General features: G+C 71.3%; 60 protein-coding genes (2 of these 60 cut by a window edge). 27 read left to right on the forward strand and 33 right to left on the reverse strand.

The genetic code is table 11. The features are described 5' to 3' along the window. Nucleotides 1-680, reverse strand: partial view of a protein kinase gene (locus AB0I88_RS04440; protein ID WP_361018168.1) — the 5' end (the start) only. Its footprint begins 886 nt before the window's first position; only the first 680 of its 1,566 coding nucleotides appear in the window; it begins with the start codon at nt 678-680; the stop codon falls past the left edge of the window. A gap of 118 nt (nt 681-798) precedes the next feature. Between AB0I88_RS04440 and AB0I88_RS04445 the strand changes: the two genes are divergently transcribed. Beyond that, nucleotides 799-1,515, forward strand: a complete 717-nt coding sequence (locus tag AB0I88_RS04445; RefSeq protein ID WP_361018170.1) for an SDR family oxidoreductase — start codon at nt 799-801, stop codon at nt 1,513-1,515. A 157-nt stretch (nt 1,516-1,672) separates the two neighbouring features. Here AB0I88_RS04445 and AB0I88_RS04450 read toward each other — a convergent pair whose 3' ends face one another. Both AB0I88_RS04450 and AB0I88_RS04455 read right to left on the reverse strand, forming a co-directional pair. Next, nucleotides 1,673-2,740: a DUF2855 family protein gene (locus AB0I88_RS04450; protein ID WP_361018172.1), complete on the reverse strand. Its 1,068-nt coding sequence runs from the start codon at nt 2,738-2,740 to the stop codon at nt 1,673-1,675. A 72-nt stretch (nt 2,741-2,812) separates the two neighbouring features. After that, the gene (locus AB0I88_RS04455; protein ID WP_361018174.1) at nt 2,813-4,288 is read right to left on the reverse strand and encodes an SMI1/KNR4 family protein; all 1,476 of its coding nucleotides are present in this window, start codon (nt 4,286-4,288) and stop codon (nt 2,813-2,815) included. Between the two features lie 187 nt (nt 4,289-4,475). Between AB0I88_RS04455 and AB0I88_RS04460 the strand changes: the two genes are divergently transcribed. Both AB0I88_RS04460 and AB0I88_RS04465 read left to right on the forward strand, forming a co-directional pair. Next, nucleotides 4,476-4,565: a helix-turn-helix domain-containing protein gene (locus tag AB0I88_RS04460; RefSeq protein ID WP_361018175.1), complete on the forward strand. Its 90-nt coding sequence runs from the start codon at nt 4,476-4,478 to the stop codon at nt 4,563-4,565. After that, nucleotides 4,547-5,236, forward strand: coding sequence for a transposase (locus tag AB0I88_RS04465; RefSeq protein WP_361018177.1), 690 nt, complete (start codon nt 4,547-4,549; stop codon nt 5,234-5,236). Before AB0I88_RS04460 ends, AB0I88_RS04465 begins: the two co-directional genes overlap by 19 nt. Before the next feature lie 156 nt (nt 5,237-5,392). Here AB0I88_RS04465 and AB0I88_RS04470 read toward each other — a convergent pair whose 3' ends face one another. Next, nucleotides 5,393-5,944, reverse strand: coding sequence for a CGNR zinc finger domain-containing protein (locus AB0I88_RS04470; RefSeq protein ID WP_361018179.1), 552 nt, complete (start codon nt 5,942-5,944; stop codon nt 5,393-5,395). Nucleotides 5,945-6,014: 70 nt separating this feature from the next. On the opposite strand from AB0I88_RS04470, the gene AB0I88_RS04475 reads away from it, so the two are divergent. Next, nucleotides 6,015-6,974, forward strand: a complete 960-nt coding sequence (locus AB0I88_RS04475; RefSeq protein ID WP_361018181.1) for a DMT family transporter — start codon at nt 6,015-6,017, stop codon at nt 6,972-6,974. A 21-nt stretch (nt 6,975-6,995) separates the two neighbouring features. Here AB0I88_RS04475 and AB0I88_RS04480 read toward each other — a convergent pair whose 3' ends face one another. Beyond that, nucleotides 6,996-8,147 carry a GDSL-type esterase/lipase family protein gene (locus AB0I88_RS04480; protein WP_361018185.1) on the reverse strand — a complete coding sequence of 384 codons (1,152 nt, stop codon included), beginning with the start codon at nt 8,145-8,147 and terminating at the stop codon, nt 6,996-6,998. A 166-nt stretch (nt 8,148-8,313) separates the two neighbouring features. Between AB0I88_RS04480 and AB0I88_RS04485 the strand changes: the two genes are divergently transcribed. Further along, nucleotides 8,314-9,297 (forward strand): hypothetical protein, encoded by a 984-nt coding sequence (locus AB0I88_RS04485; RefSeq protein ID WP_361018188.1) that lies wholly within the window; start codon nt 8,314-8,316, stop codon nt 9,295-9,297. 12 nt (nt 9,298-9,309) lie between these two features. On the opposite strand, the gene AB0I88_RS04490 is transcribed toward AB0I88_RS04485, so the two are convergent. Together AB0I88_RS04490 and AB0I88_RS04495 are read right to left on the reverse strand one after the other, a co-directional pair. Further along, entirely contained in the window at nt 9,310-9,945 is a 636-nt protein-coding gene (locus AB0I88_RS04490; RefSeq protein ID WP_361018190.1) for a lysophospholipid acyltransferase family protein, read from the reverse strand. A 203-nt stretch (nt 9,946-10,148) separates the two neighbouring features. Continuing rightward, nucleotides 10,149-10,673 carry an AAA family ATPase gene (locus tag AB0I88_RS04495; RefSeq protein WP_361018192.1) on the reverse strand — a complete coding sequence of 175 codons (525 nt, stop codon included), beginning with the start codon at nt 10,671-10,673 and terminating at the stop codon, nt 10,149-10,151. 129 nt (nt 10,674-10,802) lie between these two features. Between AB0I88_RS04495 and AB0I88_RS04500 the strand changes: the two genes are divergently transcribed. Together AB0I88_RS04500 and AB0I88_RS04505 are read left to right on the forward strand one after the other, a co-directional pair. Then, the gene (locus tag AB0I88_RS04500; protein WP_361018194.1) at nt 10,803-11,291 is read left to right on the forward strand and encodes a MarR family transcriptional regulator; all 489 of its coding nucleotides are present in this window, start codon (nt 10,803-10,805) and stop codon (nt 11,289-11,291) included. 73 nt (nt 11,292-11,364) lie between these two features. After that, a complete protein-coding gene (locus AB0I88_RS04505; protein ID WP_361018196.1) occupies nt 11,365-12,768 on the forward strand; it encodes an MFS transporter in 1,404 nt (467 codons plus the stop codon). A 62-nt stretch (nt 12,769-12,830) separates the two neighbouring features. On the opposite strand, the gene AB0I88_RS04510 is transcribed toward AB0I88_RS04505, so the two are convergent. The 7 genes from AB0I88_RS04510 to AB0I88_RS04540 all read right to left on the reverse strand — a co-directional run bounded on the left by AB0I88_RS04510 (nt 12,831) and on the right by AB0I88_RS04540 (nt 19,594). Then, nucleotides 12,831-13,214 (reverse strand): hypothetical protein, encoded by a 384-nt coding sequence (locus AB0I88_RS04510; RefSeq protein ID WP_361018198.1) that lies wholly within the window; start codon nt 13,212-13,214, stop codon nt 12,831-12,833. Continuing rightward, nucleotides 13,211-13,801, reverse strand: a complete 591-nt coding sequence (locus tag AB0I88_RS04515; protein ID WP_361018200.1) for a TetR/AcrR family transcriptional regulator — start codon at nt 13,799-13,801, stop codon at nt 13,211-13,213. Before AB0I88_RS04515 ends, AB0I88_RS04510 begins: the two co-directional genes overlap by 4 nt. Before the next feature lie 859 nt (nt 13,802-14,660). Beyond that, nucleotides 14,661-15,938 carry a hypothetical protein gene (locus tag AB0I88_RS04520; RefSeq protein WP_361018202.1) on the reverse strand — a complete coding sequence of 426 codons (1,278 nt, stop codon included), beginning with the start codon at nt 15,936-15,938 and terminating at the stop codon, nt 14,661-14,663. Between the two features lie 104 nt (nt 15,939-16,042). Continuing rightward, on the reverse strand, nt 16,043-18,382 hold the full coding sequence (locus AB0I88_RS04525) for an excinuclease ABC subunit UvrA (RefSeq protein ID WP_361018203.1): 2,340 nt from the start codon (nt 18,380-18,382) through the stop codon (nt 16,043-16,045). Between the two features lie 19 nt (nt 18,383-18,401). Then, nucleotides 18,402-18,749 carry a VOC family protein gene (locus tag AB0I88_RS04530; RefSeq protein WP_361018205.1) on the reverse strand — a complete coding sequence of 116 codons (348 nt, stop codon included), beginning with the start codon at nt 18,747-18,749 and terminating at the stop codon, nt 18,402-18,404. A gap of 49 nt (nt 18,750-18,798) precedes the next feature. Next, on the reverse strand, nt 18,799-19,209 hold the full coding sequence (locus AB0I88_RS04535; RefSeq protein WP_361018207.1) for a VOC family protein: 411 nt from the start codon (nt 19,207-19,209) through the stop codon (nt 18,799-18,801). A gap of 10 nt (nt 19,210-19,219) precedes the next feature. Beyond that, nucleotides 19,220-19,594, reverse strand: a complete 375-nt coding sequence (locus tag AB0I88_RS04540; protein WP_361018400.1) for a helix-turn-helix transcriptional regulator — start codon at nt 19,592-19,594, stop codon at nt 19,220-19,222. A 97-nt stretch (nt 19,595-19,691) separates the two neighbouring features. Between AB0I88_RS04540 and AB0I88_RS04545 the strand changes: the two genes are divergently transcribed. Next, nucleotides 19,692-20,699, forward strand: a complete 1,008-nt coding sequence (locus AB0I88_RS04545; protein WP_361018403.1) for a hypothetical protein — start codon at nt 19,692-19,694, stop codon at nt 20,697-20,699. A 337-nt stretch (nt 20,700-21,036) separates the two neighbouring features. On the opposite strand, the gene AB0I88_RS04550 is transcribed toward AB0I88_RS04545, so the two are convergent. The 3 genes from AB0I88_RS04550 to AB0I88_RS04560 form a co-directional block, all read right to left on the reverse strand. After that, on the reverse strand, nt 21,037-21,363 hold the full coding sequence (locus AB0I88_RS04550; protein WP_361018208.1) for a transcriptional regulator: 327 nt from the start codon (nt 21,361-21,363) through the stop codon (nt 21,037-21,039). Beyond that, complete coding sequence (locus AB0I88_RS04555) at nt 21,360-21,830, reverse strand: hypothetical protein (protein WP_361018210.1); 471 nt, start codon at nt 21,828-21,830, stop codon at nt 21,360-21,362. Before AB0I88_RS04555 ends, AB0I88_RS04550 begins: the two co-directional genes overlap by 4 nt. Nucleotides 21,831-22,048: 218 nt before the next feature. Then, entirely contained in the window at nt 22,049-22,420 is a 372-nt protein-coding gene (locus tag AB0I88_RS04560; protein WP_361018212.1) for a hypothetical protein, read from the reverse strand. Between the two features lie 89 nt (nt 22,421-22,509). Between AB0I88_RS04560 and AB0I88_RS04565 the strand changes: the two genes are divergently transcribed. The 3 genes from AB0I88_RS04565 to AB0I88_RS04575 are packed head-to-tail and all read left to right on the forward strand — an operon-like array spanning nt 22,510 to nt 24,096. Further along, on the forward strand, nt 22,510-22,959 hold the full coding sequence (locus tag AB0I88_RS04565) for a GNAT family N-acetyltransferase (protein ID WP_361018214.1): 450 nt from the start codon (nt 22,510-22,512) through the stop codon (nt 22,957-22,959). A 56-nt stretch (nt 22,960-23,015) separates the two neighbouring features. Next, nucleotides 23,016-23,948: an LD-carboxypeptidase gene (locus tag AB0I88_RS04570; RefSeq protein ID WP_361018215.1), complete on the forward strand. Its 933-nt coding sequence runs from the start codon at nt 23,016-23,018 to the stop codon at nt 23,946-23,948. Further along, nucleotides 23,941-24,096, forward strand: a complete 156-nt coding sequence (locus tag AB0I88_RS04575; RefSeq protein ID WP_361018216.1) for a hypothetical protein — start codon at nt 23,941-23,943, stop codon at nt 24,094-24,096. Before AB0I88_RS04570 ends, AB0I88_RS04575 begins: the two co-directional genes overlap by 8 nt. Here AB0I88_RS04575 and AB0I88_RS04580 read toward each other — a convergent pair whose 3' ends face one another. Then, entirely contained in the window at nt 24,097-24,438 is a 342-nt protein-coding gene (locus AB0I88_RS04580) for a YnfA family protein (RefSeq protein WP_361018217.1), read from the reverse strand. 65 nt (nt 24,439-24,503) lie between these two features. Between AB0I88_RS04580 and AB0I88_RS04585 the strand changes: the two genes are divergently transcribed. After that, a complete protein-coding gene (locus AB0I88_RS04585; RefSeq protein WP_361018219.1) occupies nt 24,504-25,922 on the forward strand; it encodes an FAD-binding oxidoreductase in 1,419 nt (472 codons plus the stop codon). Nucleotides 25,923-25,977: 55 nt separating this feature from the next. Further along, the gene (locus AB0I88_RS04590) at nt 25,978-27,258 is read left to right on the forward strand and encodes a pyridoxal phosphate-dependent aminotransferase family protein (protein WP_361018220.1); all 1,281 of its coding nucleotides are present in this window, start codon (nt 25,978-25,980) and stop codon (nt 27,256-27,258) included. 50 nt (nt 27,259-27,308) lie between these two features. On the opposite strand, the gene AB0I88_RS04595 is transcribed toward AB0I88_RS04590, so the two are convergent. After that, nucleotides 27,309-28,583: a GAF domain-containing sensor histidine kinase gene (locus tag AB0I88_RS04595; RefSeq protein ID WP_361018222.1), complete on the reverse strand. Its 1,275-nt coding sequence runs from the start codon at nt 28,581-28,583 to the stop codon at nt 27,309-27,311. A 211-nt stretch (nt 28,584-28,794) separates the two neighbouring features. Here AB0I88_RS04595 and AB0I88_RS04600 point away from each other — a divergent pair, with 211 nt between their 5' ends. The 3 genes from AB0I88_RS04600 (at nt 28,795) to AB0I88_RS04610 (ending at nt 33,590) form a co-directional block, all read left to right on the forward strand. Then, the gene (locus tag AB0I88_RS04600; protein WP_361018224.1) at nt 28,795-31,455 is read left to right on the forward strand and encodes a PAS domain S-box protein; all 2,661 of its coding nucleotides are present in this window, start codon (nt 28,795-28,797) and stop codon (nt 31,453-31,455) included. Between the two features lie 374 nt (nt 31,456-31,829). Continuing rightward, nucleotides 31,830-33,173 (forward strand): vanadium-dependent haloperoxidase, encoded by a 1,344-nt coding sequence (locus AB0I88_RS04605; RefSeq protein WP_361018226.1) that lies wholly within the window; start codon nt 31,830-31,832, stop codon nt 33,171-33,173. Between the two features lie 3 nt (nt 33,174-33,176). Next, nucleotides 33,177-33,590 (forward strand): cupin domain-containing protein, encoded by a 414-nt coding sequence (locus AB0I88_RS04610; RefSeq protein WP_361018228.1) that lies wholly within the window; start codon nt 33,177-33,179, stop codon nt 33,588-33,590. A 487-nt stretch (nt 33,591-34,077) separates the two neighbouring features. Here AB0I88_RS04610 and AB0I88_RS04615 read toward each other — a convergent pair whose 3' ends face one another. From AB0I88_RS04615 to AB0I88_RS04640, 6 genes are all read right to left on the reverse strand, one after another. Then, on the reverse strand, nt 34,078-34,665 hold the full coding sequence (locus tag AB0I88_RS04615; protein ID WP_361018230.1) for a putative glycolipid-binding domain-containing protein: 588 nt from the start codon (nt 34,663-34,665) through the stop codon (nt 34,078-34,080). Between the two features lie 216 nt (nt 34,666-34,881). Then, a complete protein-coding gene (locus tag AB0I88_RS04620) occupies nt 34,882-35,292 on the reverse strand; it encodes a hypothetical protein (RefSeq protein WP_361018231.1) in 411 nt (136 codons plus the stop codon). After that, the gene (locus tag AB0I88_RS04625; protein WP_361018232.1) at nt 35,289-35,558 is read right to left on the reverse strand and encodes a hypothetical protein; all 270 of its coding nucleotides are present in this window, start codon (nt 35,556-35,558) and stop codon (nt 35,289-35,291) included. The genes AB0I88_RS04620 and AB0I88_RS04625 overlap by 4 nt, the downstream gene beginning before the upstream one ends. Nucleotides 35,559-35,884: 326 nt before the next feature. Next, a complete protein-coding gene (locus AB0I88_RS04630) occupies nt 35,885-36,343 on the reverse strand; it encodes a hypothetical protein (RefSeq protein WP_361018234.1) in 459 nt (152 codons plus the stop codon). Between the two features lie 167 nt (nt 36,344-36,510). Then, nucleotides 36,511-37,572, reverse strand: coding sequence for a serine hydrolase domain-containing protein (locus AB0I88_RS04635; RefSeq protein WP_361018236.1), 1,062 nt, complete (start codon nt 37,570-37,572; stop codon nt 36,511-36,513). Between the two features lie 92 nt (nt 37,573-37,664). Further along, complete coding sequence (locus tag AB0I88_RS04640; protein ID WP_361018238.1) at nt 37,665-38,351, reverse strand: DNA alkylation repair protein; 687 nt, start codon at nt 38,349-38,351, stop codon at nt 37,665-37,667. Between the two features lie 338 nt (nt 38,352-38,689). Between AB0I88_RS04640 and AB0I88_RS04645 the strand changes: the two genes are divergently transcribed. Next, the gene (locus AB0I88_RS04645; RefSeq protein WP_361018239.1) at nt 38,690-39,181 is read left to right on the forward strand and encodes a transcriptional regulator; all 492 of its coding nucleotides are present in this window, start codon (nt 38,690-38,692) and stop codon (nt 39,179-39,181) included. Nucleotides 39,182-39,470: 289 nt separating this feature from the next. On the opposite strand, the gene AB0I88_RS04650 is transcribed toward AB0I88_RS04645, so the two are convergent. Then, complete coding sequence (locus AB0I88_RS04650; RefSeq protein WP_361018241.1) at nt 39,471-39,596, reverse strand: hypothetical protein; 126 nt, start codon at nt 39,594-39,596, stop codon at nt 39,471-39,473. Nucleotides 39,597-39,839: 243 nt separating this feature from the next. On the opposite strand from AB0I88_RS04650, the gene AB0I88_RS04655 reads away from it, so the two are divergent. The 3 genes from AB0I88_RS04655 (at nt 39,840) to AB0I88_RS04665 (ending at nt 42,243) form a co-directional block, all read left to right on the forward strand. Further along, complete coding sequence (locus AB0I88_RS04655; protein ID WP_361018242.1) at nt 39,840-40,079, forward strand: hypothetical protein; 240 nt, start codon at nt 39,840-39,842, stop codon at nt 40,077-40,079. 449 nt (nt 40,080-40,528) lie between these two features. Next, nucleotides 40,529-41,632, forward strand: a complete 1,104-nt coding sequence (locus AB0I88_RS04660; RefSeq protein WP_361018244.1) for an LLM class flavin-dependent oxidoreductase — start codon at nt 40,529-40,531, stop codon at nt 41,630-41,632. Next, entirely contained in the window at nt 41,629-42,243 is a 615-nt protein-coding gene (locus AB0I88_RS04665) for an FMN reductase (RefSeq protein WP_361018246.1), read from the forward strand. Before AB0I88_RS04660 ends, AB0I88_RS04665 begins: the two co-directional genes overlap by 4 nt. 85 nt (nt 42,244-42,328) lie before the next feature. On the opposite strand, the gene AB0I88_RS04670 is transcribed toward AB0I88_RS04665, so the two are convergent. Both AB0I88_RS04670 and AB0I88_RS04675 read right to left on the reverse strand, forming a co-directional pair. Then, nucleotides 42,329-42,889 carry a carbonic anhydrase gene (locus tag AB0I88_RS04670; RefSeq protein WP_361018247.1) on the reverse strand — a complete coding sequence of 187 codons (561 nt, stop codon included), beginning with the start codon at nt 42,887-42,889 and terminating at the stop codon, nt 42,329-42,331. 14 nt (nt 42,890-42,903) lie between these two features. Then, the gene (locus AB0I88_RS04675; RefSeq protein ID WP_361018249.1) at nt 42,904-44,457 is read right to left on the reverse strand and encodes a GAF domain-containing protein; all 1,554 of its coding nucleotides are present in this window, start codon (nt 44,455-44,457) and stop codon (nt 42,904-42,906) included. 439 nt (nt 44,458-44,896) lie between these two features. Between AB0I88_RS04675 and AB0I88_RS04680 the strand changes: the two genes are divergently transcribed. Then, nucleotides 44,897-45,628, forward strand: a complete 732-nt coding sequence (locus tag AB0I88_RS04680) for a VOC family protein (RefSeq protein ID WP_361018250.1) — start codon at nt 44,897-44,899, stop codon at nt 45,626-45,628. A gap of 42 nt (nt 45,629-45,670) precedes the next feature. On the opposite strand, the gene AB0I88_RS04685 is transcribed toward AB0I88_RS04680, so the two are convergent. From AB0I88_RS04685 to AB0I88_RS04700, 4 genes are all read right to left on the reverse strand, one after another. Then, nucleotides 45,671-46,060 (reverse strand): hypothetical protein, encoded by a 390-nt coding sequence (locus AB0I88_RS04685; RefSeq protein WP_361018251.1) that lies wholly within the window; start codon nt 46,058-46,060, stop codon nt 45,671-45,673. Nucleotides 46,061-46,145: 85 nt separating this feature from the next. Continuing rightward, entirely contained in the window at nt 46,146-46,292 is a 147-nt protein-coding gene (locus AB0I88_RS04690; RefSeq protein ID WP_361018253.1) for a hypothetical protein, read from the reverse strand. 147 nt (nt 46,293-46,439) lie between these two features. Further along, complete coding sequence (locus tag AB0I88_RS04695) at nt 46,440-46,976, reverse strand: DUF6529 family protein (RefSeq protein WP_361018255.1); 537 nt, start codon at nt 46,974-46,976, stop codon at nt 46,440-46,442. A gap of 2 nt (nt 46,977-46,978) precedes the next feature. Beyond that, nucleotides 46,979-49,129: a protein kinase gene (locus tag AB0I88_RS04700; RefSeq protein WP_361018257.1), complete on the reverse strand. Its 2,151-nt coding sequence runs from the start codon at nt 49,127-49,129 to the stop codon at nt 46,979-46,981. A 179-nt stretch (nt 49,130-49,308) separates the two neighbouring features. On the opposite strand from AB0I88_RS04700, the gene AB0I88_RS04705 reads away from it, so the two are divergent. The 4 genes from AB0I88_RS04705 to AB0I88_RS04720 all read left to right on the forward strand — a co-directional run bounded on the left by AB0I88_RS04705 (nt 49,309) and on the right by AB0I88_RS04720 (nt 52,455). Continuing rightward, complete coding sequence (locus AB0I88_RS04705; protein ID WP_361018258.1) at nt 49,309-49,800, forward strand: DUF1990 domain-containing protein; 492 nt, start codon at nt 49,309-49,311, stop codon at nt 49,798-49,800. A 181-nt stretch (nt 49,801-49,981) separates the two neighbouring features. Then, a complete protein-coding gene (locus AB0I88_RS04710; RefSeq protein ID WP_361018260.1) occupies nt 49,982-50,422 on the forward strand; it encodes a deaminase in 441 nt (146 codons plus the stop codon). A 183-nt stretch (nt 50,423-50,605) separates the two neighbouring features. After that, the gene (locus AB0I88_RS04715; protein WP_361018262.1) at nt 50,606-50,881 is read left to right on the forward strand and encodes a hypothetical protein; all 276 of its coding nucleotides are present in this window, start codon (nt 50,606-50,608) and stop codon (nt 50,879-50,881) included. Between the two features lie 92 nt (nt 50,882-50,973). Then, a complete protein-coding gene (locus AB0I88_RS04720; protein ID WP_361018264.1) occupies nt 50,974-52,455 on the forward strand; it encodes a hypothetical protein in 1,482 nt (493 codons plus the stop codon). Nucleotides 52,456-52,570: 115 nt separating this feature from the next. Here AB0I88_RS04720 and AB0I88_RS04725 read toward each other — a convergent pair whose 3' ends face one another. Further along, on the reverse strand, nt 52,571-53,404 hold the full coding sequence (locus AB0I88_RS04725; protein ID WP_361018266.1) for a trypsin-like peptidase domain-containing protein: 834 nt from the start codon (nt 53,402-53,404) through the stop codon (nt 52,571-52,573). Between the two features lie 512 nt (nt 53,405-53,916). Here AB0I88_RS04725 and AB0I88_RS04730 point away from each other — a divergent pair. Further along, a complete protein-coding gene (locus AB0I88_RS04730; protein ID WP_361018268.1) occupies nt 53,917-54,303 on the forward strand; it encodes a DUF732 domain-containing protein in 387 nt (128 codons plus the stop codon). A gap of 101 nt (nt 54,304-54,404) precedes the next feature. Next, nucleotides 54,405-54,433, forward strand: partial view of a hypothetical protein gene (locus tag AB0I88_RS04735; protein WP_361018270.1) — the 5' portion only. The gene runs 280 nt beyond the window's last position; only the first 29 of its 309 coding nucleotides appear in the window; it begins with the start codon at nt 54,405-54,407; its stop codon lies beyond the right edge, outside the window.

The raw sequence follows: 54,433 nt of genomic DNA on the forward strand, positions 1-54,433 counted from the left end.
CGTTGGAGGGCCACCGCGTACGGGTTGTCGCCGACGAACGGCTTCTCCCCCGACAGGCACTCGTAGGCGACCAGACCGAGCGAGTAGACGTCGCTGAGCGGGCCGGCCGGCTCGCCGCGGACCTGCTCCGGCGACAGGTAGGTGGGGGTGCCCAGGATCGCCCCGGACACCGTCAGCCGGCCGGCGTCCTCGTGGCGCGCGATCCCGAAGTCGGTGATGACCACGGTGCCGTCACGGCGTACCAGAAGGTTGGCGGGTTTGATGTCGCGATGCACCAGGCCCTGGTCGTGGACGGCCTGGAGCCCGTCGGCGACGTGCGCGATCAGGCGCATCGTCTCGTCCGGGGCGAGGCGGCCGCGGGACAGTCGTTGGGCCAGTGACTCGCCGTCGACGAACTCCATCACCAGGAAGGCGACACCCATGCTGCGGCCGAAGTCGTGAATGGATGCGACCGCCGGATGGTTGATCCGGGCCATCGCGGTCGCCTCGGCCACGAAGCGGCGCGCGAAATCCGGGTCGGCGTCCATGCCGGGCAGCATCGCCTTGACCGCGACCGTACGCTGCAGCACCTCGTCGACGGCGAGCCACACCTCGCCCATCCCGCCGGCGCCGAGCCGGCGGTGCAGACGGTACCGATCGCTCAGCCGAAGCCCAGCCTGCAACACGACGTCAGCCGACACGGCGGTCAGCTTAGGGCCCCGCCACGATCACAGCCAGTCGCCAGGCATCGACCGGCCGGATGCCCGCGACCCGCCCCGAAAGCCCGGCTCCGCGGAGCGTGATCTCTAGGCTGGGGCGATGCGCAAGGTGGCACTTGTTACGGGGTCGGTCTCGGGGATCGGGGAGGCGACCGCGCGGCGGCTCGCGGCGGACGGTTTCGCGGTGGCGGTGCACTCGCGGTCCAGCCGGGACGCCGGGCTGGCGCTCGCCGGCGAACTGGGCGGGTCGTATCACCAGGCCGATCTGGGCGACGACGACGCGGCAGCGGGGCTCGTGCCGGCGGTCGTCGCACGGCACGGGCGCCTTGACGTGCTGGTCAACAACGCGGGCATCTCGTGGCCGGTGCCGCACGACGATCTGGCCGGGCTCAGCCCCGCGGACTGGCGCAAGCTGATGGACGTCAACGTGATCGCCCCGTGGGTGCTGTGCACGGCGGCGCTGCCCCATCTGCGGACCGCGAACGGCTGCGTCGTCAACGTGACGAGCCATGCGGGGGTGCGGCCGAAGGGCAGTTCGATCGCGTACGCCGCCAGCAAGGCCGCCCTCAACCACGTGACGAAGCTGCTGGCCGCCGCGCTCGGGCCGCGGGTGCGGGTCAACGCGGTCGCGCCCGGCCTGGTGGACACACCGCTCACCGCCTCCTGGACGGCCGCGCAGGAGCTGTGGAGATCGTCGAGCCCGATGGGCCGCGCGGCCCGGCCCGCCGACGTGGCGGATCTGATCGCGGCGCTGATCGGCAACACCTACCTGACGGGCGAGGTGATCCTGCTCGACGGCGGGCTGAATCTCCGTTGAGAACGGCCGCTGTGCGGGTCGCGGCGGAACGGATGGTCGCGGGGCACGGTCGGTGGCGCCCCGTTCGCGGCCCGGCTGCGCTACGCGCGCACGTGGGCGTACCGGGAAGATCTCGGCTGGCGGATCGTGGCCGCCCAGATCTCCCCGGCCTGAGCTGTCAAAGCTGGATGACGTGGCCGACCCGCGGCGGGGTGCGGCCGGCCAGCACCTCCAGCCAGGCCCGCCGCAGGTCCTCCGGCCCGGCGCCGGCATGCACGTCGAGCCATTTGCCGACGACGGCGGCGAACCGCTGCCAGGCGTCGGCGAACCGCTCGTCGAGGCCGTCGCGGCCCCAGTCGTGGCGGCGTTTGCGGATCTGGTTCGGGGCGAAGAAGACCTCGCCCGCGGCGTCGGCGTTGGGGGTGCGTGTGGTGAGCCCGACCGCGATGTCCCGGACCAGGTGGTCGCCGAGGTGGCGGTGCAGCGCCGACCGGGTGGCCGGGCTGCCGGACAGGTCGAGATAGACGGTCGGCACGGCGTCCAGCCGCTCGGCCTCGTCGTAGGTGACGACGTCGTCGTAGCAGCCGAGCGCCCGGGTGAACTCCACGTTGGCCGGTGAGGTGAGACCGATCAGGCGGGGGCCGCGGCCGTGCAGTTCGAAGGCGGCGGCGTACGCGGTCTTGCTCGACGCCGACGACAGCACCAGCTGGCCGGCGCCGTAGAAGCCGTTGTCGGCGACCTGGTCGGCCAGCATGAACGAGGTGAAGAACAGCGGCCGGAACAGGATCAGCAGATCTTCCTGGTCGGTCCGGTAGGCGGCGTCGCCGGTGGTGGCCCGGTACCCGTTGTACGGCGACGGCAGGGCGGCCCGGTGTTCCGATCCGTCCCGGAATCCGCCGGCGTCGACGCGTTCCGGCCGGACCACGAGGTGCCCGGCGGGTGGCAGGTAGCCGTACACCCGCAGGCCCGGCTCGACGCCGGGCACCGTGGAGCGGGTCACCTCGGCGAACCCCCACAGTGGCGGAAGCCCCCACTCGGCGCCGAGCCCGTGATGCTCGGCGGGGAAGAACTCCCAGTACCGCATCGCCTCGCCGAGCACCGCGTAGGTGATGTTGTTGGCGGTGAGCCCGACCCGGTCGACGCGCAGCAGCGCCTCGCCGTCGGTGATCTCCGGTGTCGCCGACTCGGCGACGACGGTGCGGGAAAGGTCGTCGCGACCGACCGCGAAGGTCCACGATTCAGACATGGCTCGACGCTAAAGTCCCAGGCCGAACCCGACAAGTGCACTGAGAGTGCAAAATCCCACTGTCCGTCGGTGTCAGACGGTCTTCCACTCCAGCAGGCCGGCGGCGTCCACGGTGGGACGATAGCGGCCGGCATACGGGCGGCCGGTCTCCAGCGAGGTGGCGGTCCTCTCCAGCAGCTCGGCGACCGAGGCGGGCCATTCGTCGAAGCCGGTGCCGCTCTCCGAGTAGAACTCGCCGACCCGGCCGTGGCCACCGGGCCGCTGGTCGACCAGCAGGCAGCCGCCGTCCCCGGCCGCCGCGAACGGCACGAAACGCGGGTGCCACCACGACCCCGGCGCCCAGGAGGCGCCGTCGCCGGCCAGCACCGTGCAGGTGCCGCGCCAATCGGAGAGGATCTCGTCGAGGCTCATCGGCCGGAAGAACGGCGGCAGGTCGAAACGGTCGGCGCCGTCGTGGCGGAGCAGCGACGCGGCCAGGTCGGCCGGGAACGCCACCGACATCCGGCGCTGCGACTCGTCGAGCTTCTCCCGGTCGGCCGGTGGCCGCAGCCCGCGGGCGCTGGCCGGCGCCTTCCTCGCGAGCCAGTTCTCGATGCGCTTCCAGGCCCTGTTCACCCGCCCGGTGGTCGCCGCGCCCGGCCGGGCGGGGCCGACCCGGCCCATGTTCTCCGGGCAGGCGTCGGTGGACGACCGGCGCGGCCGCGGGGAGTACGCGGAGGGAATCGCCTGACGCGGCTGTCCGGTGTACGGCCGCAGGGTGGGCTCGATCCGGTTCGTTTGCTCGATGTCCACCGAGTAGGTGGCCGGCTGGCTGCCGCACCAGCCCAGGCCGCACGCCAGCAGCACCATGACGGCGAAGACGCCGAGCAGCCCGAGGACGAACCGTCTGCCGTCGACCGGCTTCGGGCCGGCCCCGGGCTCCGGGTCGACGGGCGGGGTGGCGGGATGCGATCCCTCCCGCGGGATCGGCTCGAACCACTCGGCCGCCCCGGCGAAGCGGTCCGCCGGCTCACCGTCGTCTTCCGGCGCGTCGCCTTCCGGCGCGTCGTCTTCCGGCGCGGCGCTCTCCGGCGCGGCCGCGGGGATCCGGCCGACCGGCGGCAACGGCAGCGCGCTCTCGTCGACGTCACCGATGGTCACCACCGCCGCGGACAGATTCCGCCCGTGCAGGGCGTCGATCACGAGGCTGGTGTGGTGGGCCGCGTCGGGCCCCGGCCCGGTCACCACCACGGCGGGCGCGCCCATCGCCACGGCCAGATCCACGAGCGTCCAGCCGCCCTCACCGACCGGCAGGAGCAGTCCGGCATCCGAAGAGATCAACACCATCCGGTACGACCGGCTCATCGACTCGGCCAGGTCACGCACCCGGTCCAGGGCCATTTCGGCGGCGCCGGTCACCTCGAGCACCCCGGCCAGGAACCGCCGGGCCGGGTCGTCATCGGGCAGGGTGGCGCCGAGCACCACGGCCGCCACCGGCGCCTCGGATGCCGCCGCCAGCGCGGCCAGCGCGATCCGCCAGTCGGCGTCGGCCGACGTGGCCGCGATCATCCAAGGCCCACGGCCGGTCCACCCCCGGTTCACCGGAGGTCCGCCAGGATGCCCCGTCCTTCAGGGCGGGGAGGAATGGCGGCTCCGTCAGGAGCGGCCCGGCGCAGCCGGGACGGTCTGAGGACGCAGTCCGGAAACAAGCCCGCGCACACTTGACTCATGACATCCTCTCGGTAAGCTGTCGAACATGCGTACGGCGTACAAATGTCGGGCCTACCCGACCCCCGAACAGGCTGCGGTGTTCAATCGCACCTTCGGGTGTGTGCGCCTGGTCTGAAACAAGACCCTCGCCGACCGGCGCGCGGCGTTCTCCCAGCACGGCGAGAAGACCTCGTACCAGCAGACCGACGCAGCGCTGACCGCCTGGAAGAAGACCGCAGAGCTGGCGTTCCTGTCCGAGGTGTCCTCGGTGCCGTGCGTAACGCCCGCCACGACTTCCTGCACAAGACCAGCACCACACTGATCAGGCAGGCCGACACCATCGTGTTCGAAGACCTCGCCGTCGCGAACCTGACCCATCGGCCGAAACCCGTCCCGCGCCGCAACGGCACATACGCCCCCAACGGGGCCGCCGCGAAAGCCGGGCTGAACAAGTCGATCTCCGACGCGGGCTGGGCCGAGTTCCGCGAGATGCTGCAATACAAGGCGGCCCGCACCGGCCGCACCCTGGTCGTCATCGACCGCTGGTATCCCAGCTCGAAGACCTGCTCGCACTGTGGGCACCTGCTGGCCAAGCTGGACCTCGGGACACGCCACTGGACGTGCCCGGCCTGCCGCATCCGGCACGATTGGGACGTCAACGCGGCCACGAACATCCTTGCGGCTGGACGAGCCGTAGCCGGGCACAACCCCGGCGAAGCATGTGGAGCTGATATCAGACAGCAAGGGTCCTCCCTTCTGCGGTCGGCCGTGAAGCAGGAACCCCACACCGCGAGGCGCCCGGCGTAAACCGGTTCGGCCGCAAGGCCGAAGGGAATCCCCGTCCTTAGTGCGGGGAGGAAGTCAAGCCGCCACTCTAGGTGTTCGCCGAAGATCCGTGGGGGAACGGCAGATCTCGATGGTGGGGCGGACCTTCGCGGGTCGCCGAGTGCCGCGCCCGCCGGGTCAGCGGCCGGCTCTACGCGCCCGGAAGGCGATCATGTTGACCCGGTTCCCACAGCGCACCGAGCAGAACCGCTTGGAACCGTTGCGGGACAGGTCGAGGAACAGGCCGGTGCAGTCGGTGGCCGCGCACACCCGCAGACGGCCGGTCTCGTTCATCCGGATCACGTCGATCAGCGCGAGAGCCGCCTCGACGCGGATCCGTTCGGCCAGTGGCGCGCCCGGCTCGGTGGCGTGGATGTGCCAGTCCGAGCCGTCGTGCCGGGTCAGGTAGGGCAGCGCCCGGGCCTCGCGCAGCATCCGGTTCACGGCGTCGACCGCGTCGTCGCGGTCGAGCGTCCACACCGAGCGGAGCAGGTCCCGAGTGGACCGGACCGCGTCCAGCTCGGCCTGATCGTGGTCGACGCGGCCGGAGTAGACGTAGCGGCCGAGCAGTTCACGCAGCTGATCGATGGTGGCGAGTTCGTCGTCGCCGGTCCGGGACGCCCCAGGGGCGGTGTTCGCGAGCGCGACCACGAAGTCGAGCGCTTCCTCGGCGTCAGGGGCAAAAAGCAATTTGACTCCTTATCCGGGGCGGCTTAGCGTCAGTGGCGTAAGAAACTTAGCCCATGACAAGGGGATCGTCGTGAAGCTGCCGCCGCAAACGGCCGGGCTGGCCGCCGCCGTCACGTCGGCCGCCACCTTCGGCACGTCCGGCGCGTTCATCAAACCGCTGCTGGAGGCCGGCTGGTCACCGGCCGCCGCGGTCACCGCCCGGGCGCTGACGGCGAGCCTGCTGCTGCTGCCGTTCGTGCTGTTCTCCCTGCGCGGCCGGTGGGACGCACTGTGGCGGGGTCGCTGGCGGGTCGCCGGCATGGGCGTCATCGCCGTCGCGTTCACACAACTCACCTACTTCGCGGCCATCCACCGCATCCCGGTCTCCGCGGCGCTACTCATCGAGTATCAGGCACCGCTGCTGCTGGTCGTCTGGGTGGCGCTGACCACCCGCCGCCCGCCCCGCCCCGCCGTCCTGCTCGGCTCGGTCCTCGCGATCGGCGGTCTCGTCCTGGTCATCGGCCCCGGCGCGCTGGAGGCCGTCGACCCGCTCGGCGTCGCCCTGGCGTTCGCCGCGGCGGTCGGCTGCGCCGTCTACTTCGTGGTCGCCGCCCGCCCCGCCGACGGCCTGCCGCCGGTCGCGCTCGCCGGTGCCGGCCTCCTGCTCGGCGGGCTCACCCTGGCGCTGGCCGGCCTGATCGGCATCGTCCCGATGACGGCCACCACCGGCGACGTGCCGCTGCTCGGCTCGCCGGTCCCGTGGTGGGTGCCGCTCATGGTGGTCGCCGTCTTCGGCACCGCCGTCGCGTACGCCTCGGGGATCTTCGGCTCCAGCCGCCTCGGCTCCCGGCTGGCCTCGTTCGTCGGGCTCCTCGAGGTGGTCTTCGCCTCGATCCTCGCCTGGATCGTCGTCGGGGAGCGGCTCACCCCGGTCCAGATGGCCGGCGGCGTGCTCATCCTGGCCGGCATCGCGGCCATCCCCGCAGAGCCCCCGAAGCTGCCGGCGGCGGACTCCGTGCCGGACGATCGTCCCACCTTCGCCGACCGCTGAGATCGGGCCGCGCGGCAGCAGCTATGGGGACAGGAAGGAGGCCAGGGCGTCGGCCGTGAAGGCGGCGCCCCGGTCGGTCATGTGGACCAGGTCGTCGCAGTACAGGCCGAGGCTGTTGTCGGCGGACGGCGCCGGCTGGCGGGCGGCCAGGTCGAAGAAGGCGACGGCACTGCCGCCGCCCGGGCCGCCGGTGTCCTCCGCCGCGACGTCCTGCCAGGCCCGGGTCACCTGGGCGAAGTCCTGCAGCGACCGGCCGCCGGAGACGCGCGGGGAGCCGTAGACGACGAACGACGGCCCGGTGCCGGAGTGCGCCCGCACCGTCGCGATGATCGACTTGAGGTTGCGTTTGACGGTGGCGGCGGGCACCCGGGTACGCCAGTCGTTGACACCCAACTGGAGGATGACCAGATGCGGCTGGACGGTCCGCAGCCGCGGTGCCCAGCCTGCCGCGCCGTCGGCGAAGTCACCGCTGGTCAGCCCCCCGTGGCCGCCGCTGTAGACGTGCACTCCCCGGTCCTCGTCACCGTGGAAGACGGCGAACCCGTGCAGGCGCACCTCCGGTTTCACGCAGGTCACCACGATGGTGTGCCGGCCGGGTTCGAGCCGCGGTGAGATCCAGGCGGCGTCGTGGTCCACGGCCGGGCCGCCGGTGTCGACGGTGGACAGGGTGACGCCGTCGACGGTGACGGCGAACGCGCCCCCACCGGGGAAGGCCGAGTGCCACACCCGGACGCTGGTGCCGGTGAACGTGAACGTCGCGGTCTGCCCGGCCGCTCTCAGGTCGGCGGACTTGAGCCCCCAGCCGAGGGTGGCCGTCCGGGCCCCGCCGGAGAGCAGGACCGGCCACGACCCGGCCGGCCGGCCCCACGCGGCCGTGTAGTTGTCACCGGCGGCCGCTCCGGCGACCGGGAAGGCGGCGCGCAGGTTGTCGGCGAGCAGCGGGACGTAGCCTCGCCCGTACATCGTCGATCCGACGCCCTCGGAGCTGGACGAGCCGATCACCGCGACCACCGCGGGCGTGTAGCGCCGGTTCGCCAGGGCGGCGTGCCAGCCGAGCATCGGAAGACCCTGATCCGGTACGGACGCCAGCACCGGTTCGGCCGCGACGCCCGTGACCGCGACACCGGTGGCGAAGAGTCCACCGGTCCGGATGAAGGTACGACGATCCGCCAACAAGTCCCCCCGCTGGAACCCGGCCGTATTGACCGGAGCCGCACGCTAACACGGGGTGCAAAATCGTCACTTCCTCCGGAAGATTCATGGTTTCTGGGGTTTGATCTTCGCCACCGCCGGTGACACCCCCGACACGAACTCGGATGATCATGAATATGATCCGCACATGGGATCACGGGCGAACGTGGCGATCCGCATGGACGGCGCGTGGACGCATTGCGGTGGCGACAGCATCGGCTACAGCCTGGACGCGTACCTGGCGCTGGGCCCGGAACCGGCGCTCGCCGTCTTCGGCGCCATGCCCGCCTGGGAGGACACGGGCATGTGGCAGTCCGAGTCGGTGTGTGAGGCCGGCGCCCTGATCGATCTCGACGCGCGGGAGCTGCTGTTCTTCCTGGACGTCGACTACCACCAGCGGCTCGCGCTGCTGGAGGGCTGCGGGCGGACGTGGCCGGGCTGGACGGTGCGGTGGGCGTACAACGGGATCGCCGACGTGACCGACGCGCTCGGCCTGGACCGGGCGGTGCTCGGCCGGACGCCGTGGGACAACACCGCACTGTTCAAGTGGCACAAGCCGGGGCCCGACGAGGAACTGGTTCTGCACCACCTGATCACCGTCGGGACCACGGCGTACGGCGTCGACTACAACGCCGAGGACCCCTGGTCGATCGGGCCCGCCCTGCTCGACCAGCTCTTCGAGCTGCCGCGGGTGACGACACTGCCCCGGATCCCGCGCAGCGGCCTGCACCTGGACCCGGCGGCCCGCACCGCCGGGGTGTGGTCGGTGCAGCCGGTGCACGGCCTGACCGAACGGTTCGCCGACCGTTGGCCCGGCTGGACGCTGCGCTTCTGGGAGGACCGTTACCTGGAGCAACAGCGCCGGTGCGGCAACGGGTTCGCCTTCGCCGACCCGGCCGACCTCGCGGACGCCGCGGCGCAGACGCTTGTCGACCGGGTGCTGCGGCACTGGGTGCCGGCGACCGCCACGTCCGGCGGGTGGATGCCGCGGGAGGGCGCCGGTGACCCGTACCGGGGGCAGCGGGACGCCGGCCTCACGGTCGAGGATCTGCAACCGCTCACCGACGCCCTGCTCGGTCCGGCCCGCGCGCCGGTCGACGTGGCCGCCTACGCCCGCGCCATGCTCGACTGATCGCGCGATCACCTACCTCGCGTAGCGCGGCACATACTCCTGACCGGACAGTTCCCCGATCGCTGCCATGATCATGTCGGTGGCGATCCGCCGCTCCCGGGCGCTCTCCGGGTCGGACGCCACCGCCGCCAGCTGGACCGGTTTGCCGAAGACGACCGAGACCCGGGCCGGCCGCGGGATGATCCGCCCCGGCGGCAGCACCCGGTCGGTGCCGAACATCGCCACCGGCACCACCGGGGCGCCCGACTTGAGCGCCAGCCACGCCACGCCGGTCCGGCCGCGGTAGAGCCGCCCGTCCGGCGAGCGGGTGCCCTCCGGGTAGATCGCGAACGCCTCACCGCGTGACAGCGCCCCGAGGCACACGTCGAGCGACCGCACCGCGGCCCGGGTGTCGTCCCGGTCCACCGCCACCTGGCCGTCACGGGACATGAACCAGGAGACGAGCCGCCCGCCCGGGCCACGCCCGGTGAAGTACTCCGCCTTCGCCATGAAGATCACCTTGCGGGCGACCGCCATCGGCAGGAACGTCGAATCGGTGACCGACAGGTGATTCGACGCCAACAGCACCGGACCGCTCGCCGGGACGTGCTCGGCGCCTTCCACACGCAGGCGGATGATCTTCGTGAGCAGTTCGTACACGGGCAGCACGCCTCTCGTCGGGACTGGTTCCGGAACGGCCACCGGTTCCGGGACTCGGGCCAACTCATTATGGATTCGCGCACTCGCGCACCACCGCTACCACCTCCGGCGGCGCCGTGTGTCCATGCTCTCCACCCTCGCGGCCCGGGCTCATCGCCGCAACGACGTGAGTCCCACCTCTCCCGCCCATCGGTTCTTCCGTCGTTCCAGATCTAGACGCCGCCGATGACTTCGCTGATCGCCTGGATCAGCCGGGTGGCGATCACCGGACGGTCGGTCTGGACGGTGATCACCGGGCCGACCGCGAGCGGCGCCGCCTCCGCGGCCCACCACGGCCAGTCCTCGCGCAGCCGTTGGTCGTCCTCGTGCACGGCCGCCCGGCGCCGGTCGCGGCAACGCGCCAGGGCCACCTCGGCCGGCACGTCACACCAGATCTCCACGGTCGCGCGGGCACCCGAACGGGTGACGCCGTCGGCGGCGAAACCCAGATCGCGCGGACGGAACCACCAGCTCTCCAGGATCACCACGCCGGGCGTGGCGGCGGCCAGCTCCCACATCGCCTGCGAGGCGACCCGGCCCAGGGCGCGCGGCGGAACCCCGGGGGCGGCGGCGGCCAACGCCTCCTTCAGCAGGTCCTTGCCGATCAGGGGAACCCGCAGGGCGGACGCCAGACGCCCGGCCAGGGTGCTCTTGCCGGAGCCGGGAAGCCCGTTGATCAGGATCAGGCGGTGCGCCACAGCATGAAGCTTGTCACCCGTACGCTCGCGGCGCCGGACACTCCGACGGCCGGCGCGGCCGCGGGGACCGGCCCACCCGTTCGGTCGCGGATCGTCCGGAGTCGAACCGTCCGGAGCTACGCTTGACGCATGACCGCCATGGCCCCCGCCCGCACCGAGAACGATCTGTCTTTCCTGCTCGATCACACCAGCCACGTCTTGCGTACGCGGATGGCGGCGGCCCTCGGGGAGATCGGCCTGACCGCGCGGATGCATTGTGTGCTGGTGCACGCGCTGGAGCAGGAGCGCACCCAGATCCAGCTGGCGGAGCTGGGCGACATGGACAAGACCACGATGGTGGCGACGGTGGACGCGCTGGAGAAGGCGGGGTTCGCCGAGCGCCGCCCGTCGAGCACCGACCGGCGGGCCCGGATCATCGCGGTCACCCCCACCGGCGCGGAGATCGCGAAGCGCAGCCAGGAGATCGTCGACGGGGTGCACCGTGAGGCACTGGAGTCGCTGGCCGGTGACGAGCGGGAGGTGCTGGTCCGGGCCTTGAACCGGCTGGCCGCCGGGCATCTGGCGGCACCTTCCGAGGGTGCCCAGTCGGCCCGCCGTCCCCGGGAGCGCGCAAAGTAAGACCGATAGAGATAGTCCGCAACAGAACTATCTGCTAGCGTTCCACCTGTCGTACCTCGACGGGAGGAACCCCATGTCGTACCCGAAACGCTGGACCGCCCTCGGTGTGCTCTCCGCCGCCGGGCTCATGACCATCCTCGACGGCAGCATCGTCACCGTGGCGATGCCCGCCATCCAGGCGGACGTCGGGTTCAGCGCGGCCGGGCTGAGCTGGATGGTCAACGCCTACCTCATCCCGTTCGGCGGGCTGCTGCTACTCGCCGGCCGCCTCGGCGACCTGCTCGGCCGCCGCCGGATGTTCCTCGCCGGGACCGCCGTCTTCACCGCCGCGTCCCTGCTCGCCGGCGTCGCCAACGGGCCCGGCCTGCTGATCACGGCCCGCTTCCTCCAGGGCGTCGGCAGCGCCCTCGCCTCGGCCGTCGTACTCGGCATCCTGGTCACGCTCTTCACCGACCCGGGCGAACGCGGCAAGGCGATCGCGATCTTCAGCTTCACCGGGGCCGCCGGCGCCTCCATCGGGCAGGTTCTCGGCGGGGTGCTCACCGACGCCCTGAGCTGGCCGTGGATCTTCTTCATCAACGTGCCGATCGGCATCGCCACCATCGCCCTGGCACTCGTCGCACTCCCGGCGGACCGCGGCGCCGGGTGGTCCGCCGGCACCGACGTCCTCGGGGCCGTCCTGGTCACCGGCGGCCTGACGCTGGGCATCTACACGATCGTCACCTCCGGCCCGTACGCGTGGATCACCGGAACCGTCGCGCTCGCCCTGCTCGCGGGTTTCGTGATCCGGCAGGCCACCGCCCGCGACCCGCTCATGCCGCTGCGGATCCTGCGGTCCCGCGACGTCACCGGCGCCAACCTGGCCCAGATGCTGACCGTGTCCGGAATGTTCGCCTTCCAGGTGCTGGTCGCGCTCCACATGCAGAACGTCCTCGGGTACGGCGCTCTGGAGACCGGGCTGGCCATGCTCCCCGCGGCGGTCGGCATCGGCGTGGTCTCGCTGTTCGCGTCCGCCCCGTTGAGCGCCCGGTTCGGCGCCCGCACCGTGCTGCCCGCGGGGCTCCTGATGCTGGTCGCCGCCATGGCCCTGCTCGCCCGCGTTCCGGAGCACGCCTCGTACGTCACCGACCTGCTCCCGGTCATGCTGCTGATCTCCGGCGGCGGCCTGGTCCTGCCGGCGCTGGCCACCCTCGGCATGTCCGGCGCACGCGACGACGACGCCGGGCTCGCCTCCGGCCTGTTCAACACCACGCAGCAGGTCGGCATGGCCCTCGGCGTGGCTGTCCTGTCCACCCTGGCCGCCACCCGCACCGGAAACCTGCTGGCCGGCGGCGCCTCCCCGGCGGCCGCACTGACCGGCGGCTACCGGCTGGCCTTCGCCACCTCGGCGGGCCTGCTGGCCGCCGCCTTCCTGGTGGCGCTGATCGCATTGCGCCGCCCCGCCCGCATCGCCACACCCGAGCGCGCCCCCGCCTGACCGCGGCCCCGCCCAGCCCCTGTCCTCTTCCCGGGCGGGCTCCGCCGCGTGCCCCGCGGCGCTCAGACGATGTTGCGGCGGTTGGTCTCGCGGGCGCGGGCCACCGCCGACATCTGTGAACGCAGCAGCCAGGAGTCCGGCTCGCACGCCCGGCAGACGCGGGCCGACCCGGTCCGCAGCCGCACCGCTGAGCCCTCCCGCTGCTGGATCTCGTGGTTCTCGGCCATCGCCGAGCCGCAGCGGGGACACACGTCCTCACTGACCGAGGTGGCGATGTGCGCGATGTGGCCGGTCGCATACCGCACCGTCGAGTAGCCCTGCTCGTCACCGATGCGCAGGTCGGGATCGCGGGGCGCCCCCGCATACGGCCCGAGGTCGGCGTGCGAGACGGCGTCGGCGACACCGCGTAGGATCGGAAGGCGGCGCAGCCGGCTCAGAAAGGTCATGGATACCTCCTCGGGAAGAGCGCGCCGAGCATGCTCGCCGTGACGGCGGCCGCGTCGGTCTCGGGGTGGATCGCCTGCCGCAGCGCCAGCCCGGCGCCCATCGCGCCCCACGCGAGGACCAGGTGCGGCAGCGGGACCGCCGGGATGACGCCGAGGCGGGCGCAGTGCCGCTCCAGCAGAATGGTGATCTCGGTGTCGAATCGGTCCTGAAGCGCGGCCATCTTCGACGCGTGCCCCGGGTTGCCGGACATCGCGGCGACGGCCTCGGCCGACACCAGCGCCCAGCGGGCCACCTCGCCGCCCGGCGGCGGCGTGAGGACCGCGAGCAGCCCCTCCCGGCCGGAAACCCGGTCGAGCGCGTCGGCGAAATTCCGCACCAGCCCTTCGGCCCGCGCGTCGATGATGGCCTGCCACAGGCCCTCCTTGCCGCCGAACTGCTTGTAGACGGCCCCACGGGTGTAGCCGGCCGCCACGGCGATCTCCTCCACTGTCGCGGCCAGATAGCCCCGCTCCAGGAAGGCGGCCCGGCCGGCGTCGAGCAGCCGCTCGCGGGTGAGCCGCTGCTGCTCGGCACGTGTCAGCCGCATGCCAGCCCTTTCAGAAACGCCGCGTATCCAGAAACGCCATGTTACCCGAAATGATGGCGGCGTGAAGTCAGGTGACCTCCGATGCGGACCATCGCCGCCGGGCACGGATCTCCCCGAAGACCGCCACCGGCCGGAGCCCGGCGCGGCAACCGCCGGGGGCCGGGCCAGACCAGCGACGACTTCCCGGGCCCACCGACCGCTCCCACTCCACTCGGCACTCCACGAGCGCGCCCGCCCCGTGTTCCTGGCAGACGGAGGCCGGTGTCCAGAGCGATGTGTGCTTTGAGAACGCGACACCCGCTGCGAGTGTGATGACACCCATTGCGGGTGTCATGTTCCCGGGACGTATATAGCCGTGAACCGTGTCCCGTCTCATCGGATCGGTTGGGGCCGGCAGCTGAGAATGCGGTCGCTTCCGAGTGAGCCGCGCACTCATGATCGTCGCGGTGGCCCGCGTCTCGGCAGTTCAGTGCCACACCTGGCGTTCACCGACAGTGCAGGGGCCGTCGGCGGTCGTTGACGAGTCAGGGCGGCCGGCCAGATCTTTCGTCGCCGATCTTCCTCGGAAACAAACGCACCCAACCCGGTGCCTTGAACGTCACCCGCGGCCGACGCAGGCCAGAAACGGCACGTCACCCCGGCCGTGGTGACCGGGGTGACGAGTGTCGGCGGCTGACGGAGCCGGTGGACCGGGCCGCATGTCGGCCCGGCCCCACCGGCTCTGAGACCGGGTCAGCAGGCCCCAGCGGTCACCTTGGGCTCGCCGCGAGTGGTGACCGGGGGTGACGAGTGTCGGCGGCTGACGGAGCCGGTGGACCGGGCCGCATGTCGGCCCGGCCCCGCCGGCCCTGAGACCGGGTCAGCAGGCCCCGGCGGTCACCTTGGGCTCGCCGCGGGTGGTGGCCGGGACGACCACACAGGCGACACTGCTGCCCGCGGTCACCTGTGCCACGCCCTTGCGGACGACCTGCACCTTGACGCCGGGCATGGCCATCTGGTTGGCGGCCTTCTTCAGGAAGGTGGCCGGCTTGCCCTGCTCGCTGATCGCCATGAGGACGGCCTGCCGGCCGACGAGCTCGGCCCAGGTCTCCGCGTTGCCGGCGCCGGAGGTGCCGCCGCCGGACGCCGCTCCGGCGAGAGCCTCGAAGAGCGGGGCCACGTCGAGCTTCTGGGCGCCGGACGGCGCGGTGATGTCGACGCTGTCGGCGACCTCGATGCGGACCGTGCCGCGGCCGGTCGCCCCCTCGACGAACTGCAGGTAGTTGATCTCGAACGCGGTGAACTTGCCGTTGTCGACCCAGATGTCCAGGACGATCGGCTTGTCCGCCGGGGCGTTCTTGTCGATCTCCTTCTGGAGCGAGTCGGCGGCCTCGGTGGCGGCCTCCGGCGAAATGATCTTGATAGCGGCCTCGGCGAGGCGCTTCGCCTCCACGGTCGCCTTGCCGGTGGAGGTGGTGACGATCAGGTGCTTGGCGTCCTTCTCGTCGCGCACCACGTCGGCGCTCTCCAGCAGGTTCTCCGCGCTGATCTTGAACTCGGCGGCGAGCTTCTCGCTCTGCGCCTGCTGGTCGGCGGCGGCCGCCGTGGCCCCGCCGAACTTCTCGCCCAGCTTCTTCAGGTCGGCGGCCTCGACCGAGACCCACTCACCGTCGAACAGCGGGCCCATGGTGGGCGCCTCGGTGGACAGCCCGGACCGCATTTCGGCGATGTCGGCGCTGGTGGCGCCGAACTTCTCGGCCAGCTCGGTGACCGGAACCTTGAGGTACAGCACCTCGTCGACGGTCCGCACGTCGAGGCCGGTGACCCCGTCGATGTCGGCGGCCAGCATCACCTTGTCGTCGGTGACGCTCTCGCCGGCCTTGTCCCAGGCCATCGTGATCGACGAGTTGTAGATCTTGCGGAAGATCTCCTCGTCCTCCGCGGTGAAGTTGTCACCCGATGCCTTGGCGGCGGCGATCACGTCGTCGACGCTGCCGCCGGCCTTCAGCGTGAAGCCGGCCTTGCCCTCCGCGCCCAGGTTCTCCGCGGCCTTCTTCAGCTCCAGTTTCGGCTCGAGCTGCTGGAACTGGTTCGCGCACCCGACGGAGAGGGTCAGGGCGGTCACACCGGCGAGAGTGCCGGCCAGGAAGCGCTTCATGCGCAGAAATCTCCATTCAAGGGGCAGCGGCACTCCCCCGTGCCGCGACTTGGCAGTGTAGGGGGACCCCTCCAGCCCCCGCGTGCCAATTAACCCGATCGATATCAGGAGACGTATCGCGCCAGATGCTGCCCGGTCAGCGTCGAACCGTCCTTGACCAGGGCTTCCGGCGTGCCCTCGAAAACCACGCGGCCGCCGTCGTGGCCGGCGCCCGGACCGAGGTCGATGATCCAGTCGGCGTGCGCCATGACCGCCTGGTGATGCTCGATGACGATCACCGACTTGCCGGAGTCGACCAGCCGGTCCAGCAGGCCCAGCAACTGCTCGACATCGGCCAGGTGCAGGCCGGTGGTGGGCTCGTCGAGGATGTAGACGCCGCCCTTGTCACCCATCCGCGTGGCCAGCTTGAGCCGCTGCCGCTCGCCGCCGGACAGGGTGGTCAGCGGCTGGCCGAGCGTCAGATAGCCGAGCCCCACGTCGGCGAGCCGCAGCAGGATCGAGTGCGCGGCCGGAAGCTTCGCGTCCCCGGCGGCGAAGAACTCCTCGGCCTCGGCCACCGGCATCGCCAGGACCTCGGAGATGTCCCGGCCGCCCAGCTTGTACTCCAGCACCGAGGCCTCGAACCGCTTGCCCTCGCACTCCTCGCACGGCGTCGACACCCCCGCCATGATGCCCAGGTCCATGTAGATGACCCCGGCGCCCTTGCAGGTCGGGCAGGCGCCCTCGGAGTTGGCGCTGAACAGGGCCGGCTTCACACCGTTGACCTTGGCGAAGGCCTTCCGGATCGGCTCCAGCAACCCCGTGTACGTGGCCGGGTTCGATCGGCGGGACCCACGGATCGCCGTCTGGTCGATCGCCACCACGCCGTCACGTTTCGCCACCGAGCCGTGGATCAGCGAACTCTTGCCGGAACCGGCCACCCCGGTGACCACGACCAGCACGCCGAGCGGGATGTCGACGTCCACGTCCTGCAGGTTGTGGGTGGCGGCGCCGCGGATCTCCAGGGCGCCCCGGCCCGGCCGCACCGACGGCTTCAGCGAGGCCCGGTCGTCGAGGTGACGGCCGGTGATGGTGCCGCTGGCGCGGAGGCCGTCGATCGTACCCTCGTAGCAGATCTCGCCGCCCGCGGTGCCGGCGCCCGGCCCGAGGTCGACGACCCGGTCGGCGATCGCGATCGCCTCCGGTTTGTGCTCCACCACGAGGACCGTGTTGCCCTTGTCGCGCAGGCGCAGTAGCAGGTCGTTCATCCGCTGGATGTCGTGCGGGTGCAGGCCGATGGTGGGCTCGTCGAAGACGTAGGTGACGTCGGTGAGCGCCGACCCGAGGTGCCGGATCATCTTGGTGCGCTGCGCCTCACCGCCGGACAGGGTGCCGGCCGGCCGGTCCAGGGAGAGGTAGCCGAGGCCGATCTCGACGAACGAGTCCAGCGTGTGCAGCAGCTTCTCCAGCAGCGGCGCGACCGACGGCTCGCGCAGCCCGCGGACCCACTCGGCCAGGTCGCTGATCTGCATGGCGCACGCGTCGGCGATGCTGACGCCATTGATCTTCGACGACCGGGCCGGTTCGCTGAGCCGGGTGCCGTCACACTCGGGGCAGACCGTGAAGGTCACCACCCGATCCACGAACGCCCGGATGTGCGGCTGCATCGCGTCGACGTCCTTGGACAGGAACGACTTCTGGATCGAGGGGATGAGACCGGAATAGGTCAGGTTGATGCCATCCACCTTGATCTTGGTGGGTTCCTTGTGGAGCAGATCGTTCAGCTCGCGCTTGGTGAACTTGCCGATCGGCTTGTCCACGTCGAAGAAGCCGCAGCCCCGGAAGATCCGGCCCATCCACCCTTCCATGCTGTACCCGGGGATCGAGATGGCGCCCTCGTTGATCGACTTGGTTTCGTCGTACAGCTGGGTCAGATCGAAGTCGTTGACGTTGCCGCGGCCCTCGCACCGCGGGCACATGCCGCCGGTGATGCTGAAGCTGCGGCGCTCCTTGGTGGTGACCCCGCCCTTCTCCAGGGTCACCGCGCCGGCGCCGGAGATCGAGGCGACGTTGAAGGAGTACGCCTGAGGCGAGCCGATGTGCGGGTCGCCGAGCCGGCTGAACAGGATCCGCAGCATCGCGTTGGCGTCGGTCGCGGTGCCCACGGTCGAGCGCGGGTCGGAGCCCATCCGCTCCTGGTCCACGATGATCGCGGTGGTCAGGCCCTCCAGCACGTCCACGTCCGGGCGGGCCAGCGTCGGCATGAACCCCTGGACGAAGGCGCTGTACGTCTCGTTGATCAGACGCTGCGACTCGGCCGCGATGGTGCCGAACACCAGCGAGCTCTTGCCCGACCCGGAGACCCCGGTGAACACCGTGAGCTGGTGTTTCGGAATCTCGACACTGACGTCCTTCAGGTTGTTGACCCGGGCGCCGTGCACGCGGATCGAGCGGTGGACGCTCATGCTTCTCCCCCTGTGAGTTTCAGCTGTCCTGCAGGATCCCGAGCACGTTGCCGTCGGCATCGGTCACGCTCGCGACGCGGCGTCCCGGCCCGACCTCGTGTGCGGGCTCGGTGACCGTCGCCCCCGCGGCGGCCAGTTCGGCCAGCTTCGCATCGATGTCGGCCACATGCCAGTACGCCACCGGCGCCTTCAGCCCTTGCGGGCCGCCGCCGGGAACCAGGCCGATGTGCTGGCCGGCCACGTCGTAGCCGACGTAGTAGGGACTGTCCGCCGTCGGTTCGGCGCCGAGCAGAGCGGTGTAGACGGCCTTGGCCTTCTCCAGGTCGGTGACGGGGTGCAGGACGGTCTTGATGCCTTGAGTAGTCATGCCAGTCACGCTAGGGGGTCCCCGGTGGGGCCCGCTTCTTGATTCCTGATCAGGTCAGCTGGTTGATGCGCACCATGTTGCCGGCCGGGTCGCGGAAGGCGCAGTCACGCACCCCGAACGGCTGGTCGAACGGCTCCTGCACCACCTCGGCCCCGCTGGCCGCCAGCTTCTCGTACGTCTCCTGCAGATCGGTGGCGCCCAGGATGATGCCGGCGTAGCAGCCCTTGGCCATCATCTCGGCGATGGTGCGCCGCTCGGAGTCGGTCAGGCCCGGGTCGGCGCCCGGCGGGTGCAGCACGATCGAGGTCTGCGGCTGGCCGGGCGGGCCGACGGTGATCCAGCGCATGTCGCCGTACCCCACGTCGTTGCGCACCTCGAAGCCGAGGCCGTCCCGATAGAACGCGAGTGACTTCTCCGGATCGTCTGCCGGCAGGAAAGTCGAGTGGATGACGAGGCTCATGACCTCGATGCTATGAAGAACTCCGGATCGGGCGGGTCACCTGTTTGGTGACGCAACCCGGCAATCCGGCGAGATGGTCGGCCGCCCGCTTGCGGTAGACGCTCGGCGACACCCCGACCAGCTCGGAGAACCGGGTGCTGAAGGTGCCCAGCGACGAACAGCCGACCGCGAAGCAGACCTCGGTGACGGTCAGGTCGCCGCGCCGCAGCAGGGTCATGGCCCGCTCGATGCGCCGGGTCATCAGGTAGCTGTAGGGCGACTCGCCGAAGGCCGACCGGAACTGCCGGCTCAGGTGCCCGGCCGACATGTGCACATGACGCGCCAGCGCCTCGACGTCGAGCGGCTGCGCGTAGTCGCGGTCGATCCGGTCGCGGACACGGCGCATCAGCACGAGTTCACGCAGCCGTTGATCGGACACCACCTCAGCTTAGTCCCCGCACTTATATTGACGTTCACCGATACGAGGAGGACGCGTGCGAAGAATGGCAACCGTCGTCGCCGGCGCGCTGATCGCGGCCGGTCTCGCCACCGGGGCACACGCCGCCCCGAGCCGGGCGGAGATCGCCCTGCGCTGGGCGCCCATCCACCATCAGGACGTCGACGCCACCGGCGCGCACGCGCTCGGCGGCAAGAGCGACTACATCACCCGATACGACTTCGACGGGAACCTGAACGGCCGGGACAACTGGGACAACACCGGAACGAACACCGAGGCGGCGGTCTACTACTCGGTCCTGGAGACCAGCACCCACTACTACCTCACCTACCTGTTCTTCCACCCCCGCGACTGGATCGACCACCCGTTCTTCGAGACCGAACACGAGAACGACGGCGAGGGCGTGCTGGAGATCGTCGCCAAGGACGGGTCCGACTACGGGACGCTCAAGGCCGCCGTGACGGTCGCGCACAGTGACTTCTACTCCTACCAGCCGGCTGGCGGCGACTGGGCGAACGGCTCCGAGACCATCGACGGAACGCTGCGGTTCCAGTCCTCCCCGCACGACTCCTACCAGCATCCGGTCACCGCGCAGGAGCGCGGCGGGCACGGTCTCAAGGCCTATCCGCAGTACACGATCAACGGTGACGGCATCGTCTACTATCCGTCACTCTCGGTCTCCGAGTCGCCGGACGGCCCCAACGACCGCGACGTCCGCTACCGGCTGATCGACGTGTTCGCCGACGGCGGACTGTGGGCCCAGCGCGGCACCACGAGCCTGTTCGCCTCCCTCGGCACCTTCGCGGGCGACAACTCCGGCGGCTGCGGCACCGGCACCTACGCCTGCGGCACCAACTCCGCCAACGCGCCCTGGGGCTGGGACGACGGCGACGACGCGGTCGCCCGCGGCGAGATCGCCACCGACCCCGCGAAACTCGCCGCCTCCTACTTCAGCGCCACCGGCCCGCTCTCGCGCACCTACACCCACAACCCCTACTCGGTCGCCGCCGCCGCCCTCCGCGCGGCTCAGGACCAACCCCCGACAACCGACTGATCTCGTACGGCGTACGCCGCCCCCGCCGAATCCGCCCCGTCCCGCCGAGCCGCGCGGCCGCCTGCCGGTCCAGGCCGTTGCGCGGCCGCCGGGCCGAGCAGTGCCCGGCCCTTCGAGTGACCCATCCCGGCGACCGACCACTGCTCGGCCCAGCCCGGGGCTCGGCCCAGCCGGGGCTCGGCCCAGCCGGGGCTCGGCCCAGCCGGACCGGGCTCGAACAGCCGGACCGGGCTCGAACAGGCAGACCGGGCTCGAACAGCCGAGCTGGGCTCGAACAGCCGGGCTGGGCTCGAACAGGCGGGCCGGGCTCGAACAGGCGGGCCGGGCGGACGGCACCTCAGCGGGCGGCCTGATCCGGGAACACGGCCAGGCCGGAGCGGACGACGATCTCCTGGAGGGCCGCCACGTGACCGGCGAAGGCGTCGCGGCCCCGCGGGGTGAGACGGGCCGAGGTGCGCGGGCGCTTGCCGACGAAGGCCTTGCGGATCTCCACATAGCCCGCCTCGTCGAGGGTGGTGAGCTGCTTGGACAGGGCCGAGTCGGACATGCCCAGGCTGTCGCGGAGGAACTTGAAGTCCGCCCACTCGGTCGCCGCCAGCAGGCTGACCAGCGACAACCGGGTAGGGGCGTGGATCAGCTCGTCAAACCGCGGCTCGGTGGTCACCGGGAACCAGCCAGGGGCCGGGACATCATCAGCTTGCGCAGGTGGGACATCAGCACCGGGCCGCCGGCCGCCAGCCCGACGGCCACCGGCAGCGTGGCGAGCGTCGCCGGGAACGGCACGCCGAGCGCCTCCAGCGCGAACCCGAGACCGATCCCGGCCGCGACCAGCACCACGGTGAAGACGGCGATCGCGCACGCGCCGCGGGCGCCGATCAGATCGTTGCGCACCTGGACGCGGGCCTTGCGGACGACGGCGATGATGAGCGCGGACAGGCCCAGGGTGTAGACGATGACGCCGACCGCGACCACCCAGGGGATCTCGGTCTCCACGGCGGCGACGAACAGCACCATCAGCACGGTGATGGAACGCCAGAACCAGCGGGGCACGAGATTGGTGTCGATGACCTGCTCACGGCGGGCCCGCATCTCGGCGAGGGCGAGTTCGGCGTCGATCGGCGGAACATCCATGACTTCCTCCTCCGGCATGTACTTGCCTACTAGGAAAGTAGCGTCTCACTTTCCCGTTAGGCAAGTACTTTCCGTCCGGGTCGGCACGGAGCCGGCACCGCGCCCGCGGATCTGTCGCGGCACCATCCGGCCGGTGCGGGTCCGCATCGATCGGGAGCAGGGCGGAAAGCGCTTCGATCGGGAGCAGGGCGGAAAGCGCTTCGGTACGGCGTACCGGATCAGAGGGCCGACCGGAGAAGGAGGGTCGCCGGGAGGGTGAGGGCGACGGCCGTGAGCAGCGTCAGGGCGAAGCGTGAGCGGAGCGAGCGGCGCAGGGCGTCGCGGTTGCGCGGTTTCGTGGCGCGGACCAGACGGGACGCCAGATAGAGGTAGGACCCGGCCAGCGTGAACAGCGCGGGAACCGCCAGCAGTGCAGTGACCAGCGACGACGCGCCGTGCCAGCCGGTGTCGCCGCCGCAGCTCACCGACCGCCGGCCGCTCACGCAACGCGGCAGGCTGATGTCGTGGAGGACGTCGGCGATCGCCCAGGTCAGGATCGCGGTGGCGAGCGCCGCGACGGCGCCGAAGATCAGGAGGCTGCGACCGAACACCCGGGCCATCCTGCCAGTCGGTCCCGCGACTGGGCGAGCGTCACCGGCCCGTCACCGTGAGAACATGGCGGAGTGAGCGATGTGGGCCGATGACCGGCGTCGGGTTGCGCCCGGTCGCGGTGGAGGATCTCGAGGTCTTCTACCAGCAGGAGAGTGATGCCGAGGCGCTGCGGCGGGCCAACTTCCCGGACCGGTCGCGCGCCTCCTTCACCGAGCACTGGCATCGCCGGGTTCTCGGCGATCCCTCCGTGCGGGCGCGTGCCGTCCTCGTCGACGGCGAGCCCGCCGGGCACATCGTGGCCTGGTGGCAGGACGGGCGGCGGACGGTCGGGTTCTGGCTGGGCCGCGCCTGGTGGGGGCGCGGGATCGGCACCCGGGCGCTCACCCTCTTCCTGGAGGAGGAGACGACCCGCCCGCTGTACGGGGAGGCCGATGTCCACAACGCGGCCTCGATCCGCCTGCTGAAGCGGTGCGGGTTCGAGGAGATGGAGTTCGTCCGCGACGGTCCGGACGAGTTCCTGGTCCTGTGCCTGGGCTGACCCGGCTTCCGTCACGAGGTCACGGTCCGCCCGCCTCCCGGGCGTACGCTGCGGTGATGATCAGACCGGAGCGGCTGCGTGCGGGGGATCTGGTGGCGCTCGTCGCACCGGCCGGGCCGGTGCAGCCGGAGCAGGCCGCCGTCGCCGAGCGGGTGCTCGCGAGCTGGGGGTTGCGCACGCGGGTGGGGCGCCATGCGCTCGGCCGGCACACCTACCTCTCCGGTACGGACGACGAGCGCCTCACCGATCTGAACGACGCTCTGCGTGACCCGCTGGTGCGCGGGGTGCTGTGCCTGCGGGGCGGCTACGGCACCCAGCGCATCGTCGACCGGGTCGACTTCGTGGCTGTCCGTGCCGACCCGAAACTGGTGATCGGCTTCTCCGACATCACCGCCCTGCACGTGGCGTTGTGGTGCGAGGCGGGACTGGCCAGTGTGCACGGCCCGACCGGTGGCACGCTGCGGGACACGCTGGACTGTCCGACCACGGCCGCCGCCCGGCACGCGGTGATGACGGCCGAGCCGGTCGTGGTGGTGGCCGGCGACGATCCGGTGCGGTGGCCGGGCCGTGCCGGGGGTGTGCTGCTCGGCGGCAATCTGACGTTGCTCGCCTCGACGGCGGGGACCCGGCACCGGCTCGGCCTCGCCGGGGCGATCCTGCTGATCGAGGAGGTGAACGAGGAGCCGTACCGCATCGACCGATCGCTCACGCAGCTGAAACGGGCCGGCTGGCTGGACGGGCTGGCCGGGGTGGCGGTGGGCCGGTTCACCGGCTGTGAGCCGGGGAGGTATGCCGGGGTCACGGCGGCCCAGGTGCTCGCCGGTCACCTGGGCGGGCTGGGCGTCCCCGTGCTCGGCGGGCTGCCGATCGGGCACGGCGAGCAGCAGACCGCGGTGGGTCTCGGCGTGCCCGCGGTCCTCGACGCCGACGCCGGCACGCTCACGGTGGAGCCGGTCGGTGGGCGGACGGCAGAATCAAGCGATGAGTGACGGTGGTTGGGTGGTGTGGCGGCAGGACGACAACGGAAACCGGTTCGTGGTGGCCCGGTTCAGCGTCCGGGCGGAGGCGGAGGAACTGGCCGCCGAGATGGAGTCGCGCGGGCACAAGCAGCTGTACTGGGTGGCCGCCGCGGAGTGATCAGCCGTCGGTGGCCCGGGGGGCGTACATGATGACGGCGACGCCGATCAGGCAGATGGCGGCGCCGATGTAGTCCCAGCGGTCCGGGCGGAAACGGTCGACGGCCATCGCCCAGGCGAGCGAGCCGGCGACGAAGACGCCGCCGTAGGCGGCCAGGATGCGGCCGAAGTTGGGGTCGGGCTGGAAGGTGGCGACGAAGCCGTAGGCGCCGAGGGCCAGGACGCCGCCGGCGATCCACCAGAGGCCGCGGTTCTCCCGCCAGCCCTGCCAGATGAGCCAGGCGCCGCCGATCTCGGCGAGCGCGGCGAGGGCGAACAGCAGCAACGAGCGGAGCACGGTCACGGCGGGCACGCTACCGGCCCGCGTATTCCGGCCACCGGCTCCGGGCGATGTGCCAGGATATTTGTATGCGGTTGTCCCGTCGTGCCCTACTCAGTGCCGGGTTGATCGGTGTCGCCGTCCCGCCGCCCACCACCCCCACCGACGCCGACTGGAAGGCGCTCGCCGCCGGGCTGGAAGGGCAGGTGGATCGGCCGGGCACGGCCGTCTACGACAGCAGCAGGCTGCTCTACTCCCCCAGGTTCGACGACATCCGCCCGGCCGCGGTGGTCCGCTGCGCCACCCCGGCCGACGTCGCCGAGGCGATCGGTTTCGCCGCCCGGATGAGACTGCCGGTCGTGCCGCGCGGCGGCGGGCACTCCTACATCGGCGCCTCCACCATCAGCGGCGGCCTGGTGCTCGACGTGCGGCCGCTCAACCGGGTCGGGTACGACGCCGCGACACGGACCGCCACGATCGGCGGCGGTGCCACGGTGATCGACGTCTACACGGCCCTCGGCCGGCACGGGGTGTCCGTACCGGCGGGGACCTGCGGCAGCGTCGGCATCAGCGGGCTCACCTGCGGCGGCGGCATCGGGCCGGTCACTTCCGCGTACGGGCTGACCTGCGACAACGTGACAGCAGCCGACGTCGTGACGGCCGACGGACGGCACCGGACCGTGGACGCCGCCCGGGAACCGGACCTGTTCTGGGCGCTGCGCGGCGGCGGGGGCGGACGGTTCGGGGTGGTGACCGGCTGGCGGATGCGGACCCATCCGGCCACGACGACGGGCACGTTCACGTTGACGTACCGGTGGGCGGACGCGGCCGCGGTGGCCGCCGGCTGGCTGGCCCGGATCGGCGTGGCACCGGACAACGCCTGGTCGTCGTGCCAGTTCACCGCGGAACCGGGGGGCACGCCGTCCGTACGCGTCAACGGTTTCGTCCTGAACGGTGACGCCGGCCCGGAGGTGGCCGCGCTGGCCAGGGCGACCGGCCGGGAGCCGGCGTCGGTGGCGGTGGGACGGGAGCCGCATGTGAGACTGCTGCGCGACCGGGCGGGCGGCGCGGCCCGCAACACGCACCTGATCGGCAGCGACATCTTCCGGCAGGCGCTGCCCGCGGAGGGGATCGCCGCGCTGCTCGCGGTGGTGCGGCGCCGGGCGGCGACGGGCCGGCCGGGGCTGGCGAAGCTGAAACGGATGACCGGGGCGCCGGCACGGACGGCGCCGGGGACGACCGCGTTCCCCTGGCACGGCGCGCACACCATGCTGCAGTGGCTGGTGGTGCCCACGACGGTCGACACGGCGACGGTGGCGGACGGCTACACCTGGATCGACTCGGGGCATCGGGCGATGGCCCGCTGGTCGGTCGGGCGATATCTGAACTATCCGGAACCGGGACCTACCGATCCGGCCGATTATCACGGCCCGAATCTCGACCGGCTCCGCCGGATCCACGCTTCAGTGGATCCGGCCCGTCTCCTGCGGACCGCCTACTCTCTGTGACGCGGACCGGAAAGGGGGGTGCCGGTCACCGGGAGAATCCCGTTCCCTTGATGCCGTGAACCATGACAAGCTGCGCGCCTTCGCCGACAACCCCTTCTCGGCGTACCCCGCCGATTTCCGGTACCGCGACGACGTGGTGCCCGGCGGCATCCTCGACATCGAACCGGCCCGGCAGTGGCTGGAGCGCCTCGACGGGATCCGCGACGGGAACCTGTACACGTTCGGCCTCCCGCTGGACTCGCGGGCCACCGTGTCCAGCGGCTTCGCCGGCACCGACTTGCTGCTCTTCTCCACCTACGGCTACCTGGGCCTGAACGGGCACCCGCGGATCACCGCGGCGTCCGCCGAGGCGATCGGCCGGTGGGGCACCACGACCGGCGGCGCCCGGCTGCTCACCGGCACCATCGAACTGCACCTGGACACCGAGCAGGCACTCGCCGCGCACCTCGGCACCGAGGCGTCGGCGCTGTTCGCCAGCGGCTACGACGCCAACCTGGCCGCCGTCTCGGCGCTGTTCGGCCCCCGTGACATCGCCGTCGTCGACGAGTTGATCCACCGCAGCATCCTGGACGCCTGCCGCCTCGCCGGCACCAGAGTCGTCAGGTTCCGCCACAACGACACCGCCCACCTGGCCGAACTCCTCGAAGGCCACGTCGGCAAGCGCATTCTCGTCGCCGTCGACGGCGTCTACTCGATGGACGGCGACGTCGCGCCGCTCGCCGACATCGTCGCCCTGAAGCAGCGGTACGGCGCGTTCCTGCTGGTCGACGACTCCCACTCGATCGGCGTCCTCGGCGAACACGGCCGCGGCACCGCCGACCACGCCGGCGTCGCCCCCGCCGACGTGGACCTGACCACCGGTTCGCTGGGCAAGGCGTTCCCCTCCGGAGGCGGTTTCGTGGCCGGTTCCCGCGGCGTCATCACCTACCTCCAGCACGGCTCCGCGCCGTACATGTTCTCGTCGGCGATAGCCCCCGGCAACACGGCCGCCATCCGGGAGACGCTGCGCGTGATCGTCGACGAACCACAGCACCTGGCGACCATGCGCGCCAACGCCGTCCGCCTCAAGGCGGTCATCGACGACCTCGGCCTCGACAGCGGCCGCACCAGCACCCCGATCGTCCCCCTCGTCCTCGGCGACACGGTCCGCACCTACTCGTGGGCGCGCCTGCTGCTGGACGAGGGCATCTACACGTCGGCCGTGCCGTTCCCCGCGGTCCCCGAAGGGATGTCCCGGCTGCGGCTCTGCGCCACCTCCCAGCACCGCCCGGAGGACTTCGACCGGTTGAGCGTGGCCTTGCGCAAACTGCGGGACAACGCGCTCGTGCTGAACTGATCGGCTCCGGGCTGACCGTTCCGCCTCGGCGCCGGCGGCGCTCACGGTGCTCAGGCGGCCGGCGTCAGTCGCGGGATCTTGACGGTGACGGTGGTGCCTCCGCCGGGTGTCTCGGTGATATGGAGTTCACCGTGGTGGCTGCGGACGACTTCGGCGCAGGTGGCCAGCCCGATGCCGGTGCCTTCGACGTGCGGGCGCAGCCGGACGAACGGCTGCAGCACCTTGTCGCGGGCGTCGGCGGGGATGCCGATCCCGTTGTCGGCGAGGTGGATCAGCCAGGCGCCGGGCGTGGTGGCCGCTTCGATGCTGATCTGGCAGGGCCGGTCCGGATGGCGGAATTTCACGGCGTTGCTGAGCAGGTTCTGCAGCAGGAGCCGGATGTGGGTGGGGTCGGCGGCCAGCGTCGGCAGGTCTCCGATGCGGATCTCGGCCCGGGCCTCGCTGAGCATCGTGGTGAGGTCCTCGACCACGTCGGCGGCGACCCGGGCGAGGTCGATGTCACCGAAGTGGGGCCGGCCGCCCACGCTGGCGTACGTCAGGAGGTCGTCGATGACGTGGCGCATCCGGTCGGCGGAGCGCTGCACCTGATGGATCCCGCCGGCCAGGGACGCGTCGGTGTGGGCGTCGATCTCCTCGGCGAGCAGGGCGGCGGTGCCGACGATGCTGGCCAGCGGATTGCGCAGATCGTGGGCGACGATGCCGGCGAAGTCGTGAAGCGCTTTGTTGGACCGTTGCAGCTCGTCGCGGGTGCGGGTCAGCTCCCCCAGGGTCCGCTCGCGCTGGGCGACCATTCGCTGCAGCTCCTGGCCGCGGCGGCGTAGCTCCAGCACGTCCACGACGAGGGCGGCGAGCTGGTCCAGCCGGTGCCGCTGGGCCGGGGTGAGGGTCCGGACCCTGTCGTCGAAGACGCACAAGGTGCCCAGGACGTGTCCGGCGGGGTTGCGCAGTTGGGTGGAGGCGTAGAACCGGACGGTGGCGATCACACCGGTCACGAACGGATTGTCGGCAAAGCGGGGGTCGGCGCTGGCGTCGGACACCACGACCGGATCGGGATGCACGATGGTGACCGAGCACATCGCATCGTCGCGGCGGCATGCGGACGGTTCGACACCGACCGCCGCGATCTGCACCTGCCGGTCCGCGGTGATCACGTTGATCACCGAAGTCGGCACGTCGCACACGGCCGCGGCGAGTTCGGTGATCGTGTCGAGGTCGGGGATCCGCTCCCCGCTGAGCACGTCGTAGTCATCGAGGGCCCGCAGGCGTGCCGACTCGGTGGTCCTCGCCGTCGCGGGGCCGTTCCGCGTGTTGGTGCCGGCGCTCATGAAAGCTCCTCGGAGGTGGCCCTTCCTGAAGCGGAGAACATCTTCACATTACGATGGACCGGCACCTACCGTCTCTTTCCCGGCTAAACCGCCTCCCCGGCGATGTCGAGATCCACGGCCGATCAGCAGCAAATGGTACTTATTACCGTTATCGTTGTGCATCGGACACCGTACGTTACTGGGCTGCACGGCGGCACGTGAGGTGATCGTGATGTCGGCATCTTTGGAGATCACTGACGACCAGCTTCTCGCGCTGGTAGCGACCCTGCCGGGCAGGGTGCTGGTGATCGATCCGGATTCCGGGGTGATCCTGGCGGCCAGCCCGGGGTCCCAGCGGCTGCTCGATCCCGGCGACGGCGCGTTACCGGGCTCCGCGGTGACTGACGTGCTGCCCGAGATGCCCGCCGACTGGCTCGCCGGGGACGCCGCGGCGAAGCTGAGGCGGGTGGACCGGCGGGGATGTCCCGTCGAGGTGCGGATGGTCCGGGTCGGCCGGGGCACGAGACGGGCCCTGGTGGTGACCGTCGACGACGGCGGCGCGCCCGGTCGTGACGAGCACGCCGGGGCGGTGCTGTCCTCCGTGGTGTCCTCGGCCGCGGACGCCGTCATCGTCTGCGACCCGCAGGGCCGGATCACCCTGTGGAACGCCGCCGCGGAACGGATCTACGGCTACCGGCAGGGCGAGGTACGAGGCCGCCCGGTCTCGATGCTGTACCCGCCCGAGGTCGCCGAGCACAACCTGAGCGTCTTCCGGCGTGCTCTGGCCGGCGAGCCCACCGCGCAACTGGACACGATGCGGCTGCGCCGCGACGGCAAGCGGCTGCCGATGCGGATGTCGTTCGCACCGGTGACCGAGTCCGACGGATCGGTCACCGGGGTGGTCAGCGTCGCCCACGAGCTGAGCCGGCAGAAACGCGACGAGGCGCGGATGGCCGCGTTGCTGCGTGCCACACCCGACGCGATCGTCGGGACGGACAGCGACGGGCGGATCATGTTCGTCAACGAGTCCTGCGAGCGCATGCTCGGCTACCGGGCGCACGAACTGGTCGGCCGGCAGGCCCGGGTGCTCTTCACCGAGGACGTACGCCAGACGATGATCGATCTGGGAACGCGACTGTTCGCCGATCCCGTCCTCCGGGCCAGCACGCACACGATCGCCACCCGGATGCGACGCAAGGACGGCAGCGTTCTGCCCGGCGAGACCACGATCAGCTGGCTGGACGACCTCGGCGGCCTGGTCATGATCGCCGCGACCCGGGACCTGACCGCGTTGCGCCGCGCCGAGTCGAAACTCCACGGCGTGCTCGAGGCAGTACCGGAAGCCGTCACCGGCATCAGCCCCGACGGGCGGATCGTGCTGGTCAACCAGGCCACCGAACGGCTGCTGGGCCATCCGCGGGAGTGGCTGCTCGGCCGCCCGTACGCCGAACTGCTGCCCGACGACGCCCGTGACACCGTCGACCAGGCAGTCGCCGAGGTGTTCGCCGACCCTGACGCCGTGACACATCGGGTCCTGTACTCGGACGTTCTGCGCGCCGACGGCAGCCGGGTGACCACCGAGAACAACGTCACCTGCTTCCACGCCGAAGGCGACCAGATGCTGCTGGTCGCCGGCCGCGACATCACCGACCGGCTCGCCGCCGAAGCGGAGCGCGCCGCGCTGGTCGAACAGGTCCAACGGCAGAAGGCCGAACAGTCCGCCCTGCGCGCCCAGCGCCTGGAGTCGCTGGGTCAGCTCGCCGGCGGTGTCGCCCACGACTTCAACAACCTGCTCGCGGTCATCCTGAACTACGCCAGCCTGCTCGGCGGCGACATCGCCGAACTCGCCGCGGACGACCCGCAACGCTGGCGGCCCTTCGCCGACGACCTCACGAAGATCGAACACGCCGCCCAGCGCGGCGCCGCACTCACCCAGCAGCTGCTGGTCTTCAGCCGCCGCGACATCCACCGGCCCCAAGTGCTCGACCCGGCCGCCGTCCTCACCGGCCTGCGTCCCCTGCTGAACTCGGCCGTCGGCGAACAGAACCGGCTGCACGTCGACATCCAGCAGGACCTGCCAGCGGTACGGCTGGACCCGGGCCAACTCGAACAGATGCTGGTCAACCTCACGGTCAACAGCCGGGACGCCATGCCCGGCGGTGGGGATCTGCGCATCACCGCCGAAGCGGGCCGGCCTGCCGGCGACGACCTGGACTGCCAGCCGCCGCCCGAACCGGGGCGGTGTTACCTGCGGTTGCGCATCAGCGACGACGGCGTCGGCATGACCGACGACGTAGCGCGGCGTGCGTTCGAGCCGTTCTTCACCACCAAGCCCAAGGGCCGTGGCACCGGACTCGGCCTGGCCACCGTCTACGGCATCGTCGCCCAGGCCGACGGCTGCCTCGGCCTGCGCTCCCGGCCGGGCGAGGGCACCACCGTCACCATCCTGTTGCCCGTCACCGACGAACCCCCACCCGCCGCCCCGGCCGGCACACCCGGACCCGGCGACACCACCACGGCCCCCGCTCCCCGGACCATCCTGCTCGTCGACGACGAGGAGGCCGTCCGCGACTCCACGGCCCGGGTGCTCGCCCGCCACGGCTACCGGCTGCTCACGGCGGCCGGCGGACAGGAGGCTCTCGACCTCGTCCGCCGGCACCCGGACGACATCGACATCCTGCTCACCGACATGGTCATGCCGAACATGCACGGCGTCGAACTGGCCCAGCACGTCGCCGAACTCATCCCGGCCGTCCAAGTGATCTACATGTCCGGCTACGCCGAACCGCTGCTGAACACCGACCGGGACCACGACGAGACCATCTACCTGCTCGAGAAGCCCTTCACCACCACCGCGCTCATCCAAGCCGTTCGGGCCCTGACCGCGACCTGAGCCCGTCTCCGCACCGTGACCGGCCGACCACGGGCCACCGCGGCGCGGCGCGCTTCCGCACCCGGCCGCTGCCGGATCAAGGGGAGCGGCTCGGCAGCGCTCGCCCCGGGCCCTCGCTAGTTGATCTTCGCCACCTTCGATGATCCGCACCAGAGGGCCGCGGTGCCCGGCGAAGGCGACGACCCGCTCCCCTGGACCGGCAGACCGGCACGCCCGCGCCGCCCGCGCCGCCGCGCCGCCCGCGCCGCTCCGGCGATGATCCGCGGTTTCCGTCAGATCGTGACGCCTTCCGGACAGGTGGCGCAACGGCGGCGACGTATAGTGCCCGGGACACATTCGAATCGATCACTATGGATGTCCTCGGGGAGGGGCCCATGCGACGTCGAGTGGGCGGAGCCGTGACCGCGCTGGTCATCGGACTGGCAGGGGCCGCCGTCGCGCCGGCCGCACAAGCCGGAGAGCCGGCCGTACAAGCCGGAGAGCCGACCGCACCGGCCGGGGAGCCGGCCACACTGGCCGCAGCACCAGCCGCACCGACCAAAACAGCGGCCACGAATCCGGTGATCATCTGGGACCGCCACGCGCAGACCGCCATCTGGGACGTCGGCCGGCAGTTGCCGTGGGAACAGGGACGCACCTTCGCCATGGTGAGCGGCGCCGTCTACGACGCGGTCAACGCGATCGGCGGCAAGCCGTACCAGCCGCTGCTGACGGCGCCACCGGCCACCGGGCGCGAGTCGGTGGACGCGGCCGTGGCCACCGCCGCCTACCGGGTGCTGGCGTCGGTGCTGCCCGCCCAGGCGGACCGGCTCCGTGAACAATATGAACAGGCGCTCGCCGCGATACCGGACGGGACGGCGGAGACCGCGGGGATCGCCGTCGGCGACCGGACCGCGGCCGCCATGATCGCGTCCCGGGTGGACGACGGATCGTTCGGGGACGCCGAGTGGGTGGTCGGCACCGAGCCGGGCGACTGGCGGCCGGCCCCACCGGCGTATGCCGCCGACGGCGCCTGGGTCGCCGACGTGCGACCGTTCCTGATCCCGGACCCGTCCCGGTTCCGCAGCTCCGGCCCGTACCCACTGGGCGGCTCCGCCTACGCCCGGGACTTCAACGAGATCAAGTCGCTGGGCGAGGTGGACAGCACCACCCGTACCGCCGACCAGACCGAGGCGGCGATCTGGTGGCACGACCGCAACGTCACCGAATGGCAGATCAAACGCCAACTCGCCGAGACGCAGCGGCTCAGTGTGCTCCAGACCGCACGGATGTTCGCGATGGTCGACGTCACCCTCGCCGACACCCAGATCTCCTGCTTCGACGACAAGCGGGCGTGGAGTTTCTGGCGGCCGGTCACCGCGGTGCACGAGGCCGGCACCGACGGGAACCCGCGAACCACCGCCGACCCGGACTGGACACCGCTGCTGATCACGCCGCCGTTCCCGGACCACCCCTCCGGCCACGCCTGCGCGACGGCGGCCCGGATGGCGACGTTCCGCACCTACTTCGGCCGGGACCGGATCGGGTTCAGCGCGTACAGCGAGGCCTCCGGCACGACCCGGCACTTCCACAGCTTCTCCCAGGCGGTCGAGGAACTGAACAACGCCCGGGTGTGGGGCGGCATCCACTTCCGCAACGCCGACCTCCAGGGCCGGAAACTCGGTGAGGCCGTCAGCGCCTACGTCACCGCCCGCCACTTCCAGAAACTACGATCTTGAACCATGGAGAGATCGGACCTCGTCGAACGGCTCGGCCTGGCACCGCACCCCGAGGGCGGCTGGTATCGGGAGACCTGGCGGTCCCCGGTGACCTTCCACCCCGAGGGGTACGCCGGGCCGCGACACGCCGCCACCGCCATCTACTTCCTGCTGCACCCCGGTGAGGAGTCGGCCTGGCACGTGGTGCGCTCCGACGAGCTCTGGCTTCATCATTCCGGCGGCCCGCTGCTGCTGCGTCTCGGCGGCAGCGGAGACCGGCCCGCCGAAACCGGCACGGAACTCCTGGACGGCGCCCGGCCACAGGTGCTGATCCCGGCCGGCGTCTGGCAGGCCGCCGAGCCCGCCGGCGACGAACCGGTGCTGGTCAGCTGTGTGGTGGCGCCCGGTTTCGACTTCGCCGACTTCACGATGATGTGAAACCCAGCGTGTGGCTTTCGGGCGCGATTCGGACCCGAAAACCACACGCCCGAACCTTCCTTTCCGGTACGCGTGACATCGCCCCACCACATCGGGACCGTCCCGCCCTGCCGGCGCGATCTCACTGCCCACGCCCGCCCGTGCCGCGCCCGCCGGGCTGAGCTGCCCCCTCGGCAGGCCGGCCGATCGGGCAACGGTCATCCACGGCCGGCCCGATCCGGCAACGGTCATCCACGGCCGGCCCGATCCGGCAACGGCCATCCACGGCCGGCCCGATCCGGCAACGGCCATCCACGGCCGGCCCGATCGGGCAACGGTCATCCACGGCCGGCCCGATCAGTCGGCCGCCTGCTGTGACCGGCCCGGCGCAACGATCTCAGCCCGGCGGGCGCGGCACAGGCGGGACCGGGCAGCGAGCACGCGCTGACCGGGACGGGACAACCCGAACTCTGCGGGGCGACCTCACGCGTACAAGCGAAATGGGTCCCTAACGCACGAGGCGCAGATTGCCGGGCTGGTAGGTGACCAGGCCGGTGTGGTCGATGTCGTAGGTCACGGCGGGGCCGTCGCCGGTGATCCGCAGCCTGTTCGGGCTGACCATGTGGTAGGTCGTGGTGCCCGGGACCAGCTCCAGCGCCGGCACCAGGATCCGCACCGACGGGACGCTGACCGGCCCGGACGCGACGGTCAGGCCGAGTCGCCGGATCGCCCAGGAGACGAAGACCGGCGAGTCGGTGAGCCGTGGCACGGCCTCCGGATCGATGGCCGGTGGGGTGGTCTCCGCCTGGATCACCCACTCGCTGCCGGTGTGGTGCATCTGAAGGGTGCGGCTCCACCCGTCACCCCGGCAGGAGACGCTCAGCTCCTCGATCGTCACGTCCTCGGTCAGCTCGGCATGCCAGCCCACCGAATACGGCATGGCGCCGGCGACGACCGTGGTCCCCTGCGCGCAGTGCTCCCGGGCGAAGACCAGCTCGGTGCCGATGACGCTGGTGCGCTGCCAGGCCAACGGTCCGGCGGGCAGGCCCGGCGCGGCCACCCGAGTGGTGGTCCGCCCCGTCAGGGTTTCGGTCAAGACGCCTCCTTTGCCGCCCGTCCAGGATTCCCATCCTGACACCGCCGAAACCCGGCCGCCACCGCAACCGGGCAGCACGAACCTGCTCAGCGCCCCGGGGGCCGGGATGGGCGGGTGGCGGTCTGATCCGCCCGCGGCAGGGCTACCTCAGCGCCGCGAGCCCGCTGACGGCCGGCGCGGGGACTCCGGCGAGCGGACCCGACCGGCGTAGGGCAATCAGCGGGTCGGCTCGTTGTCGCTCTCGAACTCCGGGGGTGGACCCAGCTCACCCGCCTGGTAGATGCGGGTGATCCGGTCACGGCCGGCGTGCACGCCGGCCCGGCCGACTGCCGACTCGTCGGCGGTGAGGCGGCGCAGGTGAGCGTCCACCTCGGTTCGGAGGACAGCCATGGCGACGGCCAGGGCGTGCCGGATCTGCTCGCACGTCGGGCACGCCGGCACGTCACAGCGCTGGTGAGCGGCCGCGATGTTGACGATCGACGCGTGCAGGGCACGGATCTCCCCTGGCTGGGCCGGGCCACCCGGCACCTCCAGGGCCTCCCGGTAGGCCGCGATCGCGGAGTCCGGGACCTGGTAGTAGTCGACAGCCCGGCGCGTGTACCAGAGAAAATCGTCCTGCAGGCTCATCGGGACCAGAACCAGCGACGGTTTCCGCGCCGGCGCTGCCAGGTCATCTCGTTGGCGACCATCGACCGTACGCTGGCGACAGCGAGTGTCATGGCCTCGTTGAGGCCTTCACATGTCCGGCAGTCGCCTCCGTCGCATTCGGTGCGATGGTCGTAGGCGAGGTCGGTGATGACCCGGTCGAGGGCAGCACACGCGTAGGTCCCCCGGTTGCTCGGGTGCTGCTCGGCCAGGGCCTCCCGGAACCCGGCTATGTTCTCCTCATCCACACCGTAAAGGCGGGCGGCCCCCTCCACTTGGAGTAATGCGTCCCTGACGGTTTCCTCCACGTGCATGGCTCTCCCCCAAGGGCCGTTGACATGTGGACGGTGACCGTATCCCTACATCGGCCTTCGGTCACATGGGCCGGACAGCCGATCATCACCCGCCGAACAAACTAGGTCATCACCCATCGCCGGGCGCCGAAAACGGACCGCCCCGGACCTGTGCGGTCCGGGGCGGTCCGTGGAGCGTGGCCTTGTCGAGCCGGTAGCTCCTGGCGGAATCTCTGGGGCCGGGGTCTCCGGGCGCGGTCAGTGGTCCCGCCGGGTCTGGGTCAGCGGGTGGTCTCTCCGGCGTCCGCGTCGAGGGCATGCTGGCTTTCCTGGATGCTGACGGTGAGCGCGTCGACGTTCTGGCACACGGTCTGGAACTTGAGCATGGCGGCCCGCAGTTCGGCGAGGTGGGTGGCTTCCTCGGAATCGCCGGCGGCGGCTTCGGCCTGCCGGGCCGACTGCTCCACGACGTTGGTGGCCGCGGTGATCAACGTACTCTTCGACTGCTTACCTAGAGTCACGATCTGGTTGGCGGTGGCGACGTCGAAGTCGTAGCCGTCCTGACCGAGCGTGGCCTGGTTGGCCAGCGTGCAGGCGGACGCGGTGGCGTCGTCCAGGCCGCTGATGGACACCGTCGGGGCCGCGGTGGCGGCGGATCCGGCGGGCTCTCCGGGGGTGGCGCAGCCAGAAATCGCCAGGAGGGTAGAGGCGAAGACGGCTGCGGTGATGGTTCCTCGCATGACCCGAAGGCTACCTGTTCGAAATGCCGCCCCTACGCGGGGTCCGCCCGGAATGTGACAGGCATCCCTCACGCTCCGTACTGTTGACATATAGCCACTAAGGGTAGCTCTCCGTAATCAAAAGGGGATGGGGGCCGTAGTGCGGCGCGAACACCCGGGGCGGAGCCTCAGCCGAACACCGCGGTGACGAGCGGTCCGGTGACGTCGGCCGGTCTGAGGTCGGCCGACGGGGTGTAGGCCACGGTCAGCTGACGGCGCCCGTCGCCGGTGGTCCACGACTCGGCCGCGTACCCGAAGAAGTCGCCCCGGTGTCCCCACAACCGGATGCCGGCGGCGGTCACCCTGGTCTTCACGCCGAGCCCGTATTCGTAGTCGCGCGGCGTGCCGTGCGCGGTGAGCATCGCCCGCTGCTCGTCCGGTGCCAGCAGCCGTCCCCGGATCAGCGCGGAGAGGAAGGTGTTCAGGTCCGCCGCGGTGGAGGTCATCTCGCCGGCCGCGCCGCTCAGCGACGGGTTGTAGACGGTGACGTCCACCGGCTCGCCGGCGACCGGGACATATCCGTGCGGGTGCGGCCCGTCGAGGTGCGGATCGGTGCCCGGCACCCGGGTGTGCCGCATGCCGAGCGGCCGCAGGATCCGCCGGCGGATCTCGGCGCCGTAGGAGTTTCCGGTGACCCGCTCCACGACCATGCCGAGCAGCACGTAGCCGGTGTTCGCATACGCCCAGCCGGCGCCCGGCTCGAACCGTCTCGGCAGCTGCGCGCCGAACGCGATCAGTTCCCGGGCGGTCCACGTCCGGTCGCGCATCGCCGCGATGTCCGGCGCGTACAGAGCTCGGAAGGCCGGGGCGTTCGTCAGGTTCTCCAGGCCGCTCGTGTGCTGAAGCAGGTGGCGCACGGTGATGCGGTCGTCGTCGGGGAGGATGCCCGGCGCCCACCGCCGCAACGGGTCGTCCAGCCCGAGGCGCCCTTCGCCGGCGAGTTGGAGCACTACGGTCGCGACGAAGGTCTTGGTGATGCTGCCGATCCGGAACCGCCCTCCGGCCGGCACCGGCTGCCGTGTCCCCAGACGCGCGACGCCCCGGCTCCCCCGCCAGACGCGGGCGTCGTCGCGGACCTCCGCGAGCACCCCGAAAGCGGCGGCCGCGGCGATCCGCTCGAGCGCCGCCGGGACCGCGCCGTCCGCCGCGCGCCGTCCGGCCATCGCCGGCACCGCCGTCGCGCCCGCCATCTGCAGTAAACCTCTACGAGTGACCATGACGGAAAACTACTTTCAGTGACTCCGGCGGCACATCAATCCGTGGATGCAACGTGCCGCGGCCGTCATCCTCCAGTCGTAGTCGCAGCCGCCTTCCGGCGCACCATCTCGCTGATCCAGATCGGGGCGAACGGAGACGTGCAGTTCGGTGGGGTCGGATAGTCCTTGAGCACCTCCAGCCGCTCACCGATCTCGATGGCGCGCGCCCGATGGCCCGGATGGTCGATGCCGATCTGGGCGAGACAGTGATTCATGGCCCATTCCAGCCGGTCCGGGGCGTCCTTCATCTCCGTCTCGATCGTGTCGAGCAGGCCCGCGAGGTCGAGGCCACCGGGCTTTCGGGCGACCCGGTCGGTGGTCAGCGCCCACCCGGCGCTCGCGATCACCGGATCCGTGTCCGCCAGCCAGGCGACGCGCAGCTCCTCGGCGTGCGGGCTCTTCTTCACCACATAGTTCACCAGCCAATCGCAGATCTTCGGGGTACGGGCTTCGCGCGCCATCGCGTCCAGTTGCCCGAGCGTGAACTCCTTCGGGCGGCAGATCAGCAACGCCAGCAGCCGGGCCGCGCTGTCCCCGGTGGCCCACAGCTGCACCGCCAGGTCGTGCCGCACCTTGAGCCGTTTCGCGATGGCCCGCAGGGCACCCAGGTTGACCCCGTGATCGTCACCGTGCCGCTCGTTGACGGCCCGTACCTTCGGATCGTCCAGCGCCGCCAGCTCGGCCATCAACTCGGCGACCGTGGTTCCGTCCACCGGCCCCTCCCCTCTCCCGCAGACCCACCCTACGAGGCCCGGCCCGCGATCTCATCCCGGCGGACGGGGGTGTTCAGCGATCCGGACGATCCCGTCCGCCGACCCGTACTGACCGAACCGTCAAAAACACCGCTCGTGGGATACACCCTGGATCCGGCCGATCCCGCACCGCGGACGGAAGTGGGCAGCGGGTGGCGTGCTTTGTCGTACCAAATCAGGGGGCTGAAATGGGAAGTGATGGACGCTACGCGTGTGCGCGGACACGTTTCGGGGTGTTAACGGCCGGAGGGTGCTGGAGTTGAAGTGAGACGGCACTCTCGGCGAAGGCGGGCCGCGGTATGCAGCATGAGGATCTGGTCAGGGCGGTTGTCGCCGCGGTCGCCTTCGGTGTGATGCTGGCGGGACATTACGTCGGGGATCACTGGGTGCAGACCAGCGGGCAGGCCTACGGCAAGGGCCTCGACGCGGACGGATGCGTGCGATCGGCGGCCATGTGGCACTGCGCCAAGCATGTGGCGTCGTGGGCGGTAACCACGACCGCGTTTCTGCTGGTCGCCGCCTGGTGGCTGCGGCTGCCGCTGGAGCCCGGATGGCTGGCGGCCGGGGTGGCCCTCAACGCGGTCACGCATTTCGTCGCCGACCTCCGGACGCCGCTGATCCGGCTCGGGCGGCTGCTCGGGCGGAGCGGCTATCTGGACGAGGTGGGGGTGGTCCGGGCGTCGGGGGTGACCAACAGCGGGCCGGGGACGGGGCTGTTCGAGCTGGATCAGGCCTGGCACATCGGGTGGCTGGCCGTGTCGTCGCTGATCATCGCCGGCCCGCCGACCTGATCCGCGATCGCGCGACCAACCGGGTGCGCGGCCATAGGAAACACACGACCGACCGCCAGCCGGGATGCACGGCCATAGGAACACGCGACCGGCCGCCGACCGGATACGCGGGAGGAGCGGTCCGACCGGCCGTTCCCGGTGGAAGCGCAGCCCAGCGTTGCGGACCGGCCAGCGGGTTGATCGCGCCGGCCGCCGGCCTCAGGATCCGGGTGGTTTCGTGCCCGCCTGGGCGTACGCCTCTCGCCCGAGACGCCCGCGGCCGTCCATGGGTTCGTGTTCGAGGGTGATCTCAGGCGTCGGGCGGGCGCTTGGTGGCGCGTGACCGAGTGATGAGAAGAACCGCGGCGATGATCGCGGTGACGCTCAGCATGCAGAACATCAGACACAGCACATGCCACGGTTTCAGCGCACCCATGGGCCTCACCCTAACCAAACCGTTTTCTCGCCGTCGTCGCGGCACCTGGTCCGGGGCCGGCGCCGTCGACATCCCCGTTGGTGCGACCGGCCCGGCGCGTCACCACCCCACCGATCGACCGCCGTCCACTCGCCTGGGCGGTTCCAGGCGTCCCGCTTCGTCGAGCACCCTGGAAACGGCTGAGGGATTCGACCCTCCGAGGCCGGGGTAGCAATTCGCGAAGCCTGGGGAAGGACCGATCCTGTGGAACGCGTCATGTACGGAGTGCTCGCCGTCGCGGGGGTTCTGGCGATCGCCTTCAACCGTCGATTCGCGGCTTCGAGCGTCGAGTCGAGTCGCTCCTTCTTCGGTCGGGAGATGCGATCGGGGACGCGTGAACACCGATTCACGGCGGGCTACGCGCGGGTGGTAGCGATCCTGGTCGGCACCGCGATGATCGTGTCGGGCATCCTGGGGGCAGCCGGCGTCTACCCACGCGCATAGGACGTCCTGCCGTCAACCACCGCGAAGCCCGCTGTGGTGCGACGCCCACGTTCCGGCCCGCCGGGAATGCCCGCACAGCCGTGTCCCGGACGGAGCGGTGATCCACTCCGGCCGGCCGTGAGTGCCGCCGCACGTCCGTTGAGACATCTCCAGAAGCCGGCCGCAGACGATCTCAGCCCGGAACGGGCGTCGCGGGCTGGCGTTTCGCGCAGGTCGCCGTTGTTCCGGGCACGGTTCGGGTAGGCGTACCGGGAATGGTTTTGATCCGGGATCTCAGGGTGGTCTCGGGCGGCGAGGGCGACCTCGCGTTCCTCATGGCTGTCGCGGCTGCTCTTGTGACCCCCGCCGCAGCCAGGATTGTTTGAATCTGAAATAGTTGCCGAGTCAAACGCGTTGTGCGGGACAGTCCGGGAAGTCAGAGTCCCGGCAGAGCAGTCCAGGAGCGGGTCATGCAATTCGGAATCTTCAGCGTCTCGGACATCACCACCGACCCGACCACCGGCCGGACGCCCACCGAGGCGCAGCGCATCAAGGACATCGTCACCATCGCCCAGCACGCCGAGCAGGCCGGCCTCGACGTGTTCGCGCTCGGCGAGCACCACAACGAGCCGTTCTTCTCCTCGTCGCCGACCACCACGCTGGCGTACATCGCGGCACGGACCTCGACGTTGCAGCTGTCCACCGCGACCACGCTGATCACCACGAACGACCCGGTGAAGATCGCCGAGGACTTCGCGATGCTCCAGCACCTCGCCGACGGCCGGGTCGACCTGATGCTCGGCCGCGGCAACACCGGCCCGGTCTACCCGTGGTTCGGCAAGGACATCCGCGCCGGCATCCCGCTCGCCCTGGAGAACTACGGGCTGCTGCACAAGCTGTGGCGCGAGCACGTCGTCGACTGGGAGGGCAAGTTCCGCACCCCGCTGCAGAGCTTCACCTCGACGCCGCGCCCGCTCGACGACGTGCCGCCGTTCGTCTGGCACGGCTCCATCCGGTCGCCGCAGATCGCCGAACAGGCCGCCTACTACGGTGACGGCTTCTTCGCCAACCACATCTTCTGGCCGGCGTCGCACACCCAGCGGATGGTGGGCCTCTACCGGCAGCGGTTCGAGCACTACGGCCACGGCTCCGCCGACCAGGCGATCGTCGGCCTCGGCGGGCAGGTGTTCATGCGCAAGAACAGCCAGGACGCGGTGACGGAGTTCCGGCCGTACTTCGACAACGCGCCGGTCTACGGCCACGGCCCGTCGCTGGAGGACTTCACCCGCGAGACGCCGCTGACCGTCGGCAGCCCACAGCAGGTCATCGACCGGACGCTCGGCTTCCGCGAGTACGTCGGCGACTACCAGCGCCAACTGTGGCTCATGGACCACGCCGGCCTGCCGCTGAAAACCGTGCTGGAGCAGCTCGACATCCTCGGCGAACAGGTCGTCCCGGTGCTGCGCAAGGAGTTCGCGGCGCTCAAACCGGCCCATGTGCCGGACGCGCCGACCCACGCCGCGCTCCTGGCGGCGAAACTCGAGAAGGACAGCAAAGCGGAGGTCCAGGCATGAAACAGCGCAACCTCGTCGTGGTCAGCTCGGGCCTGAGCCAGCCGTCGTCGACCCGCCTGCTCGCGGACCAACTGTCCACGGCCGCGGCCGGCGCGGCCGCCCGGCGCGGCGTCACCCTCGACATCCAGGTCGTGGAACTGCGCGACCTGGCCCACGACATCATCGACAACATGCTGACCGGGTTCGCCAAGCCGGCGCTCAAGCAGGCGCAGGACGCGGTGGCCGCCGCCGACGCGCTGATCATGGTCACGCCGGTGTTCAGCGCCGGCTACAGCGGCCTGTTCAAGTCGTTCGTCGACGTGCTGGAGAAGGACACCCTGGCCGGCAAGCCGGTCCTGCTGGCGGCGACCGCCGGCACCGCCCGGCACTCGCTGGTGCTGGAGCACGCGATGCGGCCGCTGTTCGCCTACCTGCGGACCGCGATCATCCCGACGTCGGTCTTCGCGGCCAGCGACGACTGGGGCGCCAACTCGGTCGAGGGCCCGCTGCGTGGCCGCATCGAGCGCGCCGCCACGGAACTCGCCACCGAGGTGGAACGGCGCGAACCCGCGACCGTGATCGATCCGTTCGCGCTCACCGAGAGCTTCGAAGACATGATCAAAAACCTTTGACGGTACGCCTACGGGAGAAACCCGAATCGGCGATCGACGGCCCGGTGCCACACCGGGCCGTCGCCACGCATCCGGGCTGAACGGCTCACACCGGCTGCAGAACCGCGGTGACCGTCCCACCGGCCAGGTCGTACCGTGCCGCGACCGTGCACTCCGCCGGAATCGGGAACACCGACAGCCGCCGCGCCTCCTCGGCCGTGTAGAGCGCGTGCCGGCCGACGATCTCCTGCGCGGTGACGGCGCCCTCGGCCCGGGCCCGGCGCACGTTCGGCGCGATCCGCTCGGCGATGTCCCGGATGTGCCCGGGCGGGGCCACGTCCTCGTCGACCATCCGGATCGCCGCCGCCACCGCCCCGCAGCCGTCGTGCCCCAGCACCACGATCAGCGGCGCCCGCAGCACCCCGACCGCGTACTCGATCGAACCGATCACCGCCGCGTCCAGCGTGTGCCCGGCGGTCCGCACCACGAACAGGTCACCGACCCCCTTGCCGAACAGGATCTCCACCGGAACCCGGGAGTCCGAGCAGCTCAGGACCATGGCCGACGGTGCCTGCCCGCCGACGGTCGCCATCCGTCGTGCCGCGGCCCGGTCGTCGGCGAGCCACCGCTCGTTGCCGTCCAGCATTCGCTTCCAGATGTCGTGCATGTGTCTCCTGCCGGTCAGTTGAGGATGGCGTTGGTGACCGCGAGCTGGTCCTTGAGCACCCCGCTGATCAGGTCCTGCGTGTGGTTGATCTCGCCGACCGCGGTGTGGATCTGCGCCAGCGACGCGGTGACCGCGTCGACCGCGGCCTGGATGGCGACGACCTTCACGCTGACCTCGTCGGTGGCCCGTTCCGTCTCGGTGGAGAGTTCCTTGACCTCCCCGGCGACGACCGCGAACCCCTTCCCGGACTCCCCGGCCCGGGCCGCCTCGATCGTCGCGTTCAGCGCCAGGAGTTTGGTCTGCGCCGCGATGCCCTGAATGGCGCGTACCACGTTGCTGATCTCGGCGCTGGCCCTGCCGAGGGCCGCCACCTGCTCATTCGCTTCGACGGTCAGGTGCTCGCTGTTCGCCGCCACGGCCGACGCCGAGCCGACGTTGCGTTCCACCTCGCCGATCGACTCCAGCAGTTGCCGGCCGGCGCCCCGCAACTGCTCGGCCGCGGTGAACCGCTCCAGAGCCTGCCCGACCAGGAAGGCGGTGTTCCGCAGGGCGCTCTCCCGGCCCGGGTACATGATCAACGTACGGGTGGCGAAGAAGTCCATCGTGCCGACGATCCGGCCGCCGACCCGGATGGGCAGGCACACACCGGACCTGACACCCACCGCCTGCGCGGCCGGGCGGCGGACACAGTCGGTCAGCTCACCGAGATCCTCGACGAACACCAGGTCGCCGCGATCCCAGGCCCGACCCGACAACCCGACACCGCGGGCGAAAGACGCCGACATCGTGACCCGCCGGAACTCGGCGCCCGCATCACCCGATTCGAGGGCGAACCGCAGCACCTGGGAGTTCTCGTCGAGGTGCCAGAACGAGCCGTACTGCCAGTCGAACTCCTTGCGAATGGTGTCCAGCGCCGACCGCAGCGCCTCGTCACGGCTCGACGCCTGCGTCATCTGCCGGATCACCGTGGAGAGGGCCTCCACATCCTGTGCGGTCTTCTCCTGGCGTACCGCCTCGTGCAACCGCACCAGCGCGGCCGACGCCAGCACACCGATCGCCCGCAGCACCGACAGCCGGTTCTCCGACAGGCTCAACTCGGCGGTGGTGAAGAAGTCCATGGTGCCGACGACCGCGCCGGCCTCGATGATCGGGAAGCAGACGCCGCTGTGCACACCGGCCTTGACGGCGGCCGGCACCCGCACACAGTCGGTCACCTCGGTGAGGTTGCGGACGAACACCAGATCCCGGGTACGCCACGCGCGTCCCGAAAGGCCCACTCCCTCGGCGAACGACGCCTCCATGGTCGCCTTCCGGAACTCCTCGTTCACGGTGCCGCTGTCCTGGGCGAACCGTAGCGTCCTGGTGGCGTTGTCGAGTTGCCAGTAGGAGGCGTACACCCACCCGAACCGCTCCCGCATCACCCGCAGCACGGCGCCGATCGCGTCCTCCGCCGAGCGGGCCTCCTCCGTCAGCCGGACCACCTCGGTGACGGCCTCGACGTCCGCACCGGCCTCGGCCAGGTCGTCGTGGAGTCTCGCGATCCTCTGAGCGTTCCGCGAGCTGAACATGCCGCACCTCCGTGGGAACGGCCACATGCCGCTCTGTCACGGCTCACGTTCGGACGCGCCGGGCGACTCTTGAGAAGAGTCGGTGAAGGTCGGTGCTACCGCCCCGCAACCCAGCGGGCCACGACCGCCTCGGCAGGTCCCCGGCCTGGCCGGCGGTGACGGGCATCTCCGGATGCCTCGCCACCGCTCCGGGCACCGCGCCCAGCGGACCCGCCTGCCCGGCAGCATCCGGACCGGGACGCTTCGTCCAGTGTGAGGCCGTACCTACCGGGAGCCGGGCGCCCGCTGCGACCCCGCATCCCCGAAAAGGCCGAGACCCACTGTGGGTGCCGGCCTTTTCGGGGATGTCTTCTCAGGCCGCCGGAGTCCTGGGCGGGCCGGCGAGGATCCCCGGCGGCGCCTGCGTGTCGTTCGTCCGCGGGCCCTTAGCATCGTCGGCATGGCGACGCGGCTCGTGCAGATCAACATGAAGGCCCGGGACGACTCCGCACTGGGGGATTTCTGGGCGGAGGCGCTCGGCTGGACGAAATCGAGCGAGGGACCCGGCGTCACCAACCTGGAGCCCGGTGGCTTCGTCTACCCGGATCCGGTCGCCGTCTGCGTCGACCTCATCGCATCCCCGGAGCCCAAGACCGTGAAGAACCGCGTGCATGTCGATCTCGCCGCCACGTCGCCGGCACATCAGGCGGAGCTGGTCGCACGCCTGCGGGAGCTCGGCGCGACACCCGCCGACATCGGCCAGGGTGACGTCGCCTGGACGGTGATGACCGACCCGGAGGGTAACGAGTTCTGCGTGCTGGACTCGCTTTACGAGGAGACCGGGCCGATCGCCTCGGTCGTGGTCGACTGCGCGGATCCGCAGGCCATGGCCCGTTTCTGGGGCGAGGCCACGGACTGGGTCCGGTACAAGGTGACCGACTACAGCACGGTGCTGCGCTCCGGCGCGGGCGTCGGCCCCTATCTGCAGTTCCTTCGTACGCCCGACCAGAAGACCGTGTGGAACCGGGTCCATCTCGACATCCGCCCCTACCCGGGTGACGACCTCGAAGCCGAGGCGGCCAGGCTGCTGAGCCTCGGCGCGACCGCCGTCGACCTGGGCGGGGCCGACATCCGGTGGAAGGTCCTCGCCGACCCGGAGGGCAACGAGTTCTGTCTTCTCACCCCGGCCTGATCCGCGGCCGCCGGCCGGGCCGGGCCGGATCACCGAGGCGGCTCACACGGCGTCGAGCAGATGCTGCGACGGACCATAGTCGATCTTGACGTCGGCGTAGACGCCCTGCACGCCGTCCTTGAGACAGCGCAGCCCGACGCTCACCCACCGCACGTCGCCGTCGTCGAAGAGGGCGAACCCGACGGCGACGGTGAACTCCTCGCCACCGCACGTGCAGGCGCACTCCTCGGCATCGTCGTCGTCCCAGTGCTCGGCCGAGTCACCGATGAACGCCGCCTCCCCGCAGGCGAGGCAGATCCGCCGGACCGACTCGTCCTCGGTCACCTCCACACGGAAGACGACGCCGTCACACCGGCCGCAGCGCGACTCCTTGACGACGGCCACCGGATAGCCGCCGGCCTGATACTCCCGGATGCACTCAGCGAGATCCACGGGCTCATTCTGCCCTGCTGACCGGTCGATCCGGAGGTACGCCGATCAGTACCACCGGTCCTGGGCCGCGACCGGAACCGGCCGGTCACCCCGGCGCTGCGCCCCGCACGGCGAACACCATGACGATGGTGCAGACCAGCGTCACCAGCCCGGCCGGGAACGGGGCCACCCAGACCGCGACGGCCAGGACCGAACCCGGCTCGGAGCAGCCGAGCAGCACCGCCGGGAGCACCCACCACACCGGCCATCAGGTGCGGGACCATAACCGCTGCCGCCGGCCCGGCGGATCATGAACCGGTGGATCGGCTACGCGGAGCGCGGTCCGGCCGGAGACGGCCACGCTGGACCAGCGCAGATCCGGGCCGTCGTGGACCGCGCGTCACCAGCTGGCGCCGATCGTGGTGAAGAACCACAGGGCGGAGGTCAGCCACAACCCGGCCACCGCCGTCAGCACCACCCCGCCGGCCACCGGCAGCGCCCAGCCGCTGCCCCGGCCCGGACGGCTGAGCAGCAGCATCTTCGTCACGAAGGCGCCGTAGAGCAGGCAACCGAACAGTGAGTGGGCCAGCACCCGGGGCGTGTCGAAGCGCAACCCGAAGTGGTACAGGCAGTGGACCGCGACCGGCAGCGACAGCAGCAGGGCGACCCGTCCGCTCCACCGGTGCAGACCGGCCACCCAGCCGGGCGCGGACCGGGCCCGGTAGAGCGCCACCGCACTGACCAGCTGAATCATCCCGAAGAGAGCGACACCGGTGGCCAGCCACACCTTCGCGGTCTGCAGGCGCAGGAAACCGGTCACGTCCGTGGTGCCGACCGGCTCGTGCAGGCGCCCGTAGACGCCGAGCACGACCGCGACGCCGACACCGGCGACCAGCGGCAGCCACGCCCGGGGCCGGAGCAGAGTCGCGGTCGGCACGGTCAGAAGCCCTCCCCGCTCTCGGCGTCCACGCTGGTCCCGGAGACCGTCTCACCGTCGATCGTGGTGGTGCGGGTGGCGACGTCCAGTCGCGGCGCCGGGCCGGGCACCTCGGCGCGACTCAGGACACCGACCTGGGTGCCGTCCGGCAGCACGATCCAGCCGCCGTTGACGGTGGCGCCGCGGACCTGGCCGGTGAGCCGGTACAGGCCGGACGGCTTGCGGACCACGCCGATCTCGAAACGGTGGGTGGCGCCGCGTATGGTCAGCTCCCCGGCCGCCCGGCGGGCGTCGAACAGGCCGGTGATCTTGGTTTCGTTCTTGCCGGTCAGGTTCAGCAGACCGTTCTGGGCGGTGCCCTTCAGCCAGGCCTCCAGACGGTCGCCGTCGCAGACGTAGGCGATCGCCACCCCGTCCCGGATCGAGATGGCCAGCGTCCCGGCGTCGTCCTCGACCTTGCCGGCCAGGGTGACCCGCAACTTCTCCGGAGCGGGCGTGTTCAGCGGCGGCAGGGCCACCTCGGTGGTCGGCGGCAGCGTCGCGGCCGGCCCGGCCGACGGGCCGGCCTCCACCGGTGACACCTTCGGCGGCACGGTCACCTGGGTGACCAGGCGGTCGGCGCGCTCGCCGGCGTTGGCGGTCACGTTGATGCCGGCGAGGACCGCGGCGGCCACCACGGCGGCGGCCAGGGTGAGCAGCGGGCCGCGGCGCCAACGGGACGGCTCGCGCGGCCGGGCGGGCGGGGGTGTCTCGTACGGCCCGGTCCCGGGTAGGCGGCCCGCCCAGTTGCCGATCGTGTCGCGCTGCCCCGGCGTCCCCGGCCCGCTTTGCGAACCCGGGCCGGATTGCGGGCCGGGCGTCACGAAAGCGGCGCGCGGGGGCTGCGGGCCGTGCCCGGTGAACGCGGCGGGCGGCTGCGGACCGGGCTCGGTGAAGGCACCACGCTGCGGCTGCGGACCGCCGTCGGTGAACGGACCGAGCGGCTGCGGACCAGGCTCGGTGAAGGCGGCGCGAGGAGGCTGCGGGGGCGCGGGCGGCGGGAAGGCGGGCGGCGGCAACTGCGGCGGCGGGAATCCGAGCGGCAGGGTGGTGGGCTCGGGATCATGGTCGGCGATCGGCGGCGACCCGGGAAAGCCGTGAACCGGCCCAGGCGCGGGCGGCTCGGGGAAGGGAACCCGTGCGGGCGCCTCGGAGAAAGGACCCGGCGACGGCGGCCCGGTGAACGGCCCCGGCGAAGAAGGTTCGGAGATAGGCACCGGCGGCTGCGCGAACGGGCCCGGCACCGGCGGCTGCGCGAACGGGCCCGGCGCGGGCGGCTCGCTGAACAGGACCGGGGTCGGCGGCTCGGCGGACATCGGCGCCCGCGCGGGCGTACCCGTACCTCCGAATGATCTTGCACCTCCGGGCGTGAACTGCCGCAGATAGGCCGCCACCCGCCGGGCCGGCGGCCGGCGCCGAGGATCGGCGGCCAGGCAGTCCCGCGCCACCGGCCCGAGCGGCCCGGGCAGCGACGACGGGTCACCCGTGGCCCGCCCGGTGGTCATCTCCAACAGCAGCACGCCGAGCGACCACACGTCGGCCGCCGGTGTGGGCGCGCCGCCCTGGAAGATCTCCGGGGCCGTGTATCCGGGCGTCCCACCGGCCGCGCCGCGGTCGGCGTCATTGAGCAGCACCGCCACCCCGAAGTCGGTGATCCGGATCTCCGGTGGCGTGGAGCCGCGCCGGACCAGGATGTTCTCCGGCTTGAGGTCGAGGTGGACGACGCCCTGCTCGTGGGCGGCGGCGAGCGCGGCCGCGGTCTGGGCGGCGACGGTGACGACCTCGCCGGGGGTGAGCCGCCCGCCGCGGAGGGACAGGTAGCGGCGCAGATTGGGCCCGTCGACATACTCCATGACCATGGCGAGGGTGCCGCCCTCCACGATCAGGTCGCGCAGTCGCACGATCGACGGATGGCCGAGAGCACGCAGTGCCGCCTCCTCGCGGAGGAACAACTCCCGGACCCGGCGGTCGCCGGCGAGCTCGGGACGGAGGAGTTTCGCGGCCAGTGGGGCGCCGCCGTGGCGGCTCGTCGCCCGCCGCACGACCGCCACCGCGCCACGGCCGATCTCCTCGTGCAACAGGTATTCCCTGCCGAGCGGTTCCTGACCGGCCATCCCCGTACCCCTTGCCATCAGATCGGCTTCTGCGCCACCGACTGTCTAAACCATGTCGATCTTTTCCCGGTTCACCGCGTCGCCCGTCAATTCCTGACATTGTTCTAGGGGCGTGCGGTCACCGCAATCTTCTTCGCACGCGCACATGACGTCGATCAATGCGAGCCGGAATCATGCTGATGAATGCCAAGCTCACGTACGCCGAGGTGGGCGCCACCCAGAAAGCGCCGCTGCCGCCCGGCTACAAACACGTGCGCCGCGACGTGGAGATCGGCGCCGGGCCGGAGGTGTTCGAACGGGCCGTCACCGCGCTGTCGCATTGGCGGATGCACCGGGCCGCCGGATTCGATGTCCGGGCGGCCGGTCCGGCGGCGCCCGGTCTGCCGGTGCTGCTGCGGTTCGGGGTGACGGCGCCGGTCCGGGTGGTCTACCTGGTCGATCAGCCGGACCGGTGCGGGTTCGCCTACGGGACGCTGCCCGGCCATCCCGAGTGCGGCGAGGAGGCGTTCGTCGTCCATCTGACCGGCAGTGGCCGGGTCCGTTTCCGGATCACCGCGTTCTCCCGGCCGGCAACCCTGCTCGCCCGGCTGGGCGGCCCGCTGACCAGCCTCGCACAGGAATACGTCACGAACCGCTACGTGTCCGCGCTGCGAAGCTTGTCACGGCCGTGACCGAAGCCCGCTCGGCAGGCCGAAGGTGACCGCTCGGTGTCGGCCAGGTGGGCGAGACGGCCGGTTTCCGGTTCACCCGGTGGCCCTGGACGGGAGGACGGCCACAACACTCCACGCCGCTTCGAAGAGGCGCAGGTCACGGCGCTAAAGTGCTGGTCGGGGCCGAATGACGGGGAGCGGGATGGACGACCAACGGTGGATGAGCCACGCGATCGAACTGGCACATCGCTGCCCGCCGTCGCCGTCCGCGTTCTCGGTCGGGGCGGTGCTCGTCGACGCCGCCGGGCGTGAGCTGGCCGGCGGCTGGTCCCGGGACACCGACCCGAGGGTGCACGCCGAGGAGTCCGCGCTGACCAGGGTCACCGATCGGGCACTGCTGCGGGGCGCGACCATGTACAGCACGCTCGAACCGTGTTCGAAACGGGCCAGCCGCCCGCACGCCACCTGCACCGGTCTGATCATCGCGGCCGGGATCCCGCGGGTGGTCATCGCCTGGCGTGAGCCGGACCTCTTCGTGACCTGCGAGGGCGTCGCCCTGCTGATCGCCGCCGGCATCGAGGTGGTGGAGCTGCCCGGGTTCGCCGCGGCGGCACGGGCGGCCAACGCGCATCTCGATCTTTGACCCTCTCATCGGTACGCGGTGGACCCTCCACACCCGCGACCAGGACAGTTCCGCCGGTTCGGCTACGGCTGGGCGGTCCGTCGCGGCCGTCGCCCGCTTCCGGGCGGAATACTTTCCTCCAGCACTGAACGCGACCCGCCGCCGATGCGTACTCACTGTTATCAACGCAGTGGGGAGGAAGTCATGACGGTCCAGGCGCTACAGCAGCGGGAGGCCCGGCACCACTCCGGAGCGATCGTGCGGAGCCGCCGTTTCGCGACGCAGTTCGAGGTGGACGGGCACGTGCTGACATTGGGTGTGGAGCCGGGCGTCCGCGGCGGACTCTACTACCTGCCGAGCACTCCTACCTGGGACGACGGCACGCCGGTGCCGCGTGAGATCGTGGCCGGCATGCAGAACGTGATCGAGGAGGTCGAGCGGTTCTGGGGCCGGTGGCCGGAGTTCCGCGCGGTCCTCTGACGGATCCGTTCCACCGCCCCGGGCAACTGCGGGGCGCATCGATCCGGGTTACTGATCGTGTTCTGTCAGGGGTGGCCGGTAGCGTGCCCGGCATGACGGATCAGCTTCGGGTCGGCGACGTGGCGGTCACCCCGCTGCCGGGCGGCGGGTTCGGCGCCTGCCAGGTCAGCGAGATCACCGGCGAGCACGTGACGCTGCACGCGCTGGACTGGTCTGCGTCATGGCCCCCGGCGCTGCCGGAGCTGTGCGGCGCCGGCCTCGTGCCCCTCGACCACCATTCGTGGACCGGCCGCATCGCGCAGATCTCGGTCTTCCCGCAGAACCATCCGATGCCGCCGGATCTCGAGTGGATCGGCAATCTGCCGGTGCCACCGGGTGTCCCGGAGGGCGGCAGGAGCTACTCGGGCTGGCGGTCGCCGGTCGCTGACATGGTCCGGCAGCGCCGCTGGGAGCAGCGGGTGCCGGAGGCGGTGCGCAGGGCGTATCGGGAGGCCGCTCCGACGGCGCCGGTCACCGCCGACCTCGGGGCCGGGCCGGCCGAGTTCACCACCGCGCTCGGGCACCTCGACCTGAGAGCCGGTGAGGTGCCGCTGCCGGAGTCCGGGCCGGTGGACTGGGGAGTCCTCGACCGGCTGCCACGCTGCACCGAGATCAGCTGGTCCGGGCCCGATCGAGGGCTCACCGAGGCGATCTCCCGGCATCCGTTGATCACTCGGGTGAACTGGTTCGCCGCCCCGGAGGTCGTCGACCTGCGGGAGACCGCCGCGCTGTCCGTGCGCGTGTCCGGCGACGAGCTGCGCGAGATCCGGCTGCCGTCCGGGATTCACCGCCTGGAGGTGGGGCCGACCGGGGCGCCGTGTGCCGTCCGGGCCGACGACGACGGGCGCTGGCTCGACCTGGACCTCTTCCTCGTCACCCCGTCGACGGTCGTGCCGTCCGGGCTCGGCGGGGTGCGGCGGGTGACGCTCACCGGCAAGGGGGTGCTGTCCGCCGCCACGGTCGCCGGCCTGCGTGAGGCGCACACGCTGCGGCTGCACTGGGCGGAGCCACCCGGGCGCCTCGACGACGCGGGGCTGTTGGCCGGGCTGCCCGGGCTGCGGCTGCTGGAGCTGGTCAACGCGTATGGGGTGGACGCCGACATGGTCTCCGGTCTGCCCGCGCTGCGGCACCTCGACGTCCACGGGTTACGCGGGTCGGTGGCCAAGGATCTTCGGGCGCGGTTCCGGCGTAGCGGGGCGGGGCTGACGTTGGCCGGCGCCAAGACCGACCGTTGGCTGGCCGCCAACCTGGACAACCCGTTCCGTAACTGGGTGGACGACGATCCGAAAGGGGGCGCCGCCGCCTGCAAGGCCTACGCCACGGCGCTGCGGGCTCTGGACCGCAAGCCCGCGCCCGCCGCCGAGCCGATCCTCCGCGAGCTGGTCGAGCGACTGAACGAGATCGCCGACAAATGGGGCATCGTGGACACTCTGCGCCGCGAGGAGGCCGGTGACGCGTTCATCGGCCTGGCCACCCGGGCCGGAGTCCACACCGGCACGGCCGCCACCTGGTTCGACGCCTGGCGCGATTTCTGATCCGCCTCCCAACGCCCCGGCCCGCGCCGCGCCGGCGCTGGTGACACCAACGTCCGCTTCCCGCGGACCTACGACCGGCCCACGACGCGGGGGACGGCACGGTTTGTGGCGCGTGTCAGCGCGTCTGGGTCTGGAGTCGGCGCACGACGCTGGTGACGGTGTCGGCGGGGATGGCGAAGCCGACGCCGACGCTGCCGGTGCTGTCACCGGCGGTGGCGATGGCGACGTTGATGCCGACCACGCGGCCGGCGGTGTCGACCAGCGCGCCGCCCGAGTTGCCCTGGTTGATCGCGGCGTCGGTCTGGAACAGGCCGCTGAGTTTCTCGTCGCCGGTGTCGACACCGCGGTCGAGTGCGGAGACGATGCCCGAGGTGACGGTGCCCTCCAGGCCGAGTGGGGCGCCGAAGGCGAGCACGGTGTCGCCGACCGCCACGCTGTCGTCGGTCGCGAAGGTGACCGGGGTGAGGCCGGACAGGCCGGTCGCCTGGACCAGCGCCAGGTCGTGTGTGGCGTCGGTGGCGATCACCGACGCCGGGACGGTCCGGCCCGTCGACAGGCGCACGCTGACCGTGCCGTCCGCCGACACCACGTGGTTGTTGGTGAGGATCAGGCCGTCGCTGCCCAGCACCACGCCCGAGCCCAGTGACGAGGACCGGGCGCTGTCGACCAGCACGGTCACGACGCTGGGCTGCACTCTCGCCACGATCGACGCGAGGTCGCCGGTCTCGGTGATCGTCGCGGACGCGGTGGCGGCCGGTGCGGCACGGCCGTCGAGGTACTGCCGGGTGAGGAACGCTCCACCGCCTCCACCGCCGGCGACCAGGACCAGGATCGCCGTGCCGCCCGCGATCCGGCGCTTCCAGCGGGGGTCGCGGGGCGCGTTCCACATCATCGGTGGCATGGGTGTCGGCGGCGTGTCGTGGGCGGGGCGGGTCAGCAGGTCCGTCATGACGATGAGGTTCCGCCCCGATCTTGTTTCGAAGCGGTGAGCCGTCTGTGACTTCCCTGTACGCCCCGGTAGCCCTTCCGAGTCGTCCCGGCGCGGCGGCTCGCATGTCCGCCGGGGATGTCTAGGGTCGGCCGGATGCTGCTGCCCAACCTTCCCCCGAGTGTCCCTGCCCCGCCTGCCGTGCGGTTTCCGGTGGAGCCGTGCACCGGCTTCCCGGCGTCCGAGCGGTTGTCCACGGTCCGGCCGGGACGGGCGGAGACGCCCGTCGCCGGTGTTGCGGTCTCACCCGGCTTCAAGCCTTCCGTCAACAAGTTCACAGGTACCCGGATCGGGCGGCCGCGGCCGACGGTGGAACGGCGCCCGTTCGGCCCGACGATCAGCGAACCGACGGCAGCGCTGCGCGGCGGGCGAGCCCGGCCGACGGCGCAACGCCCGTTCGGCCCGGCGATCAGCGAGCCGGTCACGCGCGGGGAGGCGTGATGCGGCGGGCCGGGCTTGTCGTGGTGGCGGTCGTGCCGCTTCTTTCCGGTTGTGGGGGCGCTGCGCCCGTACCGGAATGGAAGGATCCGCCGCCGGTCAGCGCGGCACCCGGCGCGACCGGCCGGGTGGCGGCGCCGGACGGCGGGGAGAGTTCGGCGGGCGGGCCCGGCGGGGTGAGTGGCGGGCCGCCGGGGCTGGACGGCGAGGAGTTCGTCGACGCGGTGCGCGGCGAGTTGCCGGCGGTGGCGATGGACCGGCGCGGTGAGGAGATCACCGAGTTGGGCGGGCAGGCGTGTGCTTCTCTGGCCGCCGGCCACGATCGTGGTGAGGTCGCCGCCGAGCTGGGCGGCTACGGCCTGGCCGCGGCCGACGCCCGCCGGCTGGTGACGCTGGCCCGCACGACTCTCTGCCGGGGTTGATCCAGGCCGGTTCGGGACTTTGGTCCCCTTCTCGGGGAGGAGCCTCAGTTTCGGCCGGCCGAAGGCGATGTTTCCGCCGTCTCAACCTGATGGGAGTGGCGATGACCGTTCCGGATTCGGCCGATCTGTA

The organism is Actinoplanes sp. NPDC049802 (assembly GCF_040656595.1).
Classification (GTDB): domain Bacteria; phylum Actinomycetota; class Actinomycetes; order Mycobacteriales; family Micromonosporaceae; genus Actinoplanes.

Bases quoted from the DNA above. Each gene is read 5' to 3' on its own strand.
- AB0I88_RS04670 (WP_361018247.1), bottom strand. From the start codon at position 42,889: ATGCACGACATCTGGAAGCGAATGCTGGACGGCAACGAGCGGTGGCTC.
- AB0I88_RS04555 (WP_361018210.1), bottom strand. From the start codon at position 21,830: ATGGATGTTCCGCCGATCGACGCCGAACTCGCCCTCGCCGAGATGCGG.
- AB0I88_RS04535 (WP_361018207.1), bottom strand. From the start codon at position 19,209: ATGAGCCTCGTCATCCACTCGACTTTCCTGCCGGCAGACGATCCGGAG.
- AB0I88_RS04705 (WP_361018258.1), top strand. From the start codon at position 49,309: ATGAATGCCAAGCTCACGTACGCCGAGGTGGGCGCCACCCAGAAAGCG.
- AB0I88_RS04570 (WP_361018215.1), top strand. From the start codon at position 23,016: ATGATCAGACCGGAGCGGCTGCGTGCGGGGGATCTGGTGGCGCTCGTC.
- AB0I88_RS04660 (WP_361018244.1), top strand. From the start codon at position 40,529: ATGCAATTCGGAATCTTCAGCGTCTCGGACATCACCACCGACCCGACC.
- AB0I88_RS04460 (WP_361018175.1), top strand. From the start codon at position 4,476: ATGCGTACGGCGTACAAATGTCGGGCCTACCCGACCCCCGAACAGGCT.
- AB0I88_RS04720 (WP_361018264.1), top strand. From the start codon at position 50,974: ATGACGGATCAGCTTCGGGTCGGCGACGTGGCGGTCACCCCGCTGCCG.
- AB0I88_RS04445 (WP_361018170.1), top strand. From the start codon at position 799: ATGCGCAAGGTGGCACTTGTTACGGGGTCGGTCTCGGGGATCGGGGAG.
- AB0I88_RS04545 (WP_361018403.1), top strand. From the start codon at position 19,692: ATGGCAACCGTCGTCGCCGGCGCGCTGATCGCGGCCGGTCTCGCCACC.
- AB0I88_RS04680 (WP_361018250.1), top strand. From the start codon at position 44,897: ATGGCGACGCGGCTCGTGCAGATCAACATGAAGGCCCGGGACGACTCC.
- AB0I88_RS04630 (WP_361018234.1), bottom strand. From the start codon at position 36,343: ATGCGAGGAACCATCACCGCAGCCGTCTTCGCCTCTACCCTCCTGGCG.
- AB0I88_RS04635 (WP_361018236.1), bottom strand. From the start codon at position 37,572: ATGGCGGGCGCGACGGCGGTGCCGGCGATGGCCGGACGGCGCGCGGCG.
- AB0I88_RS04650 (WP_361018241.1), bottom strand. From the start codon at position 39,596: ATGGGTGCGCTGAAACCGTGGCATGTGCTGTGTCTGATGTTCTGCATG.
- AB0I88_RS04455 (WP_361018174.1), bottom strand. From the start codon at position 4,288: ATGATCGCGGCCACGTCGGCCGACGCCGACTGGCGGATCGCGCTGGCC.
- AB0I88_RS04505 (WP_361018196.1), top strand. From the start codon at position 11,365: ATGTCGTACCCGAAACGCTGGACCGCCCTCGGTGTGCTCTCCGCCGCC.
- AB0I88_RS04710 (WP_361018260.1), top strand. From the start codon at position 49,982: ATGGACGACCAACGGTGGATGAGCCACGCGATCGAACTGGCACATCGC.
- AB0I88_RS04675 (WP_361018249.1), bottom strand. From the start codon at position 44,457: ATGTTCAGCTCGCGGAACGCTCAGAGGATCGCGAGACTCCACGACGAC.
- AB0I88_RS04540 (WP_361018400.1), bottom strand. From the start codon at position 19,594: ATGCGCCGTGTCCGCGACCGGATCGACCGCGACTACGCGCAGCCGCTC.
- AB0I88_RS04565 (WP_361018214.1), top strand. From the start codon at position 22,510: ATGACCGGCGTCGGGTTGCGCCCGGTCGCGGTGGAGGATCTCGAGGTC.
- AB0I88_RS04715 (WP_361018262.1), top strand. From the start codon at position 50,606: ATGACGGTCCAGGCGCTACAGCAGCGGGAGGCCCGGCACCACTCCGGA.
- AB0I88_RS04620 (WP_361018231.1), bottom strand. From the start codon at position 35,292: ATGAGCCTGCAGGACGATTTTCTCTGGTACACGCGCCGGGCTGTCGAC.
- AB0I88_RS04515 (WP_361018200.1), bottom strand. From the start codon at position 13,801: ATGCGGCTGACACGTGCCGAGCAGCAGCGGCTCACCCGCGAGCGGCTG.
- AB0I88_RS04510 (WP_361018198.1), bottom strand. From the start codon at position 13,214: ATGACCTTTCTGAGCCGGCTGCGCCGCCTTCCGATCCTACGCGGTGTC.
- AB0I88_RS04520 (WP_361018202.1), bottom strand. From the start codon at position 15,938: ATGAAGCGCTTCCTGGCCGGCACTCTCGCCGGTGTGACCGCCCTGACC.
- AB0I88_RS04525 (WP_361018203.1), bottom strand. From the start codon at position 18,382: ATGAGCGTCCACCGCTCGATCCGCGTGCACGGCGCCCGGGTCAACAAC.
- AB0I88_RS04610 (WP_361018228.1), top strand. From the start codon at position 33,177: ATGGAGAGATCGGACCTCGTCGAACGGCTCGGCCTGGCACCGCACCCC.
- AB0I88_RS04645 (WP_361018239.1), top strand. From the start codon at position 38,690: ATGCAGCATGAGGATCTGGTCAGGGCGGTTGTCGCCGCGGTCGCCTTC.
- AB0I88_RS04500 (WP_361018194.1), top strand. From the start codon at position 10,803: ATGACCGCCATGGCCCCCGCCCGCACCGAGAACGATCTGTCTTTCCTG.
- AB0I88_RS04725 (WP_361018266.1), bottom strand. From the start codon at position 53,404: ATGACGGACCTGCTGACCCGCCCCGCCCACGACACGCCGCCGACACCC.
- AB0I88_RS04600 (WP_361018224.1), top strand. From the start codon at position 28,795: ATGTCGGCATCTTTGGAGATCACTGACGACCAGCTTCTCGCGCTGGTA.
- AB0I88_RS04575 (WP_361018216.1), top strand. From the start codon at position 23,941: ATGAGTGACGGTGGTTGGGTGGTGTGGCGGCAGGACGACAACGGAAAC.
- AB0I88_RS04450 (WP_361018172.1), bottom strand. From the start codon at position 2,740: ATGTCTGAATCGTGGACCTTCGCGGTCGGTCGCGACGACCTTTCCCGC.
- AB0I88_RS04595 (WP_361018222.1), bottom strand. From the start codon at position 28,583: ATGAGCGCCGGCACCAACACGCGGAACGGCCCCGCGACGGCGAGGACC.
- AB0I88_RS04700 (WP_361018257.1), bottom strand. From the start codon at position 49,129: ATGGCCGGTCAGGAACCGCTCGGCAGGGAATACCTGTTGCACGAGGAG.
- AB0I88_RS04530 (WP_361018205.1), bottom strand. From the start codon at position 18,749: ATGACTACTCAAGGCATCAAGACCGTCCTGCACCCCGTCACCGACCTG.
- AB0I88_RS04485 (WP_361018188.1), top strand. From the start codon at position 8,314: ATGGGATCACGGGCGAACGTGGCGATCCGCATGGACGGCGCGTGGACG.
- AB0I88_RS04665 (WP_361018246.1), top strand. From the start codon at position 41,629: ATGAAACAGCGCAACCTCGTCGTGGTCAGCTCGGGCCTGAGCCAGCCG.
- AB0I88_RS04585 (WP_361018219.1), top strand. From the start codon at position 24,504: ATGCGGTTGTCCCGTCGTGCCCTACTCAGTGCCGGGTTGATCGGTGTC.
- AB0I88_RS04605 (WP_361018226.1), top strand. From the start codon at position 31,830: ATGCGACGTCGAGTGGGCGGAGCCGTGACCGCGCTGGTCATCGGACTG.